The organism is Subtercola vilae (genome assembly GCF_004923255.1).
Classification (GTDB): domain Bacteria; phylum Actinomycetota; class Actinomycetes; order Actinomycetales; family Microbacteriaceae; genus Subtercola; species Subtercola vilae.
The window spans coordinates 113852-171522 of record NZ_QYRT01000004.1; the positions used below are offsets into that span (position 1 = coordinate 113852).

The following is a 57671-nucleotide window of genomic DNA, read 5'->3' on the forward strand; positions in this document are numbered from 1 at the left end:
CCTGGTCGCGCTTGCCTCGCTCTGCGCGATCGTGGGCGCGACATCGAACACAGGCGGGATGCTCGTCGGAGTCGTCACGTTCGGCATAGCCGCACTCTCCACGCTCGCCCTCACACCGGTGCAGCTGACCGTAGATCACCGAGGCATTCGCCTCACTTCCGTCATTCTCCGCATCCCTCTTGTCAGGGTAGGCCTGGCCAGCATCGAGAACGTCACCACAGACACCATCGAACCGGGGCAATGGGGCGGCTGGGGGTACCGGATCTCCGGCAGTGGGCGGGCCTATATCACCCGACGAGGACCGGGCATTATCATCTATCGGCACAACGCGTCACCGATCGCCATCACCGTTCCCGACCCTCAGCAGGCGGCCGCGACGGCAAACGCGCTCACCCCGACTGCATAACGCGCACTCTGAATCAGTCGCGAGCGTTGAGGCTCGCCTCAGAGGGTCCAGGAGCCCGTCGACTCGCGCGGCACGACCCGCACAGAACCGAGCCGCACGCCACGAGCTGACGTTCCACCAATCGCACGAACGAGTTGCTGCGCCGCCGACCGCCCGAGTTGCTGAAGGTTCATCTCGACACTGGTCAACGGCGGCCGGGCTTCTTCGGCCAGCACGTCCCAATTATCGAAGCCCATCACCGCGACATCGTCGGGCACTGACAGCGCGCTCTCCCGCAATTGGTCGAGAGCGCCGCGGGCGAGCTGGTCGCTACCGCAGAGCAGCGCGTCGAATCGTTCACCGGATTCGACGAGAGACTCGGTGCACCGACGCCCCCACCGTTCGCCCCACGGGCCGAACAGCCCGGTGCCGCCGACGAGCGACAGGCCTTCTTCGCGCATCCGTTCGGCGGCGCCGGCGACCCGATCGCGGGCGGCCGTGTACGACGGGTCGCCGTTGATGAAAGCGATTCGGCGGCGCCCTCGCGAGAGGAGGTGCTCGACAGCCTGCCGGCCGGCATCGTGATTGTCGGGCGTGAACGAGAGATCTTCGGGGTCTTCAGAGGGGGCGTAGACGTAGACGACGGGTATCGACAATCCGGCGGTGATGGATGGCCGGGGGTTCGTGGTTCGACCGACGACCAGTAACCCGTCGACCCGTTTCGCCAGCAGCATGTTGAGTTGGTGGTTCTCACGAATGGAGTCGCTGCGGGCATCCGCCAGCAAGACGGAGGTCGACCCGGCTCCGAATGCATCTTCGGCACCGAGCAAGACCGGCAGAACGAAACGATTGTCGAGGTCTTGTGTGAGCATGCCGATGGTGCCGGTGGTGGCTGAGTTGAGGGCTTTGGCGAAGGGGTTCGGGGTGAACGAGAGCGCGGCCGCGGCGTCGAGCACCTTCTGCCTGGTCTCGGCTCGCACCTGGCTGACACCGTTGATCGCCTTCGATGCCGTGGCCAACGAGACGCCGGCGAGCTCGGCGACATCGGTCAGCGTCGTCGCGCCTTTTCCCCGCTTGCGAGCGTCCATCGCCTACCCACCTGATTCTTCCGAAAGCCTAGGTAGATTGTTACACGCACTGTGTCTCGACTTTGCGCTTGACGTGCCGGAATCTGGCCCTTAGGGTAATGACCGAAAGTACTTTCGGTGTTTTCGGTATTGGTTACCTGCACCAGTAAGACCACGTCACATTCAGAGAGGAATATCGTGATCAGTTCACTCAAGAGGGCGCGCCTTGTCGGGGCCGCCGTTCTCGCCGTCACCGCCGTAGCGGGTCTGGCGGCCTGCTCATCCGGCGGCACCGCGACAGGCACGTCATCAAGTGCCGCGGGCGGCACCTACACATTCTGGGATCCGTACCCCCAGTTCGATGCGACCTCCGACTGGTCGAAGCTCGTCACCAAGTGCGGCACCGATGCCGGTGTCACCATGGAGCGCACCGGGTACGACACGTCTGATCTGACCAGCAAAGCTCTTCTCGCCGGCCAGCAGGGCAACTCCCCCGACGTACTGCTCATCGACAACCCCGTCGTTTCGACACTGGCCACCGCGGGCATCCTGAGCACCACCAAAGACCTCGGGCTCGACACGAGCAACTTCGCCGCGAACATCCTCGCTGCCGGGCAGAGCAACGGCGACACCTTCGGCGTACCCATTGGAGCGAACACGCTCGCCCTTTACTACAACAAGAGCATTCTCTCTGCGGCCGGCGTAGACATCGCTAGTGTCACGAACTGGGATTCGCTGAACGCAGCGCTCGCCAAGGTCAAGGCCACCGGCAAGCAGGGCATCACCTTCGCCGGCATCGGCACCGAAGAGGGTAGCTTTCAGTTTCTGCCCTGGTTCTGGGGGTCGGGAGCGAAACTCACCGATCTGAGTTCGACTCAGGCCGTCGCGGCTGCCACGCTGTGGACGAACTGGGTGAAAGAGGGCTACGCGCCGAACTCGGTGATCAACAACACGCAGACCACGAGCTGGCAGGAGTTCTTGGCCGGTAACACCGCGTTCAGCGAGAACGGCACCTGGCAGCTCGCCGGGGCCGACAAGTCGGGGCTGAGCTACGGTGTCATTCCGATTCCCGCACAGACCGGTGGATCGGCGGCTGCACCGACCGGCGGCGAATTCGTCACCGCACCGGTGCAGAAAGATTCGTCGCGCTATGCCACCACCGAGAAGATCATCTCGTGCCTGACCAGTGACGCGAACCTGCTCACGACCGACACCACCCTGTCGTACGTCGCACCCATCGCCACGGTTCAGAAGCAGCAGGTCGCCGCGAACCCCGAACTCGCTCCGTGGGTCGCTGCCGTCGCTGCCGCAAAGGGCCGCACGAGTGACAACCTGGGCACGAAATACCCGCTCATCTCGCAGCAGATGTGGGGCGGCTTTCAGAACGCGATGTCGGGCAGCCAATCGCCGACTGACGCAATGAAGGCGGCACAGACGGCGGCCGCCTCGGCGACCCAGTAACGACTGATTCGGTCATTGGCACACCCCGCAGTACGCAGCAGACGACGAGCTAGGAAACCGTTATGACGATCACACAGAAAACCGGCGCCTCGTCTGCGCATCCGGCCGGCGAGGCGACACCCCCTGTCGCCTCGCCGGGCTTCCCGGTCGACGAGAACTCGCCGCAGCGCCGAAAGGTGCGCTCCTCCCAGTGGGTGGCGTGGGCGTTTCTCGCGCCAGTGGTCATCTACCTGGCGCTGTTCTACGTTGTTCCTCTTTATAAGAACATCGATCTGAGCATTCGTGACTACACGGTTCGCTCGTTCGTGCAGGGCAACGCCCCGTTCACCGGGCTCGACAACTACGTCAAGGTCTTCAACGACCCCACGTTCTGGCCGGCCATCTTTCACACCGGCTTCTTCGTGCTGGTCTCGATTCTCTTCCAGTTCACCATCGGCATGGCGCTGGCTGTGTTCTTCTACAACAAGTTCCGACTCTCCGGCACGTTGCGAGCGCTGTTCCTGGTGCCGTGGCTGCTGCCACTCATTGTCTCGGCTTCGACCTGGTCGTGGATGCTCAACAGCGACTCGGGCATCGTGAACTCCGTTCTGCAGGCGTTCGGTATCGGCAGCATCAACTGGTTGACCTCGCCGGGCTGGGCCCTCATCTCCGTCACGATCGCCAACATCTGGATCGGTATTCCGTTCAACCTCGTGATTCTCTACTCGGGCCTGCAGAACATCTCTGCCGACCTCTACGAGGCCGCGTCGCTCGACGGCGCGAACGCCTGGCAGAAGTTCTGGCGCATCACCTTTCCGCTTCTTCGGCCCGTCTCAGCGATCACCATCCTGCTCGGACTGGTCTACACGCTGAAGGTCTTCGACATCATCTGGATCATGACCAAAGGCGGCCCCGCCAACTCATCGACCACCCTCTCCACCTGGTCGTACCAGCTCGGCTTCGGCTCGACCCTGCCCCGCTTCGGGCCAGCGGCCGCTGTCGGCAACATTCTCATCATCGTGGCCCTCATCTTCGGGTTGCTCTACATCCTCATGCAACGAAGGGAAGCCCGTCGATGACCACGTTCGCCACCCCCTCGCGCGCCGCACTCACGGCCGCCGGCGCATCGGCATCCAAGGCCCGGCGCCCGCGCAAGACCTGGTACATCACCCTGATCGGCGTCGTACTGACCGCTGTCATGCTGTTCCCGATCTACTGGATGATCAACGTCTCACTGACGAAGACCACCGACATGCGTAAGAGCCCGCCCAACTGGTTTCCCATCGACCCCACGTTCTCGGGCTACCAGGCCGTCGTCTCACAGCAGCTGCCCTACCTTGCCACGAGCCTGATCGTGGGCCTCGGCACCGTGATCGTGACCCTGGTGCTCTCGGCACCGGCCGGTTACGCGCTGGCCAAGCTCCGACCGCGCGGCGGCGGAGCGCTCAGCTTCGTGTTTCTGATCTCGCAGATGATTCCGGGCATCATCATGGCAATGGGGTTCTACGCGATCTACCTCAACCTGGGCATCCTGAACTCCCTACCCGGGCTGATCATCGCAGACTCGACCATCGCCGTGCCGTTCGGCGTGCTCCTTTTCACCGCGTTCATGTCGGCGATTCCCGACGAACTCATGTCGGCCGCAAAGATCGACGGTGCCAGCAGCTGGCGAACGTTCGTCTCGATCGTTCTGCCGATCAGCCGCAACTCCATCGTCACGGTGTCGCTGTTCGCCTTCTTGTGGGCCTGGTCAGACTTCATCTTCGCCTCGACACTCGACGGCGGCGGCAAGATCCAGCCCATCACCCTGGGCATCTACAAATACATCGGCAACAACAACCAGGAATGGAACTCGATCATGGCCACCGCCGTCGTCGCCTCGATTCCGGCCGCGGTACTGCTCATTGTTGCCCAACGATATGTTGCCGCCGGTGTGACCGCCGGCGCGGTCAAGGACTGACCATGGTGAGCTACCTTCCCTCGCCCACTTCGCTCGAGGTGCGGCACGGGCACGAAGTGCTGCGCATCGAAGCATGGGGCACCGACAGCGCACGCGTGCGCGCGGCGCTCTACCGCCTGCCCAGCTCGAGCGTGGGCGCCCTCGACGTCGAGGCACCACCCACTGTAAACGGGAGCGTCGTGGTAGAAACGACGTCTCGCGGAGCACGGCTCGTCAACGGCGAGCTCACCGTGACAGTGACGTTCGACGAGGCCGAGCCCTACCCCGAGCCGCAGCTGACGTTCACCCGCACCTCCACCGGCGCTGAACTGCTGGCCGAGAGCCGCGAGCACTTCTGGCAGCCCGGCGCCCGGGTGTTTCTCGGCAACGGCTCCGGTGCCTACGAGATTCATCAGCAGTTCGCGGCCTACCCCGGCGAGAAGCTCTTCGGGATGGGCCAGCGCACCCACGGCCGGCTCAACATCAAAGGTCTGTCGCTCGACCTCGTGCAACGCAACGCCGAGGTGAACATCCCGTTCGTGCTCTCTGACCGCGGCTACGGCCTGCTGTGGAACATGCCCGCCGTCGGCCGCGTCGAATTCGCCGAGAACGTCACCCGGTGGCAGGTGAACCAGGCCCGCGAGATCGACTACTGGATCACCGCTGCGCCCACCCCCGCCGCCATTCTCGGGCGCTACGCCGACGCTACCGGGCACACCCCCGAGCTACCAGAGTGGGCGAGTGGCTTCTGGCAGTCGAAGCTGCGCTACCGAACCCAGGATGAACTGCTCACTGTCGCCCGCGAACACACCAGGCTCGGCCTGCCGCTCTCGGTGATCGTCGCCGACTTCTTTCACTGGTCGGCCATGGGCGACTACCGCTTCGACGAAACGGAGTGGCCCGACGTACCCGCCATGGTCGCCGAACTCGCCTCCCTCGGCGTGCACCTCATGGTGTCGATCTGGCCCACCATCTCGCCACTGTCGGAGAACTTCGCCGACTACCGCGACCGCGGTCTTCTGGTGGGAACCGACCAGGGCGTGGAGTTTCTGCAGTCCATCCAAGACAAAGGCATGGCCACACCGATGCCCGTGGGCTTCTACGATCCGTCGAACCCCGAGACACGCGAGTACGTGTGGGGGCTGGTCTCTCAGAACTACCTCGACGCGGGCATCCGGGTGTTCTGGCTCGATGCCTCTGAGCCCGAGCTGAACCCCGCACATCCGGCGAACATGCACCTGTACGCGGGGCCAGGGGCCGAAGTGGCCAACATCTATCCGCGTGACAACGCGCGGCTGTTCGCCGAGGGAATGGCCGCGGCCGGGCAGCAGCCCACCGTACTGCTGTGCCGTTCGGCGTGGGCGGGCTCACAGAAGTACGGCGCCGCTGTCTGGTCGGGCGACATTCCGGCAACGTGGGGCTCGCTCGACGAGCAGGTGCGTGCCGGGCTGAACATCGCCATCTCGGGTATTCCGTGGTGGACCACCGACATCGGCGGCTTTCACGGCGGCAACGCAAGCGACCCGGCGTATCAAGAACTCGTCACGCGCTGGTTTCAGTACGGCGTCTTCTGCCCGCTGTTTCGCCTGCACGGCGACCGCGAGCCGCGCACGCCCACGGGCTACGCCATGACCGGCGGACCGAACGAGGTGTGGTCGTTCGGTGACGAGACCTTCGCACTGCTGCGTGAGGTGCTCGAGCTGCGCGAGCGGCTACGGCCCTACATTCACGACCAGATGCGCCTCGCGGCGGCCACCGGTCTGCCTCCCATGAGGCCCCTGTTCGTCGACTACCCCGACGACCCGGGCGCCTGGATGATCGACGATCAGTTTCTCTTCGGCCCCGACATTCTCGTCTGCCCGGTCACCGCGCCAGGCATTACAGAACGGTCGGTGTACCTGCCGGGCACCCCGGGCAGCGGCCGCTGGATCGACGCGTACACGGGCGCCTCGCTCGCCCCGGGCCAGAGCATCACGGCCGAGGCTCCCCTGTCTCACATTCCCATCTACCTCCGAGAAGAAGCCCAGGTGTCTCTTGCCACATGATCTCGCGCTGTCACCCGAGACCGACTTCGACGGCGTTCCCGACGGCACACCCGACCGCTCCACCCGAGGCGGCCCTGTGGCGCCGAGCCATTCGCGCCTTCGCCCGCTCGGCCCCGACGAAATCGCCATCGACGGCGGCTTCTGGGGTGAACGCCAGAGCCTGAACGCCGACGTCATTCTGGCGCACTGCGAGACCTGGATGGAACGCATCGGCTGGATCTCGAACTTCGACAAAGTGGCCGACGGCATCATCGGCGGCAACCACGCAGGCATCGAGTTCGTCGACTCCGAGATCTACAAGCTGCTCGAGGCGATGGCCTGGGAGCTCGCCCGTCGGGCCGACGCCAGTCTCGAGGCCCGCTACCGGGCGCTCGTGGCGCGGGTCGCGGCGGCGCAAGACGACGACGGATACCTCAACACGAGCTTCGGTCACCCGGGTCAACCCCTCCGCTACTCGAACCTCGAGTGGGGGCACGAGTTGTACTGCGCCGGGCACCTCCTTCAAGCGGCGGTGGCCAGAATCCGAGGCGGGTACCCCAACGATGAGATCGTGCGGGTCGCCAGAAGGGCTGCCGACCACGTCTACCGCGAGTTCGGCCCCGACGGGCGCATTGCTCTCTGCGGGCATCCGGAGATCGAGGTAGCCCTCGCCGAGTTCTCACGGGCCACGGGCGAGGCACGCTACCTCGACATGGCGCAGTTGTTCGTCGAACGACGCGGCAACGGGATGCTCGCGACCACCATTCTCTTCGGCCACGAGTATTTTCAAGACGACATGCCCGTGCGCGACGCTACTGTACTGCGCGGGCACGCCGTTCGGGCGTTGTACCTCGCCAGCGGGGCTCTCGACGTAGCCACAGAGACGCACGACCGCCAGCTCGCCGATGCCATTGCGCTGCAGTGGAAGAACACCGTCTCGCGCCGCACCTACATCACGGGCGGAATGGGGTCGCACCACCAAGACGAGGCTTTCGGCGACGACTACGAGTTGCCGGCCGACCGGGCGTACTCGGAGACGTGCGCCGGAATCGGCTCTGTGATGCTCAGTTGGCGATTGCTGCTCGAGACCGGCGAGAGCGCCTATGCCGACCTCATCGAGCGCACACTGCTGAACAACATCCTCGCGTCGCCACGGGAAGACGGCCGGGCGTTCTACTACACCAACACGCTGCAACAGCGAACCGAAGGCACTGAGCCGAGTGAAGAAGCGCTCAGCGAGCGCGCCGAGGCCAGTCTGCGCGCTCCGTGGTTCGAGGTCTCGTGCTGCCCGACCAACGTGGCCCGCACGTTGGCAAGCGTGGGGTTGTACTTCGCCACAGCCGACGACCACGGCGTTCAGCTGCACCAGTTCGGCGACTACTCGGTGAAGACGACGCTGCCCGACGGGCGCGTCGTGGCGTTGCACGTCGAATCGGGGTACCCGTTCGACGGAGCCGTGCGGGTCACCGTGCAGAGCGATGTCGACGCGACGGTCACACTGCGCATACCGCGTTGGGCTCGGGGGGCGGCGACCGCCAGCATCGGGGGTGTGCACCTCGCTGCCGATGGTACCGAACTGATCGTGGCACGCCAGTTCACGGCGGGCGACTGCATCGAACTCCGCTTGCCGATGCAGCCTCGCATCGTGCACCCGCATCCCAGAATCGATGCCGCTCGCGGTACCGTCGCGGTCGAGCGCGGCCCGCTCGTGCTCGTACTGGAGTCACCCGACCTGCCCGCCGGGTTCAGCACAGAGACGGTCGAGATCGACCCCGATGTTCCGCTCGTACTGACGGCAAACGGCGCACAAGCCGCGATACGCCTCCGCGTAGACCACAGCGATGCTCTGTGGCCGTACGCTCAGTCCACGAGGCGTCAGACCGATCGCGACTCATCCCGACTCGCCAGCGCCGAGCTGACGCCATACTTCGCCTGGGCGAACCGAGGGCCGTCGACAATGCGCGTCTGGCTGCCTCTTGCGCCCGCGTCTGGCAGGTAGTCTGCCGTTCGCCGGTCTGGCTACAGCCGGGAGAATCTAGTCTGTGTCTTGTGAGTATTTCGAAAGAACAGCGCCATCAGGCAATATTGGAGATCCTTCAGGGGTCAGGCTCCTCGAGCGTCACTGAGCTCGGTGCGAGCCTCGGGGTCGCCGAGATGACGATTCGTCGTGATCTTGAAACGCTCGAGGGCAGAGGTGTCCTCCGGCGTTTCCATGGCGGGGCCAAGCTTTCGGCGGGAAGCAGTTACGAACCCCCTTTCGGGGTGCGTGAGCACACGAACGTCGCGCACAAACGCGCCATCGCAGAAGCGGTCGCCGAAACCATCGACGACGGCGAAACCATTCTTCTCGACGGCGGGAGTACCGGAATCGCGATAGCCGAAGCACTCGGCGACCGAGCGATCACCATCTGCCCCCTGTCGCTGCGCGTGGCATGGGCTCTGAATCGCTCGACCAGCGTGACACTGATGCTCCCGCCGGGCCGCATCAGGGCAGGCGAGCTCAGCATCAGCGGTCCAGACACCATCGACTACCTCAAACGACACCACTTCGACCGCTACCTCCTCACGGCGAGCGCCTTCTCGCCGCTTCAAGGATTCACGGAATGGAACACCGACGACGCCGGCATCAAGCGAGCTGCGCTCGAGAGCGCCGGGGAGGTCATTGCGTGCGTCGACTCGAGCAAGTTCGGCCGGGTGGGTTTTGTGGAGATCTGCAGAATCGACACCCCCGACCTGATCATCGTCGACGGGGGCCTCGACGAGCGTTCCCTCGACGCACTCACCGTTTCGTCGCGACGCGTGCAGCTCACCGGTTGACGAAAATCTTCTTCGGTTTATATGAACACTGATATGTTCATTCGCACTATTTATGTGTTACTTTGGTTCCGCTGGCAACGATGCCCCAACGACCGGAGAAGCGCATGACGTCTGAAAAAACGTACCCTGGCGTGTCGACAGACACCCTCAGCACAACTTTGAGCACCGGCACCATCGGCTTGGGCGGGGCGCTCATGCAAGCGATCGCCCAGATCTCACCCACGCTCGGAATCTTCTACACGATCGCGTTCACCACGACCCAGGCGGGTAAAACCGCGCCGCTGACCTACCTGGCTGCGTTTCTCATCTGCCTCACCCTCGCAGCACCCCTGGTCGGGCTGGCCCGCCATCTTCCCTCTGCCGGAGGCTTCTACACGTACGTGTCAGCGGGCATCGGCCCCAAAGCCGGGTTCATGACCGGCTGGTTGTACGGCATCTCGGTCTCGGTCGTGCCGGCCGCTCTCGCCGCCTTCACCGGAGCGGTTCTGCAAGACGAGCTCTCCGCCAAATATGGCATCGGTATTCCGTGGTGGGTCTACTCCAGCATCATTCTGCTCATCTGCTTCGCCTGCGCCTATCGAGGTATCGCCATCTCTGTGCGATTCCTCGTCGTCATGACCTGCTTCGAGATGATCGTCGGATTGGGGCTCGCACTCACCGGAATCTTCAACCCCGGCCCTGGCGGCGTGAATGTATCAGGATTCAATCCCGCCAACATCACCAACTCCAGCGGATTCTTTCTCGCGGTCGTGCTCTCCATCTTCGCCTTCACCGGGTTCGAGAGTGCCGCCGCCGTGGGCGAGGAATCACGCGACCCCAAGCGCATCATCCCGAAGGCCATCATCGGTTCCCTCGTGTTGATCGGCATCTTCTACGTCGTCACCGCCTGGGGCCTGCAGATCGGGTGGGGAACGGACGATCTCGACTCCCTCGCGAACTCGCCGACGGCGCCAGCGTTCGTTCTCTCCGACCGGCTGTGGAACGGGGCATCCATCATTGTTCTGATTGCACTGGTCAACTCTGGGCTCGGTGTCTGCATCGCCTGCACCACGAGCGCCACCCGCACCCTCTATGGCATCGCCCGCACCGACGCACTCCCTGGGTTTCTCACCAAGACGCACCCCGTGCACCGCACGCCCGTCGCCGCCGTACTCGCCCAGTCTGCCCTCGCACTCATCGTCTGCATCGGACTCGGGCTGCTACTCGGCCCATACAACCTGTTCAACACGCTCGGAACAACCGGCACCTTCATCTACATCCCCATCTTCATCATGATGAACATCGCCGCGTTCCGCTTCTTCCGCACCCGGGTGAGAGCGGAATTCAGCATCTGGGCCCACGTCGTCGCACCGATCATCTCGACGGCCGCGCTGATCGTCATCGGCTACAACAGCATCGTGCCGCTGCCCGATTACCCCGTTCTCCTCGCACCCTTCATCGCAGGGCTCTACGTGCTCGTCGGCCTGATCATCCTCTTCGGCCGCAACCTCCGACCAGGCAAGCGGGAGTGGATGAAGCACGCCGGGGAACTCCCCGACATCAGTTGACATGCCCTTCCGTCGACACGCGGCGGCCACAGCAGGCGCCCCTCCGGCAGACATTGTGAAAACCATCCACACACCCAGATTGGCGAAGACCGCGACCTCACCCATACCCCACCCCAGACCGTCTCTACCCGACCGGGTCGATACCCTTGTCATCGGCGGCGGCACGGGCGGGGCCGCCCTCGTGGGCCTGCTCGCCGCACACAGCGATGAGAGCATCCTTCTGCTCGAGGCGGGGCCAGACTATGGAGCCGCTGCAGACGCAGGATGGCCCGCTGACGTTCTCGATGCCCGGGCGATCCCCTTGTCTCACGACTACGACCTCACCACAACCTCCTCAGCCGGAGACACCACACTCGATCTACCCCGCGCACGCGTGCTCGGAGGCTGCTCCTCCCACAACGGGTGCACGGCCTCCATCGGCGCCGCAGAAGACTACGACGACTGGGCTCGCCGCGGAAACCCCGGCTGGGAAGCAGAACAGGTACTGCCGCTACTCGAATGGGCTCGAGCGCGTTTTCGCGTGCGCCGGTACACCATGACCGAACTCACCGAACCACAACGCGCCTTCGTCGACGCCGGAATCGCCGGCGGCCTGCCCTTCGCAGACGACCTCGACGACATCGGGGCTGCAGAGGGAATCGGCCCCATGCCGGTCAACATCGTCGACGGCGTCAGGTGGAACTCGGCCTTCGCCTTTCTCGACGCCGTTCGCGAACGCCCCAACCTGACCATCGCTGGGAACACCGCTGCGGAACGTATCGATGTTTGCGACGGCGTCGCCGTCGGGGCGTGGGTGAGAACACCAGACGGTGAAACGCATCACATCACTGCCAACCGTGTCGTGATAGCCGCTGGCGCCTACCACTCGCCGGCGCTTCTCCTCCGATCTGGAATCGGGCCCGCCGGGGAGCTCGCCGAGCTGGGAATCGAGGTCGTCTCCGACGTACCGGGTGTGGGAAAGCACCTTCTCGACCACGCCTGCGTCGCACTTGACTTCGCAGGCCGGCCAGGGCTCGTGCACGACCTCGAAACGCTGCCCTGGTTCCCCGATGAGCAGACCGTCGGCCGCAAGAAGTCCTCCGTCTGCGATGACGGGCCGTACGACATCCACGTGTTCATGGTCGCCGGGTCGAACAGCGGGCACCCTGGCCTGCCGCCGATCTCTCTCTACGGCGGCGCCATGCGTGCCCGCTCCGAAGGAACCGTGACCCTGGGCAGCGACCTCGACGTCACTCGCCCCGTCATCGATCACCGCTACGGAACAGACCCCGAGGGCTACGACCGTCAGGTGCTCGGCGAAGCACTCGACCTCCTCACCACCATGGCGGCAGAACCCGCCCTCGCAGCGATTCTCGGCGAACCCGTGCCACGCGCGCATCGCCCGCTCGACGACATCGTCAACTACTGCCACCCGGCGGGAAGCTGCAAAATGGGGCCGGCCACCGATCCGGCCGCGGTGGTCGACTCCACCGGCGCCGTGAGAGGGGTGACCGGGCTCTACGTCGCTGATGCGTCGATCATGCCCGCAATCAGTCGCGGCAACATCAACCTCCCCACGGCGATGATCGGGGCGAACATCGCCGTTCAACTCCTCGGAACAACCCCCGCCGATGCTCTGTCAGCGTTCTCGCACACCCTCTGAAAGGCACCACCAGTCATGACCGCCAACACACCATTCGAGGCAGACATCGAAGCTCAGCCCGATGCGCTCCGCGCCCTGGCTGGGGCAGCGACTCCGTCCGGTCTCCGCGAACTCGACCCCCAGTCCTTCAGCCGGATCGTATTCACCGGCATGGGCAGCTCCCACTTCGTCGGCATCCCCACCTGGCGAAATCTGACGGCCAAGGGACGGCCGGCCTGGGCGATCGACACCGGCCAGCTGCTCGACACCCCGGGGCTCCTCACACCCGACACGCTGCTCGTCATCACGTCACAATCCGGTGCCAGCGGTGAGGTCGTCGCCCTCCTCGACCGGCTCGAGGAAGACCCCGCCCGCCCCAGAACGATCGTCGGAATCACGGCCGACAGCAACAGCCCGCTGGCCGAAACTGCGGAGCTCTTCCTCCCGCTGCACTCCGGCCCCGAGGCCACCGTGAGCACAAAGAGCTACCTCAACTCCCTCGTCGTTCACGCCCAGCTCGCCGCCGCGCTCAACGGCCGCAACGTCTCGGCCGTCAACCACGAGGCAGACCGTCTGGCCGGCATTGTCACCCGACTGCTGACGAGCACCGACACGGCCGAAACCGCAGCCACGACACTCGATGGTGAACGACCTCGGGTCGCCGCTGTCGGGTGGCGAGACGATGCAGCGACAGCCCTGTTCGCCGGTCTGATAACCAAAGAGTCGTCTAAAGTGGCAATCGAGGGGCACATCGGCGGCCAGTTCCGGCACGGACCCTTCGAGCTCGCTGGGCCCGGCCTCACCGTCTTTCTGTACGGCGCTCACGCGGCATCCGATGACGGATCGATCGCCCGGCTCGCATCCGACCTCGCCGCCACCGGCGCCCATGCCGTGCTGATCGGCGACATGGTTCTGGCGGGAACGACAACCATTCGAGCTAGTGCATCAACTTCGCTCGAAGGGCTCGTCACCGGGTCGATCGTTGCCCAGCTGATAGCACGAGACCTTGCCCTCGAGAACGGGGTGGTACCCGGCGCCTTCGCCTACGGCAGCAAGGTGACGACAGCCCTGTGAGCGACGTGACCGTGGGCATCGACATCGGCGGAACCGCTACCCGCATCGTCGTCGTACGCGGCACCCAGATCGTGGCTTCGACCATCGTCTCGACGCCGACGGTCAGAAACGATGCCCTGCCCACCCTGCTCTCGAGCATCCGCGCAGTGATGGCATCGGCGCCCGGCGCTGAGGGTGAAATGAGCAGGGTCGGCATCGGCGCCAGCGGCCCCATTCTGGCGGGCGGCGTCATCGACAACCCAGAATCTCTACCCGCCCTCTCGGGTTGGAACTTCGTCGACCGACTCGGTGAACTTCTGGGAGTCGACTGCCGCATCGACAATGACGCGGTCACTGCTGCTCTCGCGGAAGTGACCGTCGGCGCTGGCCGGTTAGACACTGGAGTTCTCGTCATGACCCTCGGAACAGGCGTGGGCGTCGCACTGATGCGGAGCGGCATACCCTTTCGCGGTGCCGACGGCGTGCATCCGGAAGCCGGGCACATCACCGTCGACGCACCAAGTTCACCCTGCTATTGCGGACGACGACACTGCCTCGAGCAGACCGCCTCTCGCACGGCCCTGCAACGCCTCGCCACGCATGCCGGATTTCCCGCCGATCTCGAAGTTCTGGCCCACGCGGCCAGCGAAGGCGACCCGGGCGCTCAACGTGTTTTTCTCGAGTACGGAACCAGAATCGGCGAGGGCCTCGGTGAACTCTGCACCCAGCATCGGCCAACGATCGTCGTGTTGGGCGGAAGCGCCGCCACGTACCTCCCCCACTTTCGGTCGGGAGTGGAAGGCGCCTTGGCCGCTCTTACCTCAGCCCCCGTTCCCGCTCTTCGGCAGACCGCTCTCGGTGACCTGGGCGGTGCCCTCGGGGCCGCGCTGCTCTGGCAGTGAGACGACCTTGGCGCCGTCACACCTTGGCGCCGTCACACCTTGGCAGTGGGCGCGCGAGTCGCGAGCGCGCGGGCAAAGATCACGACGAGGAGTCCCGCAAGCGGAACGAGGAGCAGCCCGAAGCGCAGCGACGAGGCGTCTGCGATCGCGCCCACGACCGGCGGTGAGACTAAGAATCCGAGCCGAAGCAGCCAGCCGACGATGGTGAGACCAGAGCCGGGCTTGAAGCCGGGCAACTCGTCTGCCGCCTGCATCGCACCCGGGATGAGTGTTGCGACGCCGAAGCCGGCCAGGCCGAACCCCACGATCGTGCCCGGGATGCTCGGAAAAGCGAGCGCAGCACCCATCCCGACAAGTACGAGAAGACCGCCGAGCCGGGCGATGGCGCGCTGGCCGAAACGGTCGACCATGCGATCCCCGAGCATCCGCCCCACGAACTGCATGCCCTGCAACGAGATGAAGCCAAGCCCTGCGACGAAGGCGGTTGCCCCAACGACGTTCGAGAGATAGATGGCAGACCACGAGCTGCCGGCGTCTTCGACGATCGCACCGCCCGAGGCAATGACGACGAGGGCAAGCAGAAACGCGTAGCGGGCGACGAGGCCGGCCGCCTTCAGCGCAGGCGCGCGCACGCCGGCCAGGCGATCTGTCGCGGGTTCCGGCCGGGCCGGCGAGGGTGAGTCGAGGGTCGGCTCCGGCCCGCGGAGAAGCCAGCGATAGGAGAGGAGAGCGGCGACACTGAAGATGATCGCAGAGGCGGTCAGATGGGTGAGAAGGGGAATTCCCAGGGCGGCGGCAGCCGCACCCATTGCTCCGCCCGTCACCGCGCCGAGAGACCAGACCGCGTGGAACGAATTGATGATCGAGCGCTTGTAGAGGCGCTGCACCCGGAGCCCGTGCGAATTCTGGGCGACGTCTGTAATGGCATCCATGGCCCCCGCCAGGAAAAGCGCGAACGCCAGTACGAACCAGCCCGATGCGGCACCGGCCAGGAGGAGCCCCAGCGCGGTCACGATCGTCGACGCGATAGCGACGCGTGAGGAGCGAAAGCGGCGGATGAGAAGACCTGCGCTGAGACCGACCAGCAGCGCACCCAGCGGGTAGGCCGCGACGGCAGCGCCGAAAGCCGTATTCGTCAGATCGAGCTCGGCCTTGATCTCGGGGTAGCGGGGCAGCAGATTCGCGATCAACGCACCGTTTGTGAAGAACAGCACACCGACCGCAAACCGCGCCCGTGCTGCGCTGCGCTGATCGGAGGCCACTGAGGCAGAGGCGAGGGGAAGAGGCACGGCGGCTCCGATCAACGGTAGGCATAAACCGTGAACGTTCACGATTTGTGACCGTGAACGTTCACGGCATCGTTGACGCTAGCATTATGATCGGTGTCATGGCAACAAAACGCGGGGCCAGCACGATCCTCGATGTGGCTGCGCGCGCCGGCGTCTCGCGGCAGACCGTGACGCGCGCCCTGAACGATATGGCCGATGTCAGCCCGACAACGAAAGCCCGCGTGCTCGCCGCGGCGGGTGAGCTCAACTACCGGCCGAACCGCAATGCCCAGAGCATGGTGCAGGGGCGCACCACCACTATCGGACTCGTGCTCGAAGATCTGAGCAACCCCTATTTCGCGGAGCTCGCATCGGCGTTCAGCCGGGTAGCGGCGGAGCGGCACTGGAGTGTGCTGCTCTGCGACATCGGCTCTGATCGGGAGAAGGCCCGCGCGCAGCTCGCATCCATCGTGTCGCGGGTGGATGCGTTAGCCCTCACCGGATGTCGCTCAGACACCATCGCCCTTCTCCCCGCCGGAGTGCTGCGCGAGGGGGCCTTGGGGCTTCCTCTCCTCATGCTCGACGGCCCCGCTCATCCTCGACTCGACGCGCGCGTCGTGCTCGACGTAGCCTCGGGCATGACCGCTGCGCTCGATCACCTCGTCGCGACCGGCCACCGCCGAATCTCGTTCATCGACTCCGAAGTCGGGCCCCGAGAGCGCAGGGATATCTTCGATTCCTACCTGATCGAGAACGGCCTCGCGTGGGCCGGGAGCCCCACCATCACGGCCGACGAGAGCCTCGATGGCGGCATAGCCGCAGCCGAGGCACTGATGCGGAACGCTCCGCAAACCGATGCCGTGCTCGTCTACAACGACGTCATGGCGATCGGCGTGCTGAAAGCCCTGCGCCAACTCGGCTGCCGCGTGCCCGAGCAGGTCGCGGTGATAGGAATGGACGGGCTCGACATCGGTCGCCTTGTGACCCCCGAACTCACCACGGTGAACATCGACAAAACAGCTCTTGCAGAAGCGGCGGCCAGCTTGCTCGAGCACGTGCTCGCGACGACCGGCGAGCGTGACGCGCGCGAGTTAGTGGTCGGCATGGATCTCCTGATCCGCGGGTCAGCCTGACCCCCGCCCGAGCGGTGAGTGCGCAGAACAACTCTATTCAGTATGCCCAGCGCTCAACGCAGCTTTGACAAACTGCTCGGTATGGCCGTAACTCCCCTGCGCCTTGCCAGAGGTGGAGCAGCTTATCGGCAGGGCCCGTGAGCAGGGTGTCGCGCTGAGCGGCGAGGGCGGTCTGCTGAGTCAGCTGACGAAGCTGATGCTCGAGTCCGCGTTGGAGGGCGAGCTGACCAAATCACCTCGAGTACGACAAGCACGAACGCACCTGCGAGGTCACGAACGCCCGGAGTGGCTCTCTCACGAAGATGGTGCTGACCGATATCGGGCCGGTCTCGGTCGTGGTCCCAAGAAATCGGGAAGGGTCGTCCTAGGGGTAGTAGATCTCGGCGCTGCGGGCTGGGAAGCCCGAAACGGTGTTGGGGATGGCGTTCGCGCCCGGTAGTTCCGCGGGTCGGCATTCCACACGGCGGGACCCACAACTTGTACAGAGATTGCCTCACCGCAACACCGTTTGTTGGGCTCGCTGACACAAGGGAAATTGCAGAGTCTGTGTTGACGTGCAGGAAAGCGGCGAGACCCCCGATCTTGCGGATCCATCGGGATTGGACGAAGTCGGATGTGGCAAGGCCAAGTAAAGCGATGCCGCTGACAATGCGTCATAAAATTTTTCCGAACGGGCGCTGTAGGGGGGGCGTCGTCGAGCTGATTAGCATCGCAGTGGTGACCTTGTGTGCCTGATTGATAATTCCCACCACTCCCTTCCCACGCTCGGCCCGGTATGTGCGAGAGCTTGCTCAACGGTAGAACCCGCGGCATGGGATCACGGTGAGAGGGTGTTTGTTCTCTCACCGTCATCTCACAGAGCCCTGAATATGGTTCAGGTATGTCGACTACTGCGATTGCCACCCGAGGACTTTCCCGGCGTTACGGCACAAAAACCGCCCTCAAGGAGTTGGAGCTCACCGTCGAGCACGGCGAAATTTTCGGGCTGCTCGGCCACAATGGTGCCGGGAAGACCACGACGGTCACTCTCCTCACAACGCTGTTGGAACCGACCTCCGGAACCGCGACCGTAGCTGGTTTCGATGTGTCCTCGGATCCACGGAACGTTCGAGCAAATATCGGATACCTCCCCGAGAACGTACGCTTGTACGACAATCTGACGATGAGGGAGAACCTCAGGTTCTTCGGCAGGCTCTCCGGGGTCATCAACGTGGATCACCGGATCGCCGAGACCCTCGATTTTCTTGAATTCACCGGACATGAAAACGAACGGCTCTCCACCTTCAGTAAAGGCATGCGCCAACGAGTGGGTATCGCACAAGCGATCTTGCACCTGCCGTCGGTCCTGTTTCTGGACGAGCCCACGTCCGGACTTGACCCCCAGGGGGTGAAGACCCTTCGCGAAACGATTGTGCGGATGAACCGCGAGCTCGGTATGACGGTCTTCATGAACACCCACCTCCTCTCGGAGGTCACGGCCTGGGCAACGAATGATGAGAAACGTGGGCACCGTCATTCGTTACGAGATTCTCAACGCCTCCCGGGACCGCCTCCCACGCACACTCCTGGCCGTCTTTCTCGGCATGATCGCGGCGTCAAGCATCATCGGATGGTTGACGAACCAGACCGTCACAGCTGTCTACAACCAAGTTCTCCAGGATGGCCTGACAATCGCACCTAATCCGTTCACCGGGGTGTCGCCGCTTCGCTACATGAGCAACACCGTCATCTATCTGGTACTCATCGGGGCCCTCCTTGCAAGCGTAGCCGGAGTGCAGGCAACCCTTCGCGACCGAAAGATGAATACCTCCGACCTCGTTCTCAGCCGCCCCATGTCAAGCGTCGGATATCTGGCCGGCAAGCTTGCCGGCCAGGGCGCGTGGTTGGCTATCGTGCTGGTCATCTCGGCCGCCACGAACTGGATTTCGATAGGTGTGATCACTGGCAGCTTGCTCCCTGCAACAAATGCTCTGCAGATCATGCTCTTCTACACCACAGGTTGGGCGTTCCTGATGGGCTTCGTGAGCATCGGAATGATAAGCGGACTCCGAAGCAAAAGCGAAGCAACAGCATTGCTTCTCCCCATCTTGCTGTGGGCCGTCCTCGTCTTCGTCGTTCCGCAACTCGGCACGGCCGCCCATCCGGTCTCATTGCTGAACCCTGTTGCTACTGAACACACCGAACGCCTCGCGGACGCCGAAGTCGTCGTGTCCGTCGGATCCGAAGGCGACAGCTATGACAATGCGATGGCCGAAGCGTTCAACCCGCTGTTCAAAGCGAAATTAATCCGTGACCGCGGCCCCCGGCGGGTCATCGACGATCTCGAAATCGCTGTCGATGAGTACATCGATTGGTTCAACCAACGCCGCCTTCACGGTGACGTCGGCCCGATCCCACCGATCGAGAAGGAGAACGACTACTATTCGCAAGTCCCCGTCTCCCACATGAGAGAACGGGTCAAGTAGAGCCTCCACCAAACCCAGGGCGAGACGCCACGAATCCGGGCAGATCATGCCAGCAGGTGCGGGTGTTGACACCAGAACCTCCGGGGCCTGGTCTTCATCATTCAGATTCGGCCTGCCGGATACCTTCCGGTCTACCCGCCCGCCGCCAGAGCGTGTAGAGAGCCGCACCGATGAGGAGGGCGCCGGCGAGGCTGATCAGAGGGAGGCCGCGGGTGAGGTTGGCCAGCAGGGTGAACGCGACAACGATCACGCCGACCAAGTTCAGCAGGAGGTATGCCCACCGTTTTTCTCGCCGTGAGAAGTAGGCCATGGCGAGCAGGCCGGCGAGGAAGCTGAGGAACACGGACACCGCGTAGAAGAGCACGAGCTGTTGGTCGTTTCCGCCACCGACCACTGTGACGGCGATCGCGAGCCCGGCGAAGATCAGCACCCCCCAGAACGGCGTGAAGTGACTGTTCGTCCGGCCAACGAAACTGGGGAGGATGCCGGTGAACGCACCGGATGTGGTTTGTCGGCGGGCGAGTGCTTTCAGCAGTCCGGGACCGGCTTGGAAGGAGGAGCTCGCGGCGGAGAGCAGAAGAAGTGCTGTGACGAGTTGAAAGGCGGCGAATACTCCAGGCGGGGCGGCAACGCGGGCGAGTTCTGCGATCTGGGTGGTATCGGCGGTCGGAATACCGATCTGCAGGTGCGCGGCTTCGGCTGCGAGTCCGAGAGTGATGGCGCCGACGATACCGAGGGTCATCCACAAGGTGATCTGCCCGAACCGGCGCCGGTTGTTTTTGTCGAGCTGGCCGAGCTGCGCGATCGCAGAGGAGGGCGCTTCGACACCCGTGGCGAGTGCCATTGCTACCGGGAACGCGAGGATCACGGCGAGTACGGATCCGGTGCCCGGGCTGGTCGTGATTGTTCCCGTCGGTTGCGGTGTCGCGGAGAGACCGAAGATCAGCACGGTGACGGCGATGATGATGAAGGCGATGGTCATGAACGCAAAAATCAGCCGGCCGAGGTGCCCGAACCAGGTCAGCCCGGCAACGATAACGAGAAGCCCAACGGCTAGGATCAGCCGGAACGGTGCGAGCATTGGCAGGTACGCGATGATCGCGGACGCGCCAGCAGAGACACTGATCGCGATCGTAAGCACGAAGTCCACGACCAGTGCGCCGATCGGGACGAAAGACCAGCCGTCACCGAACGCTTCCCCGACCGCGGCTGACGCTCCCCCGCCTTGTGGGTATCGTGCGATGAGTTGTTGGTAGTTCACCACAACGAGAGCGATGATGGCCACGACCAGGCCCATGGTGGCGACCAGCAGGCCGAGGTCACCGTTCAGGGCGCGCAGGGCCGCTTCGACCGCGTAGGCGACAGACGACACAGGGTCGGCCATCACGGCGAAAGCGAACGCGAGCAGCAGGACCGGCCGGGATCGGAACACCCGCCCGGCTCGGCCGGGGTCAGCCGGAGACTGGTTCAAGCCACACGTCGTCACCGAACGGGGCGGGCATGACGTTCGCCGCGTCTGCGATCAGGTCGGTGCCGAATTCGGGGATCCGAGACAGTGCGCGGAGGTAGTCGTACAGCGCGAACATCGAAGCGACTTGCGTGGGCCCGTAGCCTGCGGTCCGGTGGTCGCTGATCTCGCCGGCCCAGATCGTCAACGCGCTACGGGAGTCGTTCCCGCGCACTGCGTCGGTGAAGTTGGTGACGAATTCTGTGACATCGGGCGGGTCGAAGCTGTTCGTTGGGCTCAACGCGTGTTCCCCGCTGACACAGGAGTCGATGCCGACAATGAACCGTGCGAGCGTGTAGGAGAACAAGAACGCGTTCCGGTGCTCCCACTGGTCCCCGGACTGATACCGGATCGCACCGAGTTCGAATCGCCACTCACTCTCCGGGACGTCTCTGCTGAGCAGCCGGCCGATGGCGGTGACCAGAGCGGCCTGGATCTGCTCGGCACCGCCATGCAGGGTGGCGTTTTCTGCCATGGTCGTAGACCCTTTCGTTACGGGGTGGCTCTCTGTCGCCGGAGGGCGATCGATGCTCTACCGTACGTCGAATGTCGACGCTACCCGTGCCGACTCGTCGTGCCGGTCAGCTCTTGTTTGAGCAGGGACGGCGGCGACGAAGGGCTGCAGAGGACTGGTGAGCCTGGTGGTGGCGACGAGTCCGGCCGAGATCGCGGCGATCAGCGCAGCCAGGATTGCCGCATAGAACCCGGTCGCCGCGTAACTCCCTGTCCACGCCGGGTCGAAGAAAATGTACGGATACCATCCGGTGGCAGGCCCGCGAATCAGCGTGTACGCGCCGTAGAGCGCGGGGAAGATCAGCGAGACACCCAACACCGCCCAGCGCAGCCGGCGTCTGGCCGGGTTCAACAGAAAATCGATGAGGGCGTAGGCGGGGATCACGAAGTGCAGAATCTTTGACGAGGCCGGCACAAGGAACGGTATATCTGAGAGACCGGCGTTCAGGATCAGTAGGCAGAAAGTTACGCCCGATACGATGAGGTAGGTCGTGAGGAGCATTCTGACCGCAGTCATCCAGGAGCGTTCCCGCCACCCGGCGACACCGAGCACGAGCAAAACTGCAAGTAGTACGGCGTAGGCGAGATTGCTTTGAATGGTGAAGTAGCTCAGTAGGTTGTCGGCGCGGCACGTGTGCGTGGCGAAGACGCAATCCGCACGAGCGATCAGCGCTGTCACCACCGTACCGAGTGCCAGGATGCGCACAACGACGAAGAACAGGCGCATCTATTCCCCTCTGTCTCTGCAGTCTTCAGGTTACGTGCCCGCATCGCCTCTCACGAACGCGCCCGCTGGCCGTCGAGGCTATCGCCGCATACAGTGAGGTACGTGAGAGACCACCGATGAACACTCGACAGCGTCATAGTGGGAATTCTCGTCGCGCTCTCTCGGCCGCGTTCGGTCTGGCCTGCGCTCTTGTCGTTCTCACTGGGTGCACCGCTGAATCCCCCGCCCCGCCCACCACAGGTGCGGGAACGCCCACGTCGACAGCTGCGGCAACCAACTGGGGCGGCTACGGCAGCCAGGACGAAGCGTGCACCGAGACAGCTAACAACGTCATCTCACTGGCATTGGTGCCAACGAATCTGTCGTTCGCGACCGACCCGGGCGCGATCGCCGACATCCGCAGCACCATCGAGAGGATGACAGCCATTGCACCAGCCGCACTGACGAGTCATTACGAGACACTCGCGAAGCTCGTCAACGAGTACGGCAGCGAGCTCAGCGCCACCCCGACACCGACTCCAGCTCAGACGCCCACGCCGTCTGGTGTTGCGGCAGATGAGCCGGGCCCACACCTCGATACCGATGCGTTCGGTGTACAGGTCACCGGCATTAAGACGTGGTTAATCGAAAACTGCTCCGGCTGACGCCGCCACCTCGGTCCAGCCTATAGTGAGTCATTTGGCGGGAGCCCGCGTTTAGACGCGGTGATACCACCGATTCCGGGGCCACAGCACGACGGTTGCGAGAACCGCGTCGATGAGAGTGGCGAGCAGGATCGCGACCTTCGCCCTATTGCCGTTGTCGCTGCCGAGCCCGAAATTGAGTTCGGCGACCAGCAGCGACACCGTGAAGCCGATGCCGATCGTGATCGGAATACGGAGAGCGGTGACGAATCCATCGAGACCACCGATTGCGACCCCATCGGAGAAGAATGCGAAAAACGCAACGGCAACGCCGGCTGAGATCGCGCGCAACCAGTGCTCGAATACCTCCGACAGCCCCGGGGCCCCGCAGACTGTCCCCCACTGGCGTGTCCGTGGTGTATGAAGCGCCTCAGGTTTGGTGCCGCGTCCTTTTGAGTTGAAGGATGTATGTGAAGCCGAAAAAGATCGGTTCTGCTGTGTGAACGGGTGGTGCGGCCGGTGCGGGAGCCTCGGGCGGAAAACAAACGCCTCCGCGAAGACGTCGCAATTCTCAAAGCGGCGACGAGTTTCTTCGTGGGGAATCAGGCCCCCGCAACCATTGATGCTGGGTTTCATCGACACGATGAGAACCGAGGGGCACGCAGTCCAGTCGACCTGCCGGGTTCTGCGCGAGCAGGGCCATGTCGAGCTCGTGATGACACCGCTGCGAATGAGCCTCTGGGAACGAGACCTAACTCCGCCAGAATAGGATCACCATGGCAGCTCCGGCGCCCCTCAATTTGACTCGCTCCGGCTACGTCGCTGACGATCGCGACCGATAACGGCGGCTACCAGCAGCTGCTCGACTGGGCGAACGGGTTCGGGCAAATCATCCCGTTCGGTATCGAGGTCACCGGCTCGTACTGCGCCGGCCTCACCTCGTTCATCCGCCGCAATGGGCACCGCGTCGTCGAGGTCAACCGGCCCGACCGTCGCATGCGACGACTCGCCGGCAAATCCGATACCCTCGACGCGGAGAACGCCGCCCGAGCGGTGCTGGCCGGTTACGCAACAGCGGAACCAAAGTCCGCTGATGGGGCGGTGGAAATGATTCGGCAGTTGAAGGTTGCCCACGACACAGCCGTGAAAGACCGCACCTCAGCCATGATCACGCTCAAGGCCACGCTCATCCACGGCTCCGACCAGCTCCGTCAAGACACCGCCGGTAAGACCCAGATCATGCTCGCCCACTTCTTGGATCGCTGCGGCCAACCCTGCTGAATACGCCCGATGACAGCATCCGCCACACGCTGCGTTTCCTCGCCCGGCCTTGGCTTACCCTCGACGCCGAGATCACGGAACTCGAGACCATGATCGAGGGACTCGTCCTTCGAACAGCACCGCAGCTCGTTGAACCATTCGGCATCGGCGTCGATACCGCCGCCGAGATACTCATCGTCGTCGGCGACAACCCAGAGCGCATCCGTTCCGAAGCAGCACTAGCCAAACTTGCCGGAATCAGCCCTATCCCAGCCTCCTCGGGAATGACCTTTGGTCGACACCGACATTGTCTCGGGTGAACGACGCGAGACTCGGCTTAGCTGACGCTGCTCAGAGTCCGGTCGGGCGAGGCCGTGGTTGAGGGAATGCCGCTGACGTGGTCACTGTCGTGGCCGTGAAAGCGGCGTAGTCGCAGGCTGTTGCTGACGACGAAGACGGAGGACAGCGCCATTGCGGCGCCGGCGAAGAGTGGGTTGAGGAGGCCGAGCATGGCGATCGGGATCGCGGCGACGTTGTAGGCCAGTGCCCAGAACAGGTTCCCCTTAATGATTCCGAGGGTTCGCCTGGCAAGCCGGATGGCGTCGCCGACGACGAGCAAGTCTCCACTCATCACGGTGATATCGCTTGCTGCGATCGCGGCGTCGGTCCCGGTGCCCATCGCGATGCCGAGATCCGCGGCGGCGAGGGCAGCGGCGTCGTTGACCCCGTCGCCGACCATGGCCACGACGCGGCCGTGGGCTTGCAGCTCACGAATGGTGTCGAGTTTGCCGTGCGGGGTGATTTCGGAGCGGACGTCGACGATTCCGACCTGGGCGCCGATCGCACGGGCGGCGCCTTCGTTGTCCCCGGTGAGGAGAACCGGTGTCAGGCCGAGCCGCCGGAATTCGGCGATCGCAGCCGCACTCGTGGATTTGATGCTGTCGCCGACAATGATCACGCCGCGTGCTTCACCGTCCCAGGCGACGGTGACCGCTGTCTTTCCGCCGGTCTCGGCTGCATCAGCGGCGGCCAGGAGCCCATCGGGGACGAGGACGTTCCATTCTGCGCTCAGCCAGCTCGCACGCCCGACGAGCACGAGGTGCCCGTCCACGACAGCCTGCACTCCGAAACCCTGGTGAGACTGAAAATCTTCAGCGTTGCCTGGTTTGCCGTCTGCTGTGGTTGCGGCGGTGACGATGGCGCGGGCGACGGGATGCTCTGAACCGTTTTCGGCCGCCGCGGCCATTCGGAGGAGTTCGGTGTCGTCCAAACCGTGCACGGCGTGCAGGTCGGTCATGCTCATCAGGCCTGTGGTGATCGTGCCGGTTTTGTCCAGGACGACGGTGTCGACCTGGCGGGTGCGTTCGAGTATTTGCGGGCCGCGGATCAGGATGCCGAGTTGGGAGCCGCGCCCGGTGCCGACGAGCAGCGCGGTCGGGGTGGCAAGGCCCAGCGCGCACGGGCAGGCGATGATCAGTGTGGCAACAGCGGCAGTGAACGCGGCCTCGGGTGTTGCGCCGATGAGCAGCCAGACAGCGAGAGTGGCCAGGGCGAGGCCGATCACGATGGGCACGAACACGGCAGAGACCCGGTCGGCGAGGCGTTGCACGTCGGCTTTACCGGTTTGGGCTTCTTCGACGAGTCTGCCGAGGCGGGCGAGTTCGGTGTCGGCGCCCACCCGGGTTACTTCGACGATCAGTCGGCCGCCGACGTTCACGGTCGCGCCGACGACCCGACTGCCGACAGAGACCTCGACGGGTACTGATTCGCCGGTCAGCATGCTGAGATCGACCGCTGACGCGCCATCGGTGACGAGGCCGTCGGTAGCGATCTTCTCCCCCGGCCGCACCACGAACACGTCACCGGGCACAAGGGAATTGACGGGAACCCGAGTTTCTGTACCGCTTCTGAGCAGGGAGGCTTCTGTGCTGCCAAGTTCCAGGAGCGCGCGGAGAGCAGCACCGGACTCACGCTTTGCTCGAGCTTCGATGTAGCGTCCGGCGAGGATGAACACGGTCACCGCGGTCGCCACTTCGAGATAGATGTCTTGGCCACCGGCGCCGGTGTTCGTGAAAGTGAAGCTCATGTGCATCCCGGGCACCCCGGCGGTACCAAAGAATAACGCGTACAGCGACCAGCCGAACGCGGCCAGCACACCGACACTGATCAGGGTGTCCATCGTCGCCGCACCATGCCTGGCGTTGGTGAACGCGGCACGGTGAAACGGCCAGGCCCCCCAGACCGCGACGGGTGCTGCGAGGGTAAGAGCCAACCATTGCCAGTTCGTGAACTGCAGCACCGGAATCATCGACAGCAGCACCACCGGCACCGTCATCAGGATGGAGATGGAGAGCCGCTGGCGAAGCAGATCCGTCTCACCAGCAACCGCAGCAGGAACCGCGGTAGGTGAGGGCGGGGCGGGAAGCGCGGCGGTGTAGCCCGCAGCCGCGACCGCCGCGATCAGGGTGTCGGTGGCGATGCCGTCAGAGGCTCGCACCCTCGCTTTTTCGGTGGCGTAGTTCACGCTCGCCTCAACGCCGGGGATGCGGTTCAGTTTCCGTTCCACGCGTGTCGCGCACGACGCGCAGGTCATCCCGCCGATCTCGAGTTCAACATCCGTGGCGCTCATCAGTTACGCATCCACCACCGTATAGCCGGCCTCGGTGACCGCGGCCCGGACCTGATCGGCGGGTACCGGCTTGCTGCTGACCACCATGATCCGAGACGTTCCGCCGGCGTTCAAGTTCACGCTGACGCTCTGCACCCCCTCCAGAGCGGAGACTTCTTCAGTGACGCTCGCGACGCAGTGGCTGCAGGTCATCCCACCAACCGAATAGTGCTCCCGGGTGACACCCTCGCCCGTGGACGGTGCACCCCGGTGGGCTGACATCGTGGGTTCGGCATGGGCGTGGGTTCCCGTGCCGCACGCGCAGGAGTTATTGGTGTCGGTGAGACCGAGGTCGGTGTGAAGGGTCATTATCTGTCCTTGTCTGTGGATTAGTTGGTTAGGAGCGGACGAGGCGGGCAATCGCGGCGGATGCTTCGTGCAGCTTTTCATCCGCGACCGTGCCGCCTTCCGCGGTCGCTTCCGCGACGCAGTGCATTAAGTGATCATCCAGCAGCGACAGCGCAACAGTCTCTAGCGCTTTCGTGGCAGCGGAGACCTGGGTCAGAATGTCGATGCAGTAGGTATCTTCTTCGACCATCCGCTGGATGCCGCGAACTTGTCCCTCAGCACGGCGAAGCCGTTTGAGTAAATCTTCTTTCGTTTTGGCGTAGCCGACCATCACAAACCTCCTATACCCCCGAGGGGTATCAACAATAGTATGCACCCACTGTGACCCGTCAAGGCCGAAGTGCACTAAATTCCACAAAACAATCCGCAGCCACTCCAGCACGAACGGGGTATGAGGGCATCTCTTGACAGGCCCCCCTAGGGGTACAGGTTCCGGTGTGCGGCAACCCCGGTGAGCCGCAACTGCCGTCTGATTATGTATCGGGAGGTGGCACTGCTCCCTGTTCTGTTTGCGGCGGAGGATGGGAGGACGAACGGCCCTACTGCTGGCGTACGCGGCGCGGTACCGTCGAAAAAAGGGAGAGGTGCGGCTGATGGGGGCGGCGGCGGCTCCGCACCACACCGCGGAACGGTTGCTCAGCGACCGGTTCGCGCGCGGCGAGATCGATGAGACCGAGTTCGAAACCCGTCGGGCCGCGCTCAGACGCAACTGACCCTTGCCTGAGGGCAAAGTTCTTGGCACCCAGTTCTGCAATGTGAGAGGAATCAATGGTTCAGAAAACTGAGAGCGCAGTGATGGAATTCGGCGGTGTCAACTGAGCCTCGTCGAAGGCAGTCGCTGATTCGGTGCTGCTACGCCGCCCTGGAGTGCTGAGCGTCGATACAAACCCAGTCGCTCAGACCGCTGACGTCACCTTCGATCCTGCCCTGACCTCCGTTGCAGATTTGACATCTTGGGTTCAAGAGTGCGGCTACCACTGCTCCGGACAGTCGGTCCCTGCACTTATCTGCGACCCACAAGCCGACGTCGCTGTCGCTCAGATAGTCGCCCTGGTCCAGGAAACCCAGAATTCCAAAGCGCCCGGCCAGAGGCTCGCCGACCGGGCCGCATTCTGGCTGGTCCTCGTCGCACTGATCGTGAACTACGCGCTCAGACGTAGTGTCGAAACTTTCACGGCCACGGGCTTTCGGAGTGTCCCGGGACACGGCGCAGGGGCGAGCGTCAACGGGCGCCACGTGTTCGTGGGCAACCGCAACCTGATGGCCGCACAAGGAATCGATATCTCCCCGGTCGCGGTGCAACGAGAAGCGCTTGCGTCAACCGGGCGCACCGCAGTCCTTGTCGCTGTAGACGGCCGGGCGACGGGTGTCATTGCGCTGGCCGACGCAGCACGCGACACGGCGGCTGCGGCGGTCGCCGCAATGCACGAAGCGGGCATACAGGTGGTCATGCTCACCGGCGACAACGAGGCAACCGCGAACCGGATCGCAGCCCAACTCGGCATCGATACCGTCATCGCCGAAGTTCTCCCTGAGGACAAGACAGCCAAAATTGTTGAGCTGCAGAGCGCCGGGAAGAAAGTCGCAATGGTCGGTGACGGAGTCAACGATGCGCCCGCTCTCGCTCAAGCTGACTTTGGGATCGCGATCGGTGCCGGCACGGATGTCATCATCGAAACCGCCGACGTGGTGCTGATGCGCTCGGACCCGCTAGACGTGCCTGTCGCCCTCCGGATCGGTCAAGGCACGGTCCGAAAAATGCGGAAAAACCTGGGCTGGGCGATCGGTTACAACCTGATCGCTCTGCCGATCACAGCAGGGGTCTTCTTCCTCCCGTTCGGCATCAAACTAAGCCCAGAAATCGCTGCGATCTCGATGTCCGGCTCCACTCCAGCGTCATCGTCGCCGTCAACGCCCTCCTGCTACGCCGCCTGCGCCTACCCGCATCCGAAGGACCAGCCGCCACTCTCACACCGGAACGCACGGCACCCGTTCCAGCTGCCGCACAGCAGCCCGGGGCGGTGCCTTCGGAGTAACAATGGCGGGGTAAGACGGTTCGGATTGCAGCATCGGCGAGCCCTCACGCCGTCACGTGGGATTTCAGCCACGCGTACGGGTCAATGGCGGTTCCGTTCACATGCACCTCGAAATGTAAATGCGCCCCGGTGCTTGTGCCGGTGTTACCGACGTTCCCGACGAGCTGGCCGACGGTGATCTTTTGTCCTTTGGTGACGGCGACGGATCCAGTAAGCATGTGCCCGTACCAGCTCTGCACATTCTGACCATCGATGACGTGATCGATGACCACGTACACGCCAAGACCCCCGTCGTCCCTGGAGACAACTGTGGACACGACACCGTCAGCCATCGCCTGGATCGGTGCACCCTCCCCCGGGTTCATGTCCAGGCCCTTATGGAAACTCGAGCACGCAGAACATGGCGCGAGCCGGGGTCCGAAGCCGTCACTGATCGGCACCCCGGTAGTGAAGGGCCACTGAATCGGTGACGCCGGGTTATTCGTGAAACTGTTTGAAGTGTGCGCGTAGGACTTGCCGGTGACGGTCTCAATGACAACCAACGGAACCGGTGGAGGCGGGACGGCGACGGTGTAGCCGTCCCGCCCGACAGCGGCAGCCGTGCCACTTTCTGCCTGGAGGGTCTGCGCATTCCCCTCAGTCAAGGATCCAGCGTTGGCCCACTCGGTGGGGTGCTGGTTGATCGCAGCAGCAGGAATGGAAACGGCGATGGCAAGAAACGCAGCGAATGCCATCGCGACGACCGTCACGAGTCGGCGGGGCACGGAACGATGACCGTTGGTTGCAGACCGTTGAGCCAGAACTCGCGGAGCCGCTATGAGGGCTGGCGCGCCCTGTCGCGCCTTCGAACCAGGCTGATGCGGGATCACGACCGGAGCAGCTCCGAGATGCGGTGCAGGGTGGTGGTGTTCTGGCACCTGGCCTTGCTCGGGCTGGGTGCCAGTTTCGGGGACTGCTTCGTCTGCGCGTTCCTGGCTCCGGGCGGTCTCGGCAGCTCTCAGTTCGCGGCGGGTTAGAGAGCGTCGGCTGGGGGTCTCAGTCGTTGGCGTTTCTGCTCGTCGTCGTTCCGCGTCCCGGTCAGCACGACGCGTACCGGGTTTGGTATTCGTGGGGTGTTCGTTCTCTGTCAAGACTCTCGATCTCGTTCACTAGCCCTGAAGGGTGCTGGGGTGCGCACCGCGCGCAGCTGTTCTCAGTGAGGAGCCGGGTAGCCCAACTCGTTTTTCAGGTCAGGCTGCCCGGCTCGTCAGAGTTATGAGGGTTACAACGTCGCGAGCATGGTCTGCATTGTGCTGATCTCCGCGGTCTGGGAGCTGACGATGCTTTGCGCGAGGGCCTTCGCATCAGCGTTCTGCCCGGCAGTGAGTTCCGTTTTGGCCATATCGACCGCGCCGGTGTGATGCACGATCATCTGCTGCAAATACAGCTTCGCCGCATCGTTACCGGTCGCGGCGGCGAGCTGGTCCATGTCAGCCTGCGACATCATCCCGGTACCCATACTCATCCCCGACATGTCCGTGCTACCTGGTGTGCTCATGCCACTCATCTCTGTGCTGGTCGGGGTGCTGATGTCGGTGGCACCCCAAGCGGCGAGCCACCCGTTCAACTTCACAATCTCTGGGGATTGCTCTGACTTGATCGTGTTCGCCAGCTGCAAAACGGTCTCCGGGACGTTGCCTTTCGCGAGCAGGGTGTCACTCATCGAAACCGCCTGCTCATGATGGGGCACCATGTCCTGGGCGAAGGTGACGTCAGCAGCGTTGAAGTTCGCTGCCGCTCCCATGGTGGGTGCCGCGCTATTCATCGAGCTGCCCCCCATGTCCATGCCGGACATGCTTCCCGTTGAGCCCGCGCAGGCGCTGAGCGTGAGTGCTGCAGCGATCGCTGCCGCGGAAATGATACTGGTTCGTGAAATATTCATGGAGAATGTCCTATTCGTCATCGCAGAAAAAGCCAAAACTGGGTGGCGCATAAAAGCGCCACAGGTGTGTTCGGGGGTGAGCCCGGGCAGACAGTTTCGGTTCTTCAGGTGCGACTGATCGATAAGGCGATCAGCGAAGGTCTCAGTACGCACCTCCGTGCTGCGTGCAGAACATGCAGCAACACTGGTACGGCCAGCCGGCCTGCAGAGCCGGTCATCGGGAATCTGCCGAAGAGCACAAGCAGACTGAGCACGATCAGGATCACGCAATTCATGGCGTAAATCGCGCACTGCATCGCGCAACCGGGGCAGCCCTGCATATTCGCCATACTCATTTCCTGAAAGAGAGGCAAAGCCAAAGCCGCAGCAGCAGCCGCAACAGGAACGACAGCGCCGGCCGGGAGATGAGTAGTAATCGGAGCCGGGTCGGTCATCGCACCAGCTGGGTCAGCATGGCTGATCCCAGCTGACATGCTTCCGGAAGTCATGGTGTCGTGATCGGTCATCGCATGAAGGGCGAAGAGCCCCATCAGCGCGGCAGCGATGGCGAGAATGGCGAGCACGCGGGCAGAAAAGCTGCGGAATGTTCGCGCGGCAGAAGACGTGATAGCCACTTGCACGATTTCCACTCTTCTCCGCACCTTTCTCTGCGAGGCGTCGGGCCCACGGCAGATACCCCCTCAGGGTACGTGACGATCATCCGAATTCTCAAGGCCAGGGCATATCTTGGCCGGCCGACGGGAGTATGAGAGTCGGGTCCGCGTTCGGCGTGGTGATAGCCGGATCGGGTTTCCGCGGGTAGCGTCAGGCGGAGCACCCGTGATCCTGCCCCGTGGATCGAAGACCTACCCGATTCGGATTCCCTATGCCAGCCGCCGCTTCTTCGTTACCGGCTCACCGTCTGCCGGTGTGGCGACTCGTCACGACCTTCGTCGTGCTTGTCGGCCTGATCGCCGCCGGCGGCGCCACCGCCCCGGCCGCGTTCGCCGATGATTATCCGACCTGGAACGACGTGCAGGCTGCCCGACAGAGCGAGAGCGCAAAACAGACCGAGGTGGCCACGATCATCGCACTGATCGCGCAGCTACAAGCCCAGGTGCAGGCCGCTCAGGCCGCAGCGACGGCGGCGACCGCGCAGAACGCTGCAGCGCAGGAAGCTCTTCTAGCCGGTCAGGCCCACGCCGATCTGCTCACCAATCGTGCCGCTGCCCTACAAGCGCAGGCCGACAAATCGCACAAGCAGGCGGCGCAGCTCACCGCCCAGCAATACCGAGACGGCGGTCAGAACCTTACCGGGACGCTGCTGACCAGCAGCTCCGCTAATGTTCTCGATTTGTTGTCCCGGCTGAGCAGCATGGGCAAGCTCAGTTCCACGATCAACGGTGTGTACGTCAAAGCGGTACAGGACACCAACACAGCCAAAGCGGTCAGTGATCAAGCCGGTGTTGCTCGGGATGCTCTGGCCGGGCTCGCGGCCGCAGCGCAAGCCGCGCAAGATGCCGCCGTGCAGGCCCAAAAAGACATGGTCGCAGCCCTTGATGCGCAGACCACGCACGAAAACGAGCTCCAAGCCCAACTCGCCTCCTTGACCGCTGCGACAGCGACCACCGAACAGCAATACCAAGCCGGCGTCGCCGCACGCGCAGCCGCGGCAGCTGCTGCCGCAGCCGCCGCCCTTGCCGCCGCGCAGGCCGCAGCTGCGTCTGCAGCTGCTTCCGGGGCCCAGTATTCCGCCGGGCCGGTATCCTCGGACGCGCAGACCTTGGCGCAGCAACTGATGGTGTTCGTTGACGGCGGTCAACTTTCCGGGTCCACACCGGACCACATCAAAGAGATTCGGTGGATCGCGCAGGGTCAGTCGGTGCCGAACTGCGGTATCGACGTGAAAGTACTCCAAGCGATCCTGATCGCGGTGCAAACCTTCGGCAGCGCGGGCGTCAGCGACATCAACCGGCGCTGCACCGGCCAGATCGAGGGTGCCGGGATTTACTCCGCGCATTACCGAAACGGTGGCGGCCATGCGGTGGACTTCTACAGCCTCGGCGGGCGGGCAGCGACCGGCGCCGACAGCAACTCGCTCACCTTGATCGGTGTTCTAGACCCGATCATGCCGAACAGGTCAGGGCTTGGCCAAAACAATTGCCGCCGCGCCGCCGGCGACGAACCCCGATTGCGCAACTTTCAAGACTTCTACGACACCTGCGACCACCTCCACATCAACGACCCCATCACCTAACTCACCCCCGGCCAGGGTGGGGAGTTAGGCGACGGACCGCGCGGGCGACGGCCAGGGGTTCCTATTTCGGCGGTGTTGCGTCTCCGGGAGGTGCGACTTCAACTTTCCCGGAAACCGGCGGAGCGATTTGCGGTGTCGGCGCGGCAACGACGGGACCGGCGATCGCCGGCGCACCGACGGTGTCGTAGAGGGCGTAGTCGTCGGTGCTCAGGGTGCCGTTTCGGAACAGGTTCAACCCGAAGCTGATGCCCGTCATCCCGGTCGGGATCGCCGGTGTAGTCCAGAGCGCTTGGGTGTACGCGGCAGTTGCCGGGAACCACGGACTTGACGTCCAATAACGCCACGTTCCGAGGCTGCTTCTGAGATACACGGCGAACTGGGTGACTGCGGTGGAATTGTACCAGGTCCGAAGCGAATACGTGTGCCCGGCGACGACCGTTGGCGCGCACGCCCCGAGATCGAGGGTGGGCAGCAGCTTGCCGTCACCGTCGACGTAATTGGTCATCGTGAGTTTCTCCGCTTTCACCCCGGAATGTGTTGGGGTAACAGGAGCGAAAGCGGCTGTGTTATTTCCGTACCCTCCTGTTGTCCAGCAGGACGGCACCCCCGTCGACGCTGTCGTTTCCAGCCCCGGGTTCACGACACCGTTCTGACCCGGTCCAGCAGCTGCAACCGCGGGACCCGTGACAAGAGGTTTCACCGCCCCGCCGATGACCTGCCCGACAGTTTTCGTATGCGTGTTGCCGCTCGTAGCTCTGGCCGCCAACCACGAGGTGAATTGATCAAAGATGGTCGTACTCACGGAGAGGGAATCACAGTTGTTAGCACACACGTGATGGAACGTCAGCTGTACCCAACCGCCTGCGGTTTCGGCGTTTGTGACCGAGTCCTGCAGATCCTTCAACGTCCACGTGTTGTCGGCCTCATCCAACGCCGCCGTCGCGAACGGATCAGCCGGCGGCGTGGTCTCTGCGTAATCGCAGTCCGTGCAACCGAACCGAGACTTAATGTCACCGAGCATTCGCGCGCTGTTGTACCCGCAGCCGGCGGCGATCTGTTCGGTCTGAGCGTTGGAGCTCGCGAACGGGTACGCGAAACTGGTGAGTTTGAATCCCCAGTTCGTCAAATTCACACGGTCATTGCAGATCTGCCGTTTCTGCTCATCAACGCTCAACGTCGGCAGATCAGGATGACTGACGGTATGCCCACCGATCTCGTTACCTGCAGCGGCAATATTCTTCAAATCAGCAACCGTGAGGAACCCGTCCGCGCCAACACGGCCGGAGTTCATATAAAAGGTGCCTACCACCTTGTACTTCGACATGATTGCCAACGCGTTCAACTGATCCGAGAAAGTGTCATCGAACGTCAAACTCACCGCCGTCAACGGCTTCGTCGTTGCCGCGATCGCCGACGGTGCAGCAACACCCATCACCGCGAAACCCGCCAGCAGACCGGTAGCGACCGCGATCGCAGCAAACCGAGGCGCACGGTGTCGCCCACCCCTTTGGGTCGTTCCTGCACCGTCCGTGACAACAACATTGTTGCGCATTTCGCACCCCATCAAGTGACAAACATTCACAAGGCTCCCGACACGCGTCTAGCCTCAGAACGTTCATCCACAGCGAAAACAGGATGCCGGTAGAAGCTTAGGCGGGTCACTCGGGACTGATCTGACCACTTTGTCGGTCAGACGAGCTCACGCGCAACGCATTTCGGTACCCCTCCGCATACACTGCGGGCTTCCGAACGACGACTGTGGAAAGCCGCCCAAGTATGCGGAACCGGGTCGGTCGTAATGGCCCAGCACTGACCGTTCAGTGCTATGTTGCGCACGTGTCGGATGGGACCATCGCGCACCCGTTACTGATACAGAACCGCCGCGCTTCGTCGGCACTTTTTCCGAGGGGGGTCTGTTGCACGGATAGATGACATCTGAGTTCGGCGACAAACCAGGTCAGACCAGAACCGACGCCGCGGAACTCCGTGAAGCACGCAAACGCATTCGGTGGCTCGAGCAGGAGAACGAAGTATTGCGGAGAGCGGCGGCGTACCTGTCGCAGGCGAACCTGCCGGGAAAAGGCTCTACCCGCTCGTGACTGTGCTCGCCGCCTCGAGGATTCCCGTGGCGGTGGCGTGTCGGATACTCAAGCTCTCTCGCCAGCCGTACTACCGGTGGCTTCGTGGCCCTGGCTGACCGGACTGCGTGGCCGATCGTGTCAGAGAACGGCTGGTGGAGCGCGTTCGGGAAGAAGCGCGGCAAGAACGGCAAGAAGCCCGGCCCAGCCGTTCACGACGACCTCTGCACAGTCACCGACGAGAACGGTCGCACCCGACACGAATTCACCGCCGACGGCCCGAACCAGCTGTGGTTGACCGATATAACCGAGCACAAAACCACTTGGATCCCAGCCAGTGAGGGCAAGTTGTATCTCTGTGCTGTCAAAGACGTGTTCGGGAACAAGATCGTCGGCTACTCGATCGACTCGCGAATGAAGTCGGCGCTGGCCGTGAACGCACCGAATAACGCCGTCGCGATGCGCGGCGACGTTGCCGGCTGCGTCGTCCACAGCGACCGAGGCACGCAGGCCGGAAGTTCCTCCGGGCCTTGGCCACTCACCGAATGGTCGGATCCATGGGACGGGTAGCGTCCTGCGGGGACAACGCTGCGATGGAGAGCTTCTTCAGCCTGCTGCAAACGAACGTCCTCGATCGCCGGTCCTGGACCACCCGCGATCAGCTGCGCATCGCGATCGTGACCTGGATCGAACGCACCTACCACCGCAAACGACGCCAAGCCGCCCTGGGTCGTTTGACGCCCATCGAATACGAGACCTTCATGAACACGTCAGCCGCAATAGCGGCATGACGAGAAAGTGTCACCTACTCGTGCAGTAGACCCGCTCGTCAGTATCGGAAGTTGCTTTTCGGCCAGGTTGATAGAACAGACCCTGTTTCACGATGGTGCCGCTCGGCCGATTCGATAGCAACATTGAGCAGAAACGAAAATGCCCGGTTCCCCTTTGTTTGCAAGGGAACCGGGCTGTTGTGACCCCAACCGGATTCGAACCGGTGTTACCGCCGTGAGAGGGCGATGTCCTAGGCCGCTAAACGATGGGGCCGTGTAGACAACTAGACGAGTATGCCACACCACCAGCGGGTCTACCAATTCGAGCGAGCCCGCCGGGGCAATACGCTGGGTCGTACCGAGCGAGAGGGTCGCCATGCCGCACGTCAGACACCGCGTTTTTCAGGCCAGTACGATGAGCGCGCTGCTCGACGGAGTGTACGACGGCGACCTCAGCGTGGGCGAGTTGTTAGAGCAGGGCGATTTCGGGTTGGGTACGTTCAACGCGCTTGACGGCGAGATGCTGGTACTCGACGGTGTGTGCTGGCGGCTGCAGGCCGACGGCACGGTGAGTGCTGCGGCACCGGATGCCCTCACCCCGTTCGCCGTCATCACTCGGTTCGAGGCGCAGCAGAGCATCCGGGTGCCTGCGCCCACGTCACGGGCCGAAGTGGTTGCAGCGATCAACGCGGCGGTGTCGTCGCAGAACTACCTGTTCGCGGTGAAGGTGAGCGGGCGGTTCGAGTGGGTGCGCACGCGCACGGTGCGGCGGCAGGAGAAGCCGTATGTTGCGCTGCGGGAGGCCGTGAAAGATGAGGCCGAGCTCGAGTTTCGTGACCTCGACGGAACGGTGGCGGGGTTTCGAACGCCGCTGTATGAAAGGGGTATCGGGGTTCCGGGCGGGCATGTGCATTTCATCGATGACGAGCTGAAGCAGGGCGGGCACGTGCTCGACTTCTCGATTGCGAGTGGTGTGATCGAGATCTGCCAGGGCACCGACCTCGAGCTGCGACTGCCGCTGACCGGGGCGTTCGAGCGGGCAGATCTCGACCCGGGCGACCTTGACGCGCAGGTCGAGGAGACCGAGAACCGGCACTGAGGGCTGGTCCGCAGCTGCGGCGACGGCTGCTGAGTTACGCCAGAACCTGTAGCGCCCCGGGCACCACGGTGACGGTGACGGGCAGAGGGCCCACCCGCTCGCCGTCGGCATAGGCCACGATGTCGCGGGCGTCGATGCTCACCTCGCGCACCTGCGTCAGGGTGACGATGGGCAGGCCAGAGTGGGTGCCTTTGAAGACCTTCGGAAAGATACGCAGAAACGTCAGGCGTTTCACGGGCGCGACGATGAAGAGGTCGAGAACGCCGTCGTCGAGCAGGGCGGCGGGGGCGATGAGCATGCCGCCGCCGATCGAACGGTTGTTGGCCACGGCGAGCAGTACCGAGGAGACCGTGCGCGGCTCGCCGTCGACCACGAGCGAATATGTTCGCGCTCGTAAGCCCAGCAGCTCGATGAGCAGGGCGATTGTGTAGCGGGAGGCTCCGCGCGGGCGCCGCATGAGGTTCGCGCGCTCGTTCACGAGGGCGTCGAAGCCGGCCGAGAGGGCGCAGGCGAACCAGAGGCTGCCGCCCTGGTGGGTGAGGCGGCCGAGGTCGATGGTGCGGGGCCCGCGCGCGAGAGCGGCGCGGAGGTGCGCGATGGCGGCCGCGAGATCGAACGGAATGCCGAGCCCGAGGGCAGCGTCGTTGCCCGTGCCGGTGGGAACGATGCCGAGCGGCACGCCCGACTCGGCGAGCAGGTTGACGCCGAGGCTAACCATTCCGTCTCCCCCGACCACGATGAGGGCATCCGGATGCCCGGCGAGCGCCGCCCGCGCCTCGGCCTTCAGCGTGTCGAAGTCGGCGGCCCGCAGTTCGTCGACGTGATGGCCGTCGGCCCGCAGCGCTTGCACCACCTGCTCGCCCGCAGCCGAGGTACGCCCGAACGAGGCCGTCGGGTTGATGGCGACGACCAGCCGTCGCGGCGGAGTAGCCGTCACCCCCCTGATTATTCACCAAGCAGGGCCAGCCGTTCGCTCACAGGCCACTCTGTTCGCGGGTTCTGCACAGATTGGCCGAACCGATTTGCTGCCGGGGTCGGGCAGGTATTAGCTGAGAGCATGAAACTCATGAAGCGCGAACACGCCACCCTCATTCTCGAGAAGTCGGGAAAGAAGCTCATCGTCGACCCGGGTTCGTTCACCGAGCCGCTGCCCGACGCGTCGGAGGCGGTCGCCATCGTGCTGACCCACGCGCACGCCGACCATTGGACTCCCGAGCACCTGAGCAGCATTCTCGCGGCGTCTCCCGGCATTCCCATCTACGCGCCAGAGGGTGTGGCAGAGGCCGCCAGCGACTTCGACGTCACGGTGGTGAAGGCGGGCGACGAGATCGTTGTCGAACCGTTCACGCTGAAGTTCTTCGGCGAGAAGCACGCGGTCATCCACTCGTCGATTCCCGTGATCGACAATGTGGGCGTGCTGGTCGACGACACGCTGTACTACCCGGGCGACTCGTTCACGGTTCCCGAGGGGGTCGAGGTCGACGTTCTCGCCGTGCCGGTGGGGGCTCCGTGGCTGAAGATCGGCGAGGTCATCGACTACGTTCTCGAGGTGAAGCCCAAGCGCAGCTTCGCCACGCACGAAATGGTGTTGTCGTCGGCCGGCACGTCGATGGGCCGCGACCGCATCAAATGGGCGACCGAGCAGGGCGGCGGTGAGTCGTTCGTGCTCGCGCCGGGCGACTCGATCGAGCTGTAGTCAGCGCTGTGAGCAACACCGTCGGCGCGATCGCCGTCTTCGTGCTGTGCCTGGCGATATTGGCGCCGTTGTTTCGGCTCGGGCTCGGGCAGGTAGGGCGAGCCAGGGCGGCGACCGACGACGATGTGAGCTCGAACTTCCTGGGCGGGGTGGCGTTCGTTTTCGCCTTTCTGGCGTCGCCGCTCGGCATACTCTTCTCGCACCTGTCGCTGCGGCAGATCGCGCGAGCGGGCGCATCCGGGGCCGGCCTCGCGGTCGCCGCATTCTTCATCGCCTATGCGCTCACAGTGATTCAGCTCTCACTGCTGCTCTGGGGTTCACTCACAGGCTACTTTCACTGACGCCGCTGTCAACCACAAGCGCGCACGCAGGTCGGGCCGCTATCGTGAAGTGTTATCACGCGAAATCGGAGAAGTCTGTGTCGACGCTACGAGTATTCGCGCTGGCCGTGCTGGGCGCTCTGGCCCTGGCACTGACAGCGTGCTCTGCCCCCGCGGTTCCGACCCCGGATGCCCCGCAGTTCACCCCCACGGCGGCGACCACGTTCGCGGGCGGCACCTGGGTGGTCTCGGCGACCTACAAGTCGCCCGACCAGCCCTTTCTCACGTTCGCCACCGACGGCACGTGGACGGGTTCTGACGGCTGCAACACGGCCGCGGGTACCTGGGTCATGGATTCGAACGGGGGGCTCACCACCACCTCTGGGCCGCAGACGCGCATCTACTGTGACGGCGCGCAGCTTCCGCTCAACCTCGTCGACGCGGCGTCGGCCAAGTTCGACGGCGCCACGCTCACGCTGGTGGGCCACGACGGCAGCGACCTCGTGAAACTCGAGAGGCGCACGGCGGCCGAGATTCCGGCGGCCGGCGGAACCGACGTGGTGGTTGGCCTCTGGACCAAAACCGAACCGGGCCGCAGCCGCCTGCTGCAGCTGAAGATGTTCGACGACGGAACCGTGGTGGGCAACGACGGCTGCAACGACTTCACCAGCACGTGGCGGTTCGCCGAAGACGGTTCGGTGTCGTTCGGCAAGCTCGTCAGTACGACGCGCACCTGCGAGGGTGTCGTCACGTGGCTGAGTGGGGCGTCGACGGCGGTGCTCGACGGCACCACCATGGTGATCCGCTCGCAGTACGCCGCGCAGCTCGGCACTCTGACCTACCACGGCACGGTCGCGTCACCGGCGCCCGGCACCTCGACCGCAGTGGGCGGCGCGAGCGGGTCGACAGCCACCCCGGCGCCGACAGCCACGACTACTCCGACCCCGTAGGTCGGCTCGAGTTCAGGCCCCGGCCGGTGCAACCCGCGCGATGAGGGCATCGACCCGGGCATCCAGTGCCGGGTCGTTCTGCCGACGCGACCCATCGGCATCGAACCACTCGACGATCTGCCTGGCGCCCTGCCAGAACGGAACCGTCGCCACCCAGCCGGGTACGAGCGCCTTCACCTTGCTGTTGTCGAAGATCACCGAATGCGCCTTGTCGCCGACGAGGCCCGGGCCCCACTCAGGAAAGTCGGCGGCGATGGTGTCGGAGGCCACGTGCACGAGTGTGGGCAGCGCACCGGCGGCGCGGCCGAGGGTGCGGTAGATCTCGTTCCAGGTCAGAACCTCGTCAGAGGTGATGTGCACCGTCTCGCCGACAGCGGCGGGATGACCCAGCAGCCCCACAAAGGCGCGGGCGAAGTCGGTGTGATGCGTGAGGGTCCAGAGACTGGTGCCGTCGCCGTGCACAAGCACGGGCGTCCCGCGCCGCATGCGCTCGATGGTGGGCCAGCCGCCCTCGAGGGGAACGCTCGACTCGTCGTAAGTGTGCGATGGTCGAACGATTGTTGCCGGGAAACCTGACGAACGGTAAGCCGCCACCAACAGGTCTTCGCAGGCGATCTTGTCGCGGGCGTACTGCGAGTACGGGTTTCGTAGCGGCGTCGATTCGGTGATGGGCAGCCGCGACAGCGGTTTCTGGTACGCCGACGCCGAGCTGATGAACACGTACTGCCCGCAGTTGCCGCCGAACACGTCGATGTCGGCCGCCACCTGCTCTGGCACGAAGGCGCGAAAGTTGACGACCACGTCGAATTCGCGGCCCTGCAGTGCGGCGGCGATGGATGCCCGGTCGCGGGCGTCTGCCCGAACAGACTCTGCCCCGGCGATGGCTGGTCGCCCGCTGCTCACCCCTCTGTTCAGCAGCGTCAGGTCGATTCCGCGCTCAACCGCGAGCCTGCTGCATGCCGCGCTGATCGTGCCGTTTCCACCGATGAAGAGCGCCGAGAGTGCCATTTCACCAGCGTAGCCCGAGGCCAACTTCGGCGACAGCTTGCCTCTGGCGCGAATGATCAGTAGGTTTTCAGGTTGAAGGTGCATTATCGATGGTCACGTTTTTATAACATGTGACCGAGAGAAACGGACTACCGGATGGGTTTGCAGAACGGAACAGCGCGTCGTCGTCTCATGCAGGGATTTGCAGTGATTGCAGCCCTGGGTCTGGCGGGAACCGTCGCTCTCCCCCTTGCAAACGCCGCAAGTCTCGATTCGGTACCCGTTCAGAAGTCCATGGCCGAGGGCCAGGTCTTCGCCGGAACACCCGCGGGGGCCATCGTCGCCCAGCGTGACGAGTACACGGCAACCGACCCGGCCGTCATCATTGCCCAGCGCGCAGCTGCCGCCGCTGCGGCTGCGGCCGCCGCGAAGGCTGCCGAGGCTGCGAAGACGGCCGCCCAGGCTGCCGCGAGCGCCGCCGCGAGCAGCTCGAGCTCGTCGAGCTCGAGCTCGTCGAGCTACACCGTGCCGGCCGCCGCCGTGCCCGACCCCGGGTCAGCACAGGCCATCGGCTTGGCGCAGGTCACCGCGCGCGGCTGGGGTTCTGACCAATACTCGTGCCTCGTCTCCCTGTGGAACCGTGAATCGGGCTGGCGCGTCAATGCCTACAACGCCGGTTCGGGTGCACAAGGCATTCCGCAGGCACTCCCCGGCAGCAAGATGGCCAGCGCCGGCGCCGACTGGGCGACCAACCCCGCCACCCAGATCACCTGGGGCCTGAACTACATCTCCGGCGTCTACGGCACCCCGTGTGGCGCGTGGGCGCACAGCGAGAACTCGGGCTGGTACTGATCCGGTCGGTCGTCTGACTGGGCGGCTGGGCGAGTTACGGGCGTAGTTCTTCGGGCTCCCACCCACCGAAGTACGCCGCAAGGCTCGGCTCCCCTGAAATGATGCGAGCCCGGATGCTCGTGCTCTCGCGCGCGAACAGATCGGTTCTGCCCCACCGGCCTTCTCGCCGGGCCGCGCGTTGCAGTGTGATGAGCGCGACAGGCTGAGGCGAGTCGCTCTCAGAGACATGCTCTAAGACAGGCCCTGCGACACGCTCTGAAACACCCGCCACCTCTCCCGCCACCTCGGAGACAGTGAGACTCAGCGATCCGAGCTGCTTCGTCGTGACCCGCAGCACGCTGGCGCGAAGTTCGTCGGCGTCGAACCGCACGGGCAACGGCAGCTCGACGACGAGTTGGGCAGGAGAAGGGCGAGACAGTGGTGTCGGGAGAAGGCTGATACGGGCATCCGGAGCCAACGAGTCGAAGAACTCGGCGGGAACAGCGACCGTAGCCAACGGCAATGCCGTCAGCAGCGAGTCGACGGCGATGAGGAGGGCGGCGAGCGAGTCTGCAGCCGCGATGCGAACCTCGACGGCCGGAGCCTGGGCGCCGAGACGCAGGGCGAAGGGCACCGCGCCGGTGACCGGGATGCGGGTGGCCAGGCTGAGCGTCTCGAGGTTCTTGGCGCGCTGACGCTCGTCGAGGTCTGCGGTGCGCGCCACCCACTCGGGGCCGTCGTGCCAGGCGATCGCGTCGGGAACATGCGCGAACAGGGCCCCCTCAGACCAGGCTCGGTGCGCCCACTCCCAGTCTTCGCCGCCGTACGAGGTGAACGACTCGTCGAATCCGCCGACCGTGGTGAAGAGAGAGCGGCTGCAGCAGACGACGGCTCCGATGACGAAGCGGTACGAACGGTCATCCGAGTTCAGCAGGTTCGCCGAGCGCACGTACTCGTCGATGAGCCAGGCCGGCGCGGGCAGCTCGCGGGCGGGCGCGACCTCTTCGACCGGAGCCCCTGGCGGCAGACCCGTGAAATCGGCGTGACGGCGGGCGCCGACCGTCACCACGTCGGGCGCGAGGCCCGGCAGCCGGGTGATGGCGCGTAGGTAGTCGGGCTCGGGAGCGGTGTCGGCGTCAAGAAAGCAGAGCACGTCTCCGGTGGCGGATGCCGCACCGAGGTTACGCGCAGCCGACGCCCGAAATCCCGCGTCGGCCTGGCAGAGCAACAGCACGCCCTCGGGCACGCTCGGCGGCTCGGGCGACCCGTCGTCGACCACGATGATCTGGGTGCGGTCGGCGGGGTGCGTCTGGCGCGCGAGGGCGGCGAGGGTTCGGTCGAGCTCGTTCTGCTGGCGGTAGTGCACGACCACGACGCTCACCGTCGGCGCGGTGGCGGGCCAGACGCCCTCGAGGAGGTTCCAGGCATTGCCTGGTAGGGCAATGGGGGCGTGCGCGGTCTCGGCGGCGGGCTCGGAGCTCACGCGACCCTCCCCCACCAGTCGATGTACTGCGCCGCCACGTCGGCCAGGTCGGGTGCTGTTCGGGTGCCCGGCGCCAGCCACGTCGACTCCGGATGCTCGATCGCGAACCCGATCGCCTCGCTGAGTTCTGCGGGCTCGAACAGCGTCACGGTGCCGGGGCGGAGCTCCGCCATCTCGGCCGAGTAGCGGCTTGCGAGCACCAAGGGGCGGCGCCCCGCAGCGATCCACGTGTTGATCGAGGCCGACGCCGACAAGTGTTGGTGCGCGGCCACTGGCACTGCCGCCGCCCGGCACCGCGCGAGCAGTTCGTCGTCGTCGAGGTACCCCGTGGCGCCGAAGGTGACGCCGAGGGTCGCTGCTTCCGCGACGGCCGCCTCGAGTTCGGCTTCGTGCCCGGCTGAGGCGGCTCCGAGAGCGACGACTGCCGGCGCGGTGGCACAAGGCGCGGCCGCGGCTGGCGCGACGGCACGAGGCGCGGTCGCGGCTGGTGCGATGGCGGCTGGCGCGACGGGCCCCGGCACGGCCGCCTCCGGCACGTCGTCGTGAGTCGCGAGGCGGGCGTTCAGCTCCACCACTGCCCGCACGACCTCGGCGTGGCCCTTGCCGGGATAGAAATAGCCGAGCAGCGCCACCTCCGGCCGCAGAACCGAGGGCTCGGCGGCTGCAGCTCCAAGCCGAGCGCCGAACACGGGCAGCGGAATCACCTCCACCGCGCGCCGAAGCCGCGGCCGGCAGAATTCCTCGAGCAGCAGCGCCTCGTGCCGGCTGTTGCACACCACGCCGACCGCCGCCTGCGCCACGAGCCGGTACGCCCGCGAGCGCCGCACCAGGTTTCGTGCCCCGTCAGACGGCTGCGGAAGATCGTGCAACGTCACCGTGACCCGCGTGCTGCGCGCGAGCTGCTGAACGAATTCGGCAGCCAGTTCGGGCGTCGTGCCGAACAGTCGGTCAGTGAACTGCAGGTGCAGGCTCGGGATGCCCGGGGCGGCGCCGAGCAGATTCCGGAGGTCGTTCGAGACCAGCCCGCGCGGGGCCGACGCGGTACCGAGCGTCTCGCATTCGGCGGCCAGTGCACGGGCGTAGAACGCCACCGCGTGCTGCGGAGGGCCGACGATGAGCTGCCAGCCCCGGGCATCCGGAGCCAGCGGCAACGACGACAGGGGCGTTGGCAGTGGCGCGGGAACAGGAACGGGAACAGGAACAGGAACACGCGCGCTCACGGCAGCAACCCGAGGGTCGCGAGGGTGTGGGCGTGCCGGGTGAGGCCCGCGTCGATGATGCCCGGGTTGGCGGCGTACCAGTCGAGGTGGGCGAGGCGCACGGCGGTGGCGGAGACGGGGGTGCCGGAGACGATCCAGTCGGGGCGGGGGTCATCGTCGAGGTCGAAGGCGGCGATGACGGCAGCCTCGCGGGGGGCGTGCACGGCGTCGAGCAGGGGGCGTCCTGGGTCGACGTCGTGCTCGGCGAGGCCGAGTCGGTGGCGCACGCGGCGGGCTGCCGCGCTCCAGACGGCATTTCCGGGGTGGTTGATGGTGCGCATCAGGTCGAAAGTGGGGCGGGCGAACAGGTCGGAGACGACCACGGTGTCGTGGTGGGTCTCGCGCCGCTCGAGCTCGGCCACCGAGTCGGCCGCGACCTGTCGGATGCGTTCGACGAGGTCGCGGGTGGGTGCGGCGGGCTCGGCCGGCTCGGCGAAGTCGGCGGGTTCGGGCACGACCGAACCGTCACCCCGCCGCCGGTGCAGGCGGCGCAGCCGGTGCGCCTCGACCAGCGTGCGCAGGTCGTGGTACGGCACCACCGGCGGCACCGCGCCCGGATCGGCGGGCGGCCGCACGATGGCCTGAAACGGGTAGAGCCCTGCGAACCGGATGACCGGCATACGCACCACGCGAGCGCCACCGGGCAGCGCAGCCGTCAGCTGCCGGGTGCCGAGGGGCAGGTCGTGGTAGTCGTCGCGCACGGGCTGGGTGATGAGCAGAGTGGTGCGGGCGAGCATCCGTTCGAGAAAAGGCAGGTCTGCGGCGACGAGTTCGAACACCGGCGGAACCCGCACCGTCTGAACGTCGGGCCCCTCGAGCATGATGCGCAGCGACTCGGCCTGGCAGTTGCCGAAGACCATGGCCAGCGGGCCGCGGTCGTCAACCGGCTTGAGCTCGTAGAACTCCCCGTAGTGCGCCCGCCGCGAATGCATTTGCGCCCTTCTGCTAGTCGAAATCTGCCAATAGTCAACCCTCGATTCGGGTTCGTTCGCACAGTCTATGTTGGAGATATTCAGCGGTTGTGCGTCGCACCCGCGTCTCTTCTCCCTGCCTCCTTTCGAAGGAATACCGCTGCAATGACCGTCGAATCCGTGCCCAAAACGTCGCCCGTGCGCGTCGCCGCGGTTCCGGCGGGGCACTCCTACGTGCAGAACATCGTCGACCGCGAGGCGGCCTGGCCTGCCGACGGCGTGACAGTTCTCGCCGACCCCGTGCGTGCGTCGGCTCCAGCCGGCCAGTGGTGGCCGCCGGTCATGCTCGATCCGCGCTGGGTCGCCGAGAACGCCCACCGATTCGACCTCATGCACGTGCACTTCGGAACCGAGTCGTTCACCGTGAGCGAGCTGCAGGCGGTTCTGGATGCCCTCCGAACCGCCCAGCGACCCGTGGTGTTCACCGTGCACGATCTCACCAACCCGCAGCTCATCGACCAGGCTCCGCACCTCGCGCAGCTCGACCTTCTGATCGGTGCCGCCGACGAGGTGGTGACGCTGACGCCGGGCGCCGCGGCCGAGGTGCGCGCGCGGTGGGGCCGGGAGGCGACGGTGATCGCGCATCCGCGGATGCGGGGCGCCGGGCATGTCGTAGCTGCTGGTGCGGGAGCAGGGTCGTCGCACCTCGCGGTCGGCATGCACCTGCGCGACCTGCGCCCGAACATCGACGCGGCGCGAGCGGTCGCGACGCTGATCGGTGCCGCCGCGATGCTGCGCGCCGACAGGTTCGGTGTCGACGTGACGGTGGAGATCAACGAGAAGGTTCGCGACGAGAAGCTGCGCGAGGAACTGCGGGCGATGACCGCCGGGGTGGCGGGGCTGGTGCTGAGCGAGCATCCACGGCTCACCGACGTCGAGTTGGAGAGCGCCCTCGCGTCGACCGACATCGAGGTGCTGCCCTACGGCCACGGAACCCACTCGGGCTGGCTCGAACTCTGCTGGGATCTGGGGGTGTCGGTGGCGGCTCCGGCCGTGGGGTTCTACGGCGAGCAGCACACCGAGCCCGGAGCGGTGGCGACATTCACGCCCGGGTCGGTGGGGTCGCTGGCGGCGGCGCTTCGGCTGCTCGCCGAAGCCCGGCAGGCCGCGGTGGCCCGACAGACCGAGGTGGCCGGGCAGACCGCGGATTCCCTGCAGCCCACGGAGGCGCAGGGCGACCCGGCGAGCGCACTGCGTGCCGAGCGAGCAGCCCTCCGGCGCGAACAGCAGAGCCAGATTCACACAGCCCATCTCGCGGTGTACCGACGCGCGCTCGCCGGTGCCGCCCGATGAGCGCAGCCCACCTGAACATCGTCGTGATCGCGCCGCTGCGCTACCCCATCACCGAACCGCACGCGGGCGGCCTCGAGTCGTCGATCTGGCACCAGGTGAACCAGCTGCGCCAGCGTGGGCACCGGGTGACACTGTGCGCAGTAGAGGGTTCGGATTTCATGCAGCTGAGTCCGCCCGAATTCGTCATGCCGCCCGTGGTGTGGGCGCCGGGCGAGCTGCCCAACGACGTGGACTACCCCGCGGGCTACCTCGACACCGCCCTGCCCTCGCTCGAACGGGCGCTCGCGTTCATCGCCGCGCATCCGGGCCGCTTCGATCTGGTGCACAACCACAGCCTGCACGGCACTCCCCTGGCCTGGGCCGGGCGACTGGGGGTGCCGATGGTCTCCACGCTGCACACGCCCGTGCTGCCGGGCCTCGTGGCCGGCCACGCGCTGAGCGACGGCCCCGGCAGTCGGTTCGTCGCCGTGAGCTCGCACACATCGGCCGAATGGATGCCCGCCGGAATCGTCTCAGACGTACTGCCGAACGCGGTCGACTCTGAGCTCTGGCCGGCCGGCGAGGGCGGTTCTGACCTGGTGTGGTTCGGGCGCATCGTCGTGGAGAAGGGTGCGCACCTGGCCATCGACGCGGCCCAGCTCCTCGGGCGCCGCATCGTGCTCGCCGGGCGCGTGGGCGACCCCGAATACTTCGAGAACGAGATTCGGCCCCGCCTGGGAACTGAGGCGGTGTACGTGGGTGAGCTGCGCCAGCCCGAGCTGGCCGCACTGGTCGGCCAGAGCGCCTGCGCCCTGGTCACGCCCGTGTGGCAGGAGCCGTTCGGGCTCATCATCGCCGAGACGCTGATGACCGGAACCCCGGTGGCGTGCTTCGAGACGGGCGGGGTGGCGGAGGTGGTGGCCGGCATGAGGGGAGCAGGGTTGGTGCCCGTCGGGGATGTGCCCTCGCTCGCGGTGGTGGCTGACGAGCTGATCGGGTCTGAGCTGCAGAGGCGGGGCATCCGGAGCCTGGTTCGAGCCGAGGCTATTGCGAAATATTCGTTGGCCGCGCGAGTGCTCGAACTCGAGGAGTTGTACGAACAGTTGGTCATGGAGTGGGCAGCCGTGGGGCCGGTCGCAGCTGCGAATGCAACGCCGTTGGCGAAAGCGCAGTGGGCTGCCGCCGGTACTGAGTTCGAAGCGGCGATCGCCGAGCGCGCGCTGTGAACCGGCGGCCGCTGGTGGGGTGGTACGTGCACCATCACGGCGCCGGGCATCGAACCAGGTTCGAGGCGATCAGGCGGCACCTCGACGCCGACGTGATGGTGTTTTCGACGCTGGAGGCTCCTGCGGTGATGGCCACGGGCACCGAGTGGGTGCGGCTCGACCGCGACGACCGTGTCGAGCGAACCGAGACCGGCGAGCTGCTCGACCCCGCCGCGCCAGACGCCGATGCGAGCGTTGGCGGACTGCTGCACTGGGCCCCGCTCGGGCACAGCGGGCACGCATCGCGGCTCGGGATGATCGCGGCGGCGCTCGCGTCACACCGGTTCGACGCGTTCGTGGTCGACGTGTCGGTCGAGGTGACGCTGCTGGTGCGGCTGTTCGGTGTGGCGACGGTGGTGATGACGCAGCCAGGCGAGCGGGTCGACCAGCCGCATCAGCTCGCGTTCGCTGCTGCGACGCGCATTGTGGCGCCGTGGCCGTCAGCGCTCATGCTGCCGCGGGCGCTTGAGGAGTTTCGGGAGAAGACGCGGTTCGTGGGGGGCATCAGCCGGTTCGATGGGCGGCTGGCGGCGGGGCAGGGTGTGGTGTGGGCGGGCAGCGACGGCGACAGCAGCAGCGATGGCGGCAGCGATGGCAGCAGCGAGAAGCGGGACGACCGGGGCGGGCTGTTTTCGGTGCTGGTGCTGGGCGGCGGAGGCGGTTCGGCGGTGGGGCGAGCGGAGGTACGGGCTGCTGAAGAGGCGACGCCCGGGGTGCGGTGGCGTGTGCTGGGTGTGGGCGCCGGCGAGTGGTGCGACGATCCGTTCGAGCTGATGTGTGACGCCGATGTGGTGGTGTCGTGGGCGGGGCAGAACGCCGTTGCCGATCTGGCTGCGGCCCGGGCGCGGGCTGTGGTGCTGCCGCAGGAGCGTCCGTTCGGGGAGCAGAATGCCACGGCTGGGGCGCTCGAGGCCGCCGGGCTCGCGGTGGTGGTGCGGCAATGGCCGGAGCCGGCCGAATGGCCCGCGCTGCTCCGGGAAGCGGCCGAGCTGACACCCGACTGGGGCAGCTGGCTCACGGCGGGCGCGGCGGCGCGGGCCGCAGCGGTTGTGGCTGAGGTGGCGGGTAGCACCGAACGCCAGAACGGCCGGGTGGCGGGCGATACGAGTGCGGTGGCCTCAGGGAGTGGGGCGCAGTGACGGGCGCGGGTGCGACAGGTGGGCACGATCCACTTGTGGGCGTGGTGACGCTCTTTTCGGCGGCGAGGCTGGGGCACGCGCTGAACCAGATGGCGGCGCTGAGAGGCAGCGGCGTGCGGCACGTGGGAGTGTGGCTCGATGAGGCGGAGGCGCCGACGATTGAGGGGGTGACGGGCATCCATGTGCCCCCAGGTGCAGCGGGAATGCGACTCGCGGCCGGCCGAAATGCGGGTGCGAGGGCCGCCATCGATGCGGGTGCCGAGCTGCTCGTGTTTCTTGACGCCGACTGTCTGCCCGGGCCGGAGCTGTTGCGCTTGTACGGCGCGGCCGCGGCACAGCTCCCGGGGGCGGTGCTCTGCGGGCCGGTGACCTATCTAGCCGAAGGCTTTCAGGGGCAGACGCCTGACGAACTCGCGGTGGCGACTGCGCCGCACCCTGCTCGCCCGAATCCGGCCGCGGGCGAGTGTGTTGTGGCGCCGGCCGGGCAGCATGCGCTGTTCTGGTCGCTCTCGTTCGCCGTGACGCCGGCAACGTGGATGCTCAGCGGAGGCTTCTCAGAACTCTACGAAGGCTACGGAGCAGAAGACACCGACTTCGCCGCACGCCTCGGCCCGGCGGGGCTCGACCTGGTGTGGGTGGGAGGGGCGCACGCGTACCACCAGTACCACCCCACATCGACTCCGCCGTGGCAGCACCTCGACGACATTCTGCGAAACGCCGGCATTTTTTGGCAGCGGTGGGGGTGGTGGCCGATGCAGGGGTGGCTTGACGCGTTCGCTGCGGCCGGGGCGATTGAGCTGGTCGACGGGGTGTGGCGGCGGGTGGTCGAAGACGCTTCGGATGCGCCGGAGTCGTCGGAGTCGTCAGCGGCAGGAACCCGACAAGGGCTCGGTTTGGGCATCGGGCCAACGTAGGCTAAAGTCAATACTCGGCCCGCACTTCGGTTTGGGCATTGGGGTATGGTGTAATTGGCAACACGGAAGATTCTGATTCTTTTGTTCTTGGTTCGAGTCCAGGTACCCCAGCTTCAAAGCCACGGAATTCCGGGGCTTTTTTCGTTGAATATCGTTGTCGGTCGACGGCTAGTGGAACGCACTTGACGAACACTTGCCAAATCGTTGATTCTCGGTTGACGGCTCGGCGCCCCTACTGTTGGTCGTAGCCGTTCAAAACTTGGCTGATATCAATCGCAGCAGCCGAGTTATCAAGGTAGATCCGCCGGGTTATCGCATCGCTTGAGTGACCTAGGGCGGAGGTTGCTTCGGACACCCCGAGGGTGAGGGCGATCAGCGTTCCTGATGTCTTCCTAAGCGAATGGGACGTTACCCACGACAGGTCTGTGCCCCGCACGATAGCCCTGAGATGCTTCAGCAGATTCTTCTGCTGAAATGGCTTACCGGTCCTTGGAGTTTCCCAAAGCAGTCCAGATCGGCTCGCCAATGATCGGGCGCGAAGAATTTCAGCGAATCCACCCCCAACAATGACTGTGCGGCTTTTCCCGCTCTTCGGCGAATCCTGCCGAACTGCGCCGAGGTTTTTGTCGTAGATGATTGTGCCGGTGATTCTTACTTCAGCTCTTCCATTGGCCATAGGGGTGACGTCTATGACACGAAGTGCAAGCACTTCCGAAATCCTCATTGCGCCGCCCAGAACTAAGTCGAGCGCGTCTCGAAGAGCAGTCGACGGCTTGGGACCACGAACATGCTCACCGGTCCGGTACTCGGCGACGAGCGTTCTGAGGTTCGAGAGTTCTAACGGGGTGAGGGCTCTGGCTGCCTTCCCTGAACTCGGTAGGCGGATGTCGGCCACGACCACCGGGTTCGACTGGCAGGCATTGTCCGACACTGCGAGACGAAACATTGCACGCAGCACCACGCGGCAGTTTCGGGCTTCCGAGAGGTGCCCAGTGTCTACAAGTCGGATGATCAGGTTCTCGATCATCCGAGGTGTCATCTCGCCGACCGACACGTCCTTGAATGCTCGAAGGATTGCACCGCGGGCACTCTGAATGTATCTATTTTTGGTTTGGGCTTTGAGGCGACGACTCGGTGCAATTGAGTCCACGTAGATATCCACGAGATCGTGAACTTTCGTCCTTGAGGTTATGAGGGAGGTGCCGCTGCGACTCGACCGGTCTCCTAGCTTCGTGATCAAAGCATTCTGGGCCAGGGTCTCAGTTCGCCCGGACGCAGTGACGGGACGGTTCACCCCGTCGCTGTCTCGGAAATAAGCTCGGGCAATTACACGCCTGCTTGTACCTTTTCCTTCGATTGAGAAAGCAATTCGCCCGTAGGTACCGATGGGAGTGGCGGGTCGCCCCATGATCAGCATTCCTCGCGCAAGGAGGCAGCCCAGGCGACCACTTCCGAGGACTGGAATCGGACGCTCCGACCAATACGCGTCGCCCGGGGAAGATCGCCAGTACTTCGACGTTTCTCGACGGTTCTAGTTGAAACGGCTAGGTATGCTGCGACGTCCTTTATCGTCCAGAGGGCACTGGCGCTCTCAGCTGCGGGAACTCTTTTCAACTCATCTTCTCCTTTGGAATTGAGTCCGGGGTGGCGCCGGACATTTCAATTCGTAGAAGTTGAACACGAGCTGACGGGGCCGCTTTAGAGCTGAACTTTTGTGCGGAAACCACAAACCTGTCTGACGAGGGTGTAGGGGCGACACTGGTCGAACGAGGCGCGGCCCGCTGCCCTAGCGCGGCTTGACTGTCACGCTGAAACGAAGAGGGCCCCGATTCCGGGTTGCGAAATCAGGGCCGCACGATTCGAGAGAGCAAAGTAGCTGGATACTTTTATCGCCCCTACTCTTCTTATTCTACTCGTCACCTAGCCCAGCTATCGATATAAAGGCACCCTGATCAGGGGAAAAGTTTTTCAAGCAATGTTTCGTATTCTCAAAAGTTGTCTCGAACGCCTGCGAGAATTAGTTATACGACGATCGAAGCGCGACAGGAAGCTGGAAACTCCCATCGCAGTGCTGAAGGCGTCGGAATCGATTCGAGATCGAGGGATCTCCTGCAAAGCCACGAATTCCGGTTCGTCCTCTCCGTCACTGCTCCACGGTGCCGCGAGTTGATCACGCTTCTGTTGGCCCTATCTTTGGTCGCGCCGCTTTTCTGATTGTCAGGCGAAAAACGATCAATTGCCGGATAAATGAGCTCCAAGCCGGCCCGGAGCCACAGCCCGTCTCGATGTATGGCCATGCCCGAGATGAGTTCATACGAGCAACGTTCCGATTTTTCGGCGCGCTACTCAACGTGCCCATCAAACGGTTTGGGGTGCTGGTCCGAGGTGATGTTCCGGGGAAGGGGGCCTGCAAGACCAGATATCTATCCATCCAGCTTCAGCGATTGAGATCAACTAAGGGTCAGCGCAGACCAATCCCTACTTCTTGTTCCCGCCGGTATGAGTTCCATTCAACGAGTCCAGTACATTGCTTTCCGGTTCGGGCCAGGCCAATATCCGGCGAGGCACCCTAGTCCTCGCAATTGATGCCCACTCCGGGACTCCGCCCGCCCCCGCACCGGACACTGCAAATGTCTGTCGGCCCGCCATTGCTACCGCATACTCCATGAACGGCTTACATTCATCTGGTACTTCCAATCCTGGGCCGTAGTCGGCTCGGTCCCGGCAGCCCACTCGCTCACCTTTCGCCCCTCGAATGAAGTCCACAAGTTCAAACCGGCCACTGTTCAGGCGCAATTCCGCATAACGAGTAGAAGTCGAACTGTACTGAGCCCGCAGCTTTGGAGTGATACCAGCCTGATACCGGTGATACAAATCTCGCGGCTTGAGGACCGTTCCAGAATCAGTCGTCGCAAATGTGGCTGACAGGTCCGCATATTCGACTTCATCCGGGTCTAGAGCAGATCTGCACTCGCTGACCAGCTGAGCAACCGAGGGCACCATGCCTGGTTCGATTGATACGATCTTCGACGCTCCCGGAAAGTGGTCTAGGATCTGCAATTCCGCTTTCTTCGATATTGACTGGTCGGCTGCGATAATTACCCAGTGGTGAATTAGCCAAATGAAGCCAGTTCCTGAAACGAGTAATTCAACGTGGCGTGACCTGATCTGACCGGCGACACCGAACGTTCGACCAAACCTCGGTACCGATCGGAGAGCCTCATCCCACACAGCGCTGAGTCCGGCATTCTCTTTACCGGTGTACGTGAGCCTCGTGAGCAATAGGCCGCGTTCGAGACCGAGCCAGCTCTTCATGATGCGCTTCGCTCGAAACGACAACGTTCTCGCCTGGACAAGACTGCACCCGAATGGATCCCCCGGCCTACAGCTGGACGAGTTGCACATCAGCCGGTAATCGATGATTGATTCCAATGGGACCTGCCCCCTCGTGACTGGGTCGCTGCTGTTCGGATATCTTCCGTGGCTGCACAACCGGTGGCCGTAGAGCGGACCGCTAACCCACTGCTCAAGTAGCCTCTGTTTGGATTCCTCAGCCTCAGAAGTGAACAGCCATTCACTCACATTCAGGTCGATGTGTCGAAGCATTCCGTTTACGTTCGCATTCTGGGTGTTTTTAAGTGTTAGAGAAACTATTTGTTAGCAAAACACGGCAAACGGCTCAGGATTGGAAACCAGCAAAAGGAGTTGAAGTATCTTTCGGCCGTCCTGCTTCACCAGCTCGAACGTTCAACGAGAGACTTCCGCGCATTGGAGAGGTCTCGAAGGACACCGCGTGGCAGAGCGTTCGAGCTCCGTACTACGGAACACTTTATGATGATGATTTCTAGACTTTCGGCACGAATAAGAAGCGGTATTGAAACAGCTACAGAATTGTGGGCATGACAAAACCTGAAGATTCATCTTTCCTTCCTGCCCCTCACATTCGGGAGCTCATCAGAACTCTTGAGCTACTTAGCTTTGAAGTGCAGAGCCACGAGATCTCGACGCTTCGTGCCCTATACAAAGCCAGAACTGCGGTCGATGCGGCTTTGGCGTCTGAGGTAGGTGCCCGCCGCAAGAACGTCAGCGCGTTTCTATCAAATGGGAGACTCCGAACAAACGCCTTCGGTGACGCGTCATGGAAAAGAATTGGTGAAGAACTCGGTTTGTCCGAGACCGGAGCCAAAAAGAAGTACAGCCAATTCGCCACCCGTTCCAAGAACGGGGCGAAGAAGTGACCGCACTCACGTCCCACCACAATTTGTTCGCCGATATCGTCAGCATCGACATCGAGCCAAACGCATTTCATCGACCGCTCGCTGGCCTACATAGTTCTGTCTTTGCTGCTTACGGGCGGGAACTGTTCATCAGACAATTCGGCAATGCTGAGGACAAAGAGCTTCACCAGACCTGGAAGAGCCCGTTCATAGCGGACCGTTGCACCTTCGCGCAACTTGTTAACCGCGAGGATCGCCGGCCTTACGAGTCCATCGTTAGTAGGGAGTATCGAAACAGGTTAGTCGTAGGAGGTAAGAACATAGACCGGCGAATTGTCGGGGAGGCCCTGTACGGGCAGGGATACGAACGCATGCGTCGGCAGGTAGATCGTGGGTTCATCATCGAAATATTCGAGAACAAAGCACTGCGCGAAGCTTCCGCCTCATAATCAGCTCGCCTCGATAGTCGAAGCTACACTCGCGAGACGCTTAGCGTATCGCCCCCAGCAACGGCCGCTCTTGTGGCCAACCTATTCCCCAACCTGAAAAGGAGAGGCTAATGTCTCGAAAGACACGCAAGCCCGCAGTCCTCGACATGGACCACTCGTTCGAAAACGACCTGTTCGCCGATGTCGATTTGCCACCAACTGTAGCTCCCCCAGAAGAGTCGCAAATGCCGCTCGGAGGGGTGCATCCCGATGTCATTAACGCCAGCGGCACGACAACTGGGCCCGGCATGAACTGGTCGAAGGTGACCCTCGGGCTCTGGGGTATTGGATCTACCCACAACAACACGAGTTGGAAATTTCGATTGCAGCAGGCGGTGACCTTGAGTGACATCAAGCAACGATCGCCTCTTACCGGTACGGTCTCCATCGTGAGCCGCGAGGTCGGCGGAGTCGAGCTTACCGGTGCTGGCAGCCTGGATCGGCTGGAGGTCGTCCAGATCCTGGAGAATCAGGGGTACGTGTTCACCGAGGAGTTCGTCACCGATACGCAGCACGTGGAACGGTTTGAGCTTCGGGAGGAGTGAACGTAGTCGGCGCAACGCGCGAGCGTTACTCGATGATCTCCGCGCGCCCCGCATCGTCGCGGATCGGGGTCAGTAGAGTCCGTTCAGCGCGAGATACGACGAGAGTACGAACGAAGAGTCTGATCGCTCAGAATCGCTTTGAGCGCTTTCGGTCGGTTCCACCAATCCGTGACATGGGCGGCCGCAGTTTGGAGCTTAGACGACGGTTGCCCGCGTGCAACTTATCGCGTTGACGCCCGAACGACCGCGGCCACTCGATGGCGCTACCGGCATCGGCGCTTGGACGAGATGCTCTAGATTTCTTAGATGCTCTCGCCTTACATGCTGATCTGGGCCGCTTGTTTGTCGGCCAGCACTGTCATGTGGGCAATTGAAGTTTTTATCGCATCGTGGATGCCTCGTAAGCGAACCCGCGCGGCCGTGCTCGTGCTGCTGGTAGCGGCGACAGTCACGGCCACGTTCATCGCCTTCATTGCGACGCAGATTTCGTACGCGTCATCGCCCTGGGACGTGACGTACAGTTTCGTGACGCTCCCCGCGTGGATGCCGAACCTGTCACCTTGGGCCGCCGGAGTGACGGCGATTGTTGCTCTGGCCGTAGTCATGTATCTGAAGCGCGAGTGGCTGGTGAAGGGAAGCTGGAGACCAGCCCTCAAGACAGGCGTCACAATGTGCGCGATCCTTATTGCTGGCGCTGGCGGTGTGGCTCTTTTTGCGCGAACTGTTGGAGACGCTTCCGCCTCGTATCGCACCCCGCCGCAGTTGTTTGCGTTTGCTAACCAGGATGTTACGAGCTTGGACGTTGACTTGGTCGCAGACAACAAAGGCACCAGCGTCGCGTTCCTCGACACGGGATACCACGTCGATGTGCATCTCACCGGGATCCCAGGCTCCCGTGCCCAGTTCCTTCTAGTTGGGGAAGGCTACTTTGCTACAAGCCCCTTCAGCTCGTCCACTGCGATCGAGGTTCCTCCATCGCCTTCGCTTTGGGGCAGCTCCAGTGGAAACGATTGCAATTTATCCGGTGTCGGTGAGTCAGACGCGTTCACGTACATCGCCGGAGACCGCCATCTCTTGGGCAGCGTCGTCTTCGATGGCTCAGGCAACGCCGCGGCCTCTGTCCAGTTCGGTTCGCATGTTGCCACCTTCAATTACGCGGGCGATGTCAGTCAGGTACACCTTCCCGAATTGCATCTGTCGGAACTGGGAGGGGACTCGACCACCTGCTTTATTGCAGCAGCGCCTTATAGTGGCGTATGGAAATCGCCCGCTACATATACGGGTTCAGTTAGTCTGGCGAACCCTGACCTCCTGCCGGGGAACGTGTTGGAACAGGTTGGAGACCCCACGCCAGCGGACTCGTCAAATACTGGCCCAACCATTCTCGGATCGAAGGATCTAACTTTCGCGCTAAAGGCGACCGCACCGGAGGCGACTAACCGGAGCGGGTACGAAATATTGCCTTTCTATGTGATTTCTGGCCCCGAAGTGGAGACGTTCAAAAACACCCTGAGTTTCGTTTCAGCACTGCTTCTCGGAGTAGCGCTGGCAGCGTTAGTCGAACTTCTACGATCGTGGCCCGCTCCTCCACGGCCTCCCCGCTCTGCGCCCCGCGGCTCCCGACCCCGTCGGCCTCGACCGAGTGAGGTGACACTGGTGCGTCGCCGTAGAAGAACAAGGTCATGATTTCGATCGATCAGGAACACTTTGACTTTGAAGCTACAACCTCGACATCACAACAGCGGAGACGAAACGGTCGCAGATGTCCCCGCAGCCTAGCGTTGTTCGTGCTCGCCTTCGGCTTCGTGCTCATCTTCGTCCGAGTCGCTGTCACCGGGATCGCCGTTCGCGTCTTCAGTCGGGGCTTCCGAATCGGATGCATCTGCG

The 57671-nt window shown here is 64.0% G+C and carries 52 protein-coding genes, 2 tRNA genes and 5 pseudogenes (2 of these 59 running past the window's edge); 37 read left to right on the forward strand and 22 right to left on the reverse strand.

Going from position 1 to position 57671, the window contains the following annotated elements; all coding sequences use genetic code 11:
• Positions 1-406, forward strand: the 3' portion of a protein-coding gene (locus D4765_RS03170; protein ID WP_136640776.1) for a hypothetical protein. The gene continues 572 nt to the left of window position 1, outside the view; 406 of the gene's 978 nt are visible here — the last part of the coding sequence; its start codon lies beyond the left edge, outside the window; its stop codon occupies positions 404-406.
• A gap of 38 nt (positions 407-444) precedes the next feature.
• Here D4765_RS03170 and D4765_RS03175 read toward each other — a convergent pair whose 3' ends face one another.
• On the reverse strand, positions 445-1473 hold the full coding sequence (locus D4765_RS03175) for a LacI family DNA-binding transcriptional regulator (RefSeq protein ID WP_136640777.1): 1029 nt from the start codon (positions 1471-1473) through the stop codon (positions 445-447).
• A gap of 177 nt (positions 1474-1650) precedes the next feature.
• On the opposite strand from D4765_RS03175, the gene D4765_RS03180 reads away from it, so the two are divergent.
• The 10 genes from D4765_RS03180 (at position 1651) to D4765_RS03225 (ending at position 14795) form a co-directional block, all read left to right on the forward strand.
• Positions 1651-2913, forward strand: coding sequence for a sugar ABC transporter substrate-binding protein (locus D4765_RS03180; protein ID WP_136640778.1), 1263 nt, complete (start codon positions 1651-1653; stop codon positions 2911-2913).
• Positions 2914-2975: 62 nt separating this feature from the next.
• The gene (locus tag D4765_RS03185; protein WP_136640779.1) at positions 2976-3971 is read left to right on the forward strand and encodes a carbohydrate ABC transporter permease; all 996 of its coding nucleotides are present in this window, start codon (positions 2976-2978) and stop codon (positions 3969-3971) included.
• A 119-nt stretch (positions 3972-4090) separates the two neighbouring features.
• Positions 4091-4852 carry a carbohydrate ABC transporter permease gene (locus D4765_RS03190; protein ID WP_237280233.1) on the forward strand — a complete coding sequence of 254 codons (762 nt, stop codon included), beginning with the start codon at positions 4091-4093 and terminating at the stop codon, positions 4850-4852.
• A gap of 2 nt (positions 4853-4854) precedes the next feature.
• The gene (locus D4765_RS03195; protein WP_136640781.1) at positions 4855-6876 is read left to right on the forward strand and encodes a glycoside hydrolase family 31 protein; all 2022 of its coding nucleotides are present in this window, start codon (positions 4855-4857) and stop codon (positions 6874-6876) included.
• The gene (locus D4765_RS03200) at positions 6866-8854 is read left to right on the forward strand and encodes a glycoside hydrolase family 127 protein (protein ID WP_338054616.1); all 1989 of its coding nucleotides are present in this window, start codon (positions 6866-6868) and stop codon (positions 8852-8854) included. Before D4765_RS03195 ends, D4765_RS03200 begins: the two co-directional genes overlap by 11 nt.
• A 50-nt stretch (positions 8855-8904) precedes the next feature.
• Positions 8905-9672 carry a DeoR/GlpR family DNA-binding transcription regulator gene (locus D4765_RS03205; RefSeq protein ID WP_161580331.1) on the forward strand — a complete coding sequence of 256 codons (768 nt, stop codon included), beginning with the start codon at positions 8905-8907 and terminating at the stop codon, positions 9670-9672.
• A 104-nt stretch (positions 9673-9776) separates the two neighbouring features.
• On the forward strand, positions 9777-11219 hold the full coding sequence (locus tag D4765_RS03210) for an APC family permease (protein ID WP_161580332.1): 1443 nt from the start codon (positions 9777-9779) through the stop codon (positions 11217-11219).
• Positions 11220-11298: 79 nt separating this feature from the next.
• On the forward strand, positions 11299-12861 hold the full coding sequence (locus tag D4765_RS03215; RefSeq protein ID WP_161580333.1) for a GMC family oxidoreductase: 1563 nt from the start codon (positions 11299-11301) through the stop codon (positions 12859-12861).
• 15 nt (positions 12862-12876) lie between these two features.
• Positions 12877-13914 carry an SIS domain-containing protein gene (locus D4765_RS03220; protein ID WP_136640785.1) on the forward strand — a complete coding sequence of 346 codons (1038 nt, stop codon included), beginning with the start codon at positions 12877-12879 and terminating at the stop codon, positions 13912-13914.
• Positions 13911-14795, forward strand: coding sequence for an ROK family protein (locus tag D4765_RS03225; RefSeq protein ID WP_161580334.1), 885 nt, complete (start codon positions 13911-13913; stop codon positions 14793-14795). The genes D4765_RS03220 and D4765_RS03225 overlap by 4 nt, the downstream gene beginning before the upstream one ends.
• A 32-nt stretch (positions 14796-14827) precedes the next feature.
• Here the strand turns inward: D4765_RS03225 and D4765_RS03230 are convergent, their stop codons facing one another.
• Entirely contained in the window at positions 14828-16084 is a 1257-nt protein-coding gene (locus D4765_RS03230; protein ID WP_136640787.1) for an MFS transporter, read from the reverse strand.
• 98 nt (positions 16085-16182) lie between these two features.
• On the opposite strand from D4765_RS03230, the gene D4765_RS03235 reads away from it, so the two are divergent.
• The 4 genes and pseudogenes from D4765_RS03235 (at position 16183) to D4765_RS03250 (ending at position 19661) form a co-directional block, all read left to right on the forward strand.
• The gene (locus D4765_RS03235; protein WP_161580335.1) at positions 16183-17196 is read left to right on the forward strand and encodes a LacI family DNA-binding transcriptional regulator; all 1014 of its coding nucleotides are present in this window, start codon (positions 16183-16185) and stop codon (positions 17194-17196) included.
• Positions 17197-17308: 112 nt separating this feature from the next.
• Positions 17309-17558: pseudogene (locus tag D4765_RS20085) on the forward strand (transposase); the annotation flags it as partial.
• Positions 17559-18076: 518 nt separating this feature from the next.
• Positions 18077-18598: pseudogene (locus tag D4765_RS19580) on the forward strand (ABC transporter ATP-binding protein); the annotation flags it as partial.
• A 100-nt stretch (positions 18599-18698) separates the two neighbouring features.
• Positions 18699-19661 (forward strand): ABC transporter permease subunit, encoded by a 963-nt coding sequence (locus tag D4765_RS03250; protein ID WP_237280226.1) that lies wholly within the window; start codon positions 18699-18701, stop codon positions 19659-19661.
• A 97-nt stretch (positions 19662-19758) separates the two neighbouring features.
• On the opposite strand, the gene D4765_RS03255 is transcribed toward D4765_RS03250, so the two are convergent.
• Genes D4765_RS03255 through D4765_RS03265 form a run of 3 tightly spaced genes read right to left on the reverse strand, consistent with a single transcriptional unit; the run spans position 19759 to position 22408 of the window.
• Positions 19759-21132: an APC family permease gene (locus D4765_RS03255; RefSeq protein WP_201799214.1), complete on the reverse strand. Its 1374-nt coding sequence runs from the start codon at positions 21130-21132 to the stop codon at positions 19759-19761.
• Positions 21113-21643 (reverse strand): hypothetical protein, encoded by a 531-nt coding sequence (locus D4765_RS03260; protein WP_136640791.1) that lies wholly within the window; start codon positions 21641-21643, stop codon positions 21113-21115. The genes D4765_RS03255 and D4765_RS03260 overlap by 20 nt, the downstream gene beginning before the upstream one ends.
• 57 nt (positions 21644-21700) lie before the next feature.
• A complete protein-coding gene (locus D4765_RS03265; RefSeq protein WP_136640792.1) occupies positions 21701-22408 on the reverse strand; it encodes a Pr6Pr family membrane protein in 708 nt (235 codons plus the stop codon).
• A gap of 116 nt (positions 22409-22524) precedes the next feature.
• Here D4765_RS03265 and D4765_RS03270 point away from each other — a divergent pair, with 116 nt between their 5' ends.
• Positions 22525-23052 carry a hypothetical protein gene (locus D4765_RS03270; protein ID WP_136640793.1) on the forward strand — a complete coding sequence of 176 codons (528 nt, stop codon included), beginning with the start codon at positions 22525-22527 and terminating at the stop codon, positions 23050-23052.
• Positions 23053-23103: 51 nt separating this feature from the next.
• On the opposite strand, the gene D4765_RS20015 is transcribed toward D4765_RS03270, so the two are convergent.
• Positions 23104-23253, reverse strand: coding sequence for a hypothetical protein (locus tag D4765_RS20015; RefSeq protein WP_323512958.1), 150 nt, complete (start codon positions 23251-23253; stop codon positions 23104-23106).
• Between the two features lie 297 nt (positions 23254-23550).
• Between D4765_RS20015 and D4765_RS03280 the strand changes: the two are divergent.
• From D4765_RS03280 to D4765_RS20090, 3 genes and pseudogenes are all read left to right on the forward strand, one after another.
• Positions 23551-23731, forward strand: a pseudogene (locus tag D4765_RS03280) (IS3-like element ISPfr13 family transposase); the annotation flags it as partial.
• Between the two features lie 128 nt (positions 23732-23859).
• Positions 23860-24312: an IS110 family transposase gene (locus tag D4765_RS03285; RefSeq protein WP_272898603.1), complete on the forward strand. Its 453-nt coding sequence runs from the start codon at positions 23860-23862 to the stop codon at positions 24310-24312.
• Positions 24313-24401: 89 nt separating this feature from the next.
• A complete protein-coding gene (locus tag D4765_RS20090) occupies positions 24402-24611 on the forward strand; it encodes a transposase (protein WP_136640795.1) in 210 nt (69 codons plus the stop codon).
• A 17-nt stretch (positions 24612-24628) separates the two neighbouring features.
• Here D4765_RS20090 and D4765_RS03295 read toward each other — a convergent pair whose 3' ends face one another.
• The 3 genes from D4765_RS03295 to D4765_RS03305 are packed head-to-tail and all read right to left on the reverse strand — an operon-like array spanning position 24629 to position 27578.
• Positions 24629-26920, reverse strand: a complete 2292-nt coding sequence (locus tag D4765_RS03295; protein ID WP_136640796.1) for a heavy metal translocating P-type ATPase — start codon at positions 26918-26920, stop codon at positions 24629-24631.
• A 3-nt stretch (positions 26921-26923) separates the two neighbouring features.
• A complete protein-coding gene (locus D4765_RS03300; protein ID WP_136640797.1) occupies positions 26924-27268 on the reverse strand; it encodes a heavy-metal-associated domain-containing protein in 345 nt (114 codons plus the stop codon).
• A gap of 28 nt (positions 27269-27296) precedes the next feature.
• A complete protein-coding gene (locus D4765_RS03305) occupies positions 27297-27578 on the reverse strand; it encodes a metal-sensitive transcriptional regulator (RefSeq protein ID WP_136640798.1) in 282 nt (93 codons plus the stop codon).
• 250 nt (positions 27579-27828) lie between these two features.
• On the opposite strand from D4765_RS03305, the gene D4765_RS03310 reads away from it, so the two are divergent.
• Both D4765_RS03310 and D4765_RS03315 read left to right on the forward strand, forming a co-directional pair.
• On the forward strand, positions 27829-28020 hold the full coding sequence (locus tag D4765_RS03310) for an SHOCT domain-containing protein (RefSeq protein ID WP_136640799.1): 192 nt from the start codon (positions 27829-27831) through the stop codon (positions 28018-28020).
• 121 nt (positions 28021-28141) lie between these two features.
• Positions 28142-29080, forward strand: a pseudogene (locus D4765_RS03315) (heavy-metal-associated domain-containing protein); the annotation flags it as partial.
• A 307-nt stretch (positions 29081-29387) separates the two neighbouring features.
• On the opposite strand, the gene D4765_RS03320 reads toward D4765_RS03315, so the two are convergent.
• The 3 genes from D4765_RS03320 to D4765_RS03330 all read right to left on the reverse strand — a co-directional run bounded on the left by D4765_RS03320 (position 29388) and on the right by D4765_RS03330 (position 31893).
• On the reverse strand, positions 29388-30077 hold the full coding sequence (locus D4765_RS03320) for a M23 family metallopeptidase (protein WP_136640800.1): 690 nt from the start codon (positions 30075-30077) through the stop codon (positions 29388-29390).
• Between the two features lie 527 nt (positions 30078-30604).
• Complete coding sequence (locus D4765_RS03325; protein WP_136640801.1) at positions 30605-31264, reverse strand: DUF305 domain-containing protein; 660 nt, start codon at positions 31262-31264, stop codon at positions 30605-30607.
• A gap of 104 nt (positions 31265-31368) precedes the next feature.
• Positions 31369-31893, reverse strand: coding sequence for a hypothetical protein (locus D4765_RS03330; RefSeq protein ID WP_136640802.1), 525 nt, complete (start codon positions 31891-31893; stop codon positions 31369-31371).
• Between the two features lie 236 nt (positions 31894-32129).
• On the opposite strand from D4765_RS03330, the gene D4765_RS03335 reads away from it, so the two are divergent.
• Positions 32130-33500, forward strand: a complete 1371-nt coding sequence (locus D4765_RS03335; RefSeq protein ID WP_136640803.1) for a hypothetical protein — start codon at positions 32130-32132, stop codon at positions 33498-33500.
• 61 nt (positions 33501-33561) lie between these two features.
• Here D4765_RS03335 and D4765_RS03340 read toward each other — a convergent pair whose 3' ends face one another.
• Positions 33562-35052: a polysaccharide deacetylase family protein gene (locus D4765_RS03340; RefSeq protein WP_161580337.1), complete on the reverse strand. Its 1491-nt coding sequence runs from the start codon at positions 35050-35052 to the stop codon at positions 33562-33564.
• Positions 35053-35452: 400 nt separating this feature from the next.
• Here D4765_RS03340 and D4765_RS19590 point away from each other — a divergent pair.
• A pseudogene (locus D4765_RS19590) lies at positions 35453-36369 on the forward strand (IS3 family transposase); the annotation flags it as partial.
• Between the two features lie 180 nt (positions 36370-36549).
• On the opposite strand, the gene D4765_RS03355 reads toward D4765_RS19590, so the two are convergent.
• A tRNA-Glu gene (locus D4765_RS03355) sits at positions 36550-36622 on the reverse strand.
• 102 nt (positions 36623-36724) lie between these two features.
• Between D4765_RS03355 and budA the strand changes: the two genes are divergently transcribed.
• Positions 36725-37447: an acetolactate decarboxylase gene (gene budA, locus D4765_RS03360; protein WP_136640807.1), complete on the forward strand. Its 723-nt coding sequence runs from the start codon at positions 36725-36727 to the stop codon at positions 37445-37447.
• Between the two features lie 34 nt (positions 37448-37481).
• On the opposite strand, the gene D4765_RS03365 is transcribed toward budA, so the two are convergent.
• On the reverse strand, positions 37482-38384 hold the full coding sequence (locus tag D4765_RS03365; RefSeq protein ID WP_136640808.1) for a diacylglycerol/lipid kinase family protein: 903 nt from the start codon (positions 38382-38384) through the stop codon (positions 37482-37484).
• Positions 38385-38504: 120 nt separating this feature from the next.
• Between D4765_RS03365 and D4765_RS03370 the strand changes: the two genes are divergently transcribed.
• From D4765_RS03370 to D4765_RS03375, 3 genes are all read left to right on the forward strand, one after another.
• Positions 38505-39143: an MBL fold metallo-hydrolase gene (locus D4765_RS03370; RefSeq protein ID WP_136640809.1), complete on the forward strand. Its 639-nt coding sequence runs from the start codon at positions 38505-38507 to the stop codon at positions 39141-39143.
• An 8-nt stretch (positions 39144-39151) separates the two neighbouring features.
• Positions 39152-39484, forward strand: a complete 333-nt coding sequence (locus D4765_RS19105; RefSeq protein WP_161580341.1) for a DUF4190 domain-containing protein — start codon at positions 39152-39154, stop codon at positions 39482-39484.
• 77 nt (positions 39485-39561) lie between these two features.
• A complete protein-coding gene (locus tag D4765_RS03375) occupies positions 39562-40413 on the forward strand; it encodes an META domain-containing protein (RefSeq protein ID WP_161580342.1) in 852 nt (283 codons plus the stop codon).
• A 12-nt stretch (positions 40414-40425) separates the two neighbouring features.
• Here the strand turns inward: D4765_RS03375 and D4765_RS03380 are convergent, their stop codons facing one another.
• The gene (locus D4765_RS03380) at positions 40426-41421 is read right to left on the reverse strand and encodes an NAD-dependent epimerase/dehydratase family protein (protein WP_136640811.1); all 996 of its coding nucleotides are present in this window, start codon (positions 41419-41421) and stop codon (positions 40426-40428) included.
• Between the two features lie 186 nt (positions 41422-41607).
• On the opposite strand from D4765_RS03380, the gene D4765_RS19595 reads away from it, so the two are divergent.
• Positions 41608-42252 (forward strand): aggregation-promoting factor C-terminal-like domain-containing protein, encoded by a 645-nt coding sequence (locus D4765_RS19595; RefSeq protein WP_237280227.1) that lies wholly within the window; start codon positions 41608-41610, stop codon positions 42250-42252.
• Positions 42253-42286: 34 nt separating this feature from the next.
• On the opposite strand, the gene D4765_RS03390 is transcribed toward D4765_RS19595, so the two are convergent.
• From D4765_RS03390 to D4765_RS03400, 3 genes are read right to left on the reverse strand one after another with little or no spacing between them, the layout of a single operon-like run.
• On the reverse strand, positions 42287-43714 hold the full coding sequence (locus tag D4765_RS03390) for a glycosyltransferase (RefSeq protein WP_237280228.1): 1428 nt from the start codon (positions 43712-43714) through the stop codon (positions 42287-42289).
• A complete protein-coding gene (locus tag D4765_RS03395) occupies positions 43711-44934 on the reverse strand; it encodes a glycosyltransferase family protein (protein ID WP_136640812.1) in 1224 nt (407 codons plus the stop codon). The genes D4765_RS03390 and D4765_RS03395 overlap by 4 nt, the downstream gene beginning before the upstream one ends.
• Positions 44931-45905 (reverse strand): WcbI family polysaccharide biosynthesis putative acetyltransferase, encoded by a 975-nt coding sequence (locus D4765_RS03400; protein ID WP_161580343.1) that lies wholly within the window; start codon positions 45903-45905, stop codon positions 44931-44933. The genes D4765_RS03395 and D4765_RS03400 overlap by 4 nt, the downstream gene beginning before the upstream one ends.
• A 144-nt stretch (positions 45906-46049) precedes the next feature.
• On the opposite strand from D4765_RS03400, the gene D4765_RS03405 reads away from it, so the two are divergent.
• The 5 genes from D4765_RS03405 to D4765_RS03425 all read left to right on the forward strand — a co-directional run bounded on the left by D4765_RS03405 (position 46050) and on the right by D4765_RS03425 (position 50645).
• Positions 46050-47237, forward strand: coding sequence for a hypothetical protein (locus D4765_RS03405; protein WP_136640813.1), 1188 nt, complete (start codon positions 46050-46052; stop codon positions 47235-47237).
• Positions 47234-48442 (forward strand): glycosyltransferase, encoded by a 1209-nt coding sequence (locus D4765_RS03410; protein WP_136640814.1) that lies wholly within the window; start codon positions 47234-47236, stop codon positions 48440-48442. The genes D4765_RS03405 and D4765_RS03410 overlap by 4 nt, the downstream gene beginning before the upstream one ends.
• Positions 48443-48468: 26 nt before the next feature.
• Positions 48469-49620, forward strand: coding sequence for a glycosyltransferase (locus D4765_RS03415; RefSeq protein WP_237280229.1), 1152 nt, complete (start codon positions 48469-48471; stop codon positions 49618-49620).
• Positions 49621-49661: 41 nt separating this feature from the next.
• The gene (locus D4765_RS03420) at positions 49662-50534 is read left to right on the forward strand and encodes a glycosyltransferase family 2 protein (protein ID WP_237280230.1); all 873 of its coding nucleotides are present in this window, start codon (positions 49662-49664) and stop codon (positions 50532-50534) included.
• A gap of 39 nt (positions 50535-50573) precedes the next feature.
• Positions 50574-50645, forward strand: a tRNA-Gln gene (locus D4765_RS03425).
• A gap of 121 nt (positions 50646-50766) precedes the next feature.
• On the opposite strand, the gene D4765_RS03430 is transcribed toward D4765_RS03425, so the two are convergent.
• The gene (locus D4765_RS03430) at positions 50767-51696 is read right to left on the reverse strand and encodes a tyrosine-type recombinase/integrase (RefSeq protein WP_161580344.1); all 930 of its coding nucleotides are present in this window, start codon (positions 51694-51696) and stop codon (positions 50767-50769) included.
• A gap of 248 nt (positions 51697-51944) precedes the next feature.
• Entirely contained in the window at positions 51945-52148 is a 204-nt protein-coding gene (locus tag D4765_RS20095; RefSeq protein ID WP_136640816.1) for a helix-turn-helix transcriptional regulator, read from the reverse strand.
• Between the two features lie 2285 nt (positions 52149-54433).
• On the opposite strand from D4765_RS20095, the gene D4765_RS03440 reads away from it, so the two are divergent.
• The 4 genes from D4765_RS03440 (at position 54434) to D4765_RS03455 (ending at position 57470) form a co-directional block, all read left to right on the forward strand.
• Positions 54434-54772, forward strand: a complete 339-nt coding sequence (locus D4765_RS03440) for a hypothetical protein (RefSeq protein WP_136640817.1) — start codon at positions 54434-54436, stop codon at positions 54770-54772.
• Complete coding sequence (locus D4765_RS03445; RefSeq protein WP_136640818.1) at positions 54769-55200, forward strand: hypothetical protein; 432 nt, start codon at positions 54769-54771, stop codon at positions 55198-55200. The genes D4765_RS03440 and D4765_RS03445 overlap by 4 nt, the downstream gene beginning before the upstream one ends.
• 110 nt (positions 55201-55310) lie before the next feature.
• On the forward strand, positions 55311-55784 hold the full coding sequence (locus tag D4765_RS03450; RefSeq protein ID WP_136640819.1) for a hypothetical protein: 474 nt from the start codon (positions 55311-55313) through the stop codon (positions 55782-55784).
• Positions 55785-56090: 306 nt separating this feature from the next.
• Positions 56091-57470 (forward strand): hypothetical protein, encoded by a 1380-nt coding sequence (locus D4765_RS03455; protein WP_136640820.1) that lies wholly within the window; start codon positions 56091-56093, stop codon positions 57468-57470.
• A gap of 89 nt (positions 57471-57559) precedes the next feature.
• Here the strand turns inward: D4765_RS03455 and D4765_RS03460 are convergent, their stop codons facing one another.
• Positions 57560-57671: the 3' end of a PIN-like domain-containing protein gene (locus D4765_RS03460; RefSeq protein WP_161580345.1), read on the reverse strand. It continues 707 nt past the right edge of the window; the window shows 112 of its 819 coding nt (coding positions 708-819); its start codon lies off the right edge, out of view — the gene reads right to left on this strand; its stop codon occupies positions 57560-57562.

Coding starts and splice junctions, on each gene's coding strand:
- D4765_RS20090 (WP_136640795.1), top strand. CDS start 24,402: ATGATCGAGGGACTCGTCCTTCGAACAGCACCGCAGCTCGTTGAACCA.
- budA (WP_136640807.1), top strand. CDS start 36,725: ATGCCGCACGTCAGACACCGCGTTTTTCAGGCCAGTACGATGAGCGCG.
- D4765_RS03220 (WP_136640785.1), top strand. CDS start 12,877: ATGACCGCCAACACACCATTCGAGGCAGACATCGAAGCTCAGCCCGAT.
- D4765_RS03190 (WP_237280233.1), top strand. CDS start 4,091: ATGCTGTTCCCGATCTACTGGATGATCAACGTCTCACTGACGAAGACC.
- D4765_RS03405 (WP_136640813.1), top strand. CDS start 46,050: ATGACCGTCGAATCCGTGCCCAAAACGTCGCCCGTGCGCGTCGCCGCG.
- D4765_RS03340 (WP_161580337.1), bottom strand. CDS start 35,052: ATGCGCAACAATGTTGTTGTCACGGACGGTGCAGGAACGACCCAAAGG.
- D4765_RS03310 (WP_136640799.1), top strand. CDS start 27,829: ATGGGAGGACGAACGGCCCTACTGCTGGCGTACGCGGCGCGGTACCGT.
- D4765_RS03265 (WP_136640792.1), bottom strand. CDS start 22,408: ATGCGCCTGTTCTTCGTCGTTGTGCGCATCCTGGCACTCGGTACGGTG.
- D4765_RS03325 (WP_136640801.1), bottom strand. CDS start 31,264: ATGAATATTTCACGAACCAGTATCATTTCCGCGGCAGCGATCGCTGCA.
- D4765_RS03300 (WP_136640797.1), bottom strand. CDS start 27,268: ATGACCCTTCACACCGACCTCGGTCTCACCGACACCAATAACTCCTGC.
- D4765_RS03400 (WP_161580343.1), bottom strand. CDS start 45,905: ATGCATTCGCGGCGGGCGCACTACGGGGAGTTCTACGAGCTCAAGCCG.
- D4765_RS03455 (WP_136640820.1), top strand. CDS start 56,091: ATGCTCTCGCCTTACATGCTGATCTGGGCCGCTTGTTTGTCGGCCAGC.
- D4765_RS03335 (WP_136640803.1), top strand. CDS start 32,130: ATGCCAGCCGCCGCTTCTTCGTTACCGGCTCACCGTCTGCCGGTGTGG.
- D4765_RS03195 (WP_136640781.1), top strand. CDS start 4,855: ATGGTGAGCTACCTTCCCTCGCCCACTTCGCTCGAGGTGCGGCACGGG.
- D4765_RS03440 (WP_136640817.1), top strand. CDS start 54,434: ATGACAAAACCTGAAGATTCATCTTTCCTTCCTGCCCCTCACATTCGG.
- D4765_RS03210 (WP_161580332.1), top strand. CDS start 9,777: ATGACGTCTGAAAAAACGTACCCTGGCGTGTCGACAGACACCCTCAGC.
- D4765_RS03235 (WP_161580335.1), top strand. CDS start 16,183: ATGGCAACAAAACGCGGGGCCAGCACGATCCTCGATGTGGCTGCGCGC.
- D4765_RS03185 (WP_136640779.1), top strand. CDS start 2,976: ATGACGATCACACAGAAAACCGGCGCCTCGTCTGCGCATCCGGCCGGC.
- D4765_RS03370 (WP_136640809.1), top strand. CDS start 38,505: ATGAAACTCATGAAGCGCGAACACGCCACCCTCATTCTCGAGAAGTCG.
- D4765_RS03410 (WP_136640814.1), top strand. CDS start 47,234: ATGAGCGCAGCCCACCTGAACATCGTCGTGATCGCGCCGCTGCGCTAC.
- D4765_RS03175 (WP_136640777.1), bottom strand. CDS start 1,473: ATGGACGCTCGCAAGCGGGGAAAAGGCGCGACGACGCTGACCGATGTC.
- D4765_RS03320 (WP_136640800.1), bottom strand. CDS start 30,077: ATGGCATTCGCTGCGTTTCTTGCCATCGCCGTTTCCATTCCTGCTGCT.
- D4765_RS03270 (WP_136640793.1), top strand. CDS start 22,525: ATGAACACTCGACAGCGTCATAGTGGGAATTCTCGTCGCGCTCTCTCG.
- D4765_RS03260 (WP_136640791.1), bottom strand. CDS start 21,643: ATGGCAGAAAACGCCACCCTGCATGGCGGTGCCGAGCAGATCCAGGCC.
- D4765_RS03380 (WP_136640811.1), bottom strand. CDS start 41,421: ATGGCACTCTCGGCGCTCTTCATCGGTGGAAACGGCACGATCAGCGCG.
- D4765_RS03295 (WP_136640796.1), bottom strand. CDS start 26,920: ATGAGCGCCACGGATGTTGAACTCGAGATCGGCGGGATGACCTGCGCG.
- D4765_RS03450 (WP_136640819.1), top strand. CDS start 55,311: ATGTCTCGAAAGACACGCAAGCCCGCAGTCCTCGACATGGACCACTCG.
- D4765_RS03305 (WP_136640798.1), bottom strand. CDS start 27,578: ATGGTCGGCTACGCCAAAACGAAAGAAGATTTACTCAAACGGCTTCGC.